This window comes from Nonomuraea zeae (assembly GCF_005889725.1).
Classification (GTDB): domain Bacteria; phylum Actinomycetota; class Actinomycetes; order Streptosporangiales; family Streptosporangiaceae; genus Nonomuraea; species Nonomuraea zeae.
The window spans coordinates 1-54,661 of record NZ_VCKX01000015.1; the positions used below are offsets into that span (position 1 = coordinate 1).

At 70.3% G+C, this 54,661-nt stretch carries 59 protein-coding genes (1 of these 59 cut by a window edge); 33 read left to right on the plus strand and 26 right to left on the minus strand.

Annotated elements, in window-relative coordinates; all coding sequences use genetic code 11:
* Positions 1–325: sialidase family protein (locus tag ETD85_RS62925; protein ID WP_170246547.1), on the plus strand; the 325-nt coding region annotated here is incomplete at its 5' end.
* 847 nt (positions 326–1,172) lie between these two features.
* Positions 1,173–2,039 (plus strand): sugar phosphate isomerase/epimerase family protein, encoded by an 867-nt coding sequence (locus tag ETD85_RS07190; RefSeq protein WP_240779007.1) that lies wholly within the window; start codon positions 1,173–1,175, stop codon positions 2,037–2,039.
* A 174-nt stretch (positions 2,040–2,213) separates the two neighbouring features.
* On the opposite strand, the gene ETD85_RS07195 is transcribed toward ETD85_RS07190, so the two are convergent.
* Entirely contained in the window at positions 2,214–2,684 is a 471-nt protein-coding gene (locus ETD85_RS07195) for a MarR family winged helix-turn-helix transcriptional regulator (protein WP_206058150.1), read from the minus strand.
* A 60-nt stretch (positions 2,685–2,744) separates the two neighbouring features.
* On the opposite strand from ETD85_RS07195, the gene ETD85_RS07200 reads away from it, so the two are divergent.
* The gene (locus ETD85_RS07200; protein ID WP_138688817.1) at positions 2,745–3,122 is read left to right on the plus strand and encodes a cupin domain-containing protein; all 378 of its coding nucleotides are present in this window, start codon (positions 2,745–2,747) and stop codon (positions 3,120–3,122) included.
* A gap of 45 nt (positions 3,123–3,167) precedes the next feature.
* The gene (locus tag ETD85_RS07205) at positions 3,168–3,587 is read left to right on the plus strand and encodes a cupin domain-containing protein (RefSeq protein ID WP_138688818.1); all 420 of its coding nucleotides are present in this window, start codon (positions 3,168–3,170) and stop codon (positions 3,585–3,587) included.
* A gap of 19 nt (positions 3,588–3,606) precedes the next feature.
* Here ETD85_RS07205 and ETD85_RS07210 read toward each other — a convergent pair whose 3' ends face one another.
* The gene (locus tag ETD85_RS07210; RefSeq protein WP_206058151.1) at positions 3,607–4,482 is read right to left on the minus strand and encodes an A/G-specific adenine glycosylase; all 876 of its coding nucleotides are present in this window, start codon (positions 4,480–4,482) and stop codon (positions 3,607–3,609) included.
* A 78-nt stretch (positions 4,483–4,560) separates the two neighbouring features.
* Between ETD85_RS07210 and ETD85_RS07215 the strand changes: the two genes are divergently transcribed.
* Entirely contained in the window at positions 4,561–5,235 is a 675-nt protein-coding gene (locus ETD85_RS07215) for a hypothetical protein (protein WP_138688819.1), read from the plus strand.
* 18 nt (positions 5,236–5,253) lie between these two features.
* Here the strand turns inward: ETD85_RS07215 and ETD85_RS07220 are convergent, their stop codons facing one another.
* The 6 genes from ETD85_RS07220 to ETD85_RS07245 form a co-directional block, all read right to left on the minus strand.
* Positions 5,254–5,814 carry a dihydrofolate reductase family protein gene (locus ETD85_RS07220; protein WP_138688820.1) on the minus strand — a complete coding sequence of 187 codons (561 nt, stop codon included), beginning with the start codon at positions 5,812–5,814 and terminating at the stop codon, positions 5,254–5,256.
* An 89-nt stretch (positions 5,815–5,903) separates the two neighbouring features.
* Complete coding sequence (gene disA, locus ETD85_RS07225; RefSeq protein WP_138688821.1) at positions 5,904–6,980, minus strand: DNA integrity scanning diadenylate cyclase DisA; 1,077 nt, start codon at positions 6,978–6,980, stop codon at positions 5,904–5,906.
* Between the two features lie 40 nt (positions 6,981–7,020).
* A complete protein-coding gene (radA, locus tag ETD85_RS07230) occupies positions 7,021–8,427 on the minus strand; it encodes a DNA repair protein RadA (protein WP_138688822.1) in 1,407 nt (468 codons plus the stop codon).
* 132 nt (positions 8,428–8,559) lie between these two features.
* On the minus strand, positions 8,560–8,865 hold the full coding sequence (gene trxA / locus ETD85_RS07235) for a thioredoxin (protein ID WP_206058152.1): 306 nt from the start codon (positions 8,863–8,865) through the stop codon (positions 8,560–8,562).
* Positions 8,866–8,867: 2 nt separating this feature from the next.
* A complete protein-coding gene (locus ETD85_RS07240; protein WP_138688824.1) occupies positions 8,868–9,236 on the minus strand; it encodes a MerR family transcriptional regulator in 369 nt (122 codons plus the stop codon).
* Positions 9,237–9,277: 41 nt separating this feature from the next.
* A complete protein-coding gene (locus ETD85_RS07245) occupies positions 9,278–9,976 on the minus strand; it encodes a class I SAM-dependent methyltransferase (protein WP_138688825.1) in 699 nt (232 codons plus the stop codon).
* Positions 9,977–10,076: 100 nt separating this feature from the next.
* Between ETD85_RS07245 and ETD85_RS07250 the strand changes: the two genes are divergently transcribed.
* The 7 genes from ETD85_RS07250 to ETD85_RS07280 all read left to right on the plus strand — a co-directional run bounded on the left by ETD85_RS07250 (position 10,077) and on the right by ETD85_RS07280 (position 17,068).
* Entirely contained in the window at positions 10,077–10,886 is an 810-nt protein-coding gene (locus ETD85_RS07250; protein ID WP_138688826.1) for a sugar phosphate isomerase/epimerase family protein, read from the plus strand.
* 29 nt (positions 10,887–10,915) lie between these two features.
* Positions 10,916–11,680 carry a class I SAM-dependent methyltransferase gene (locus tag ETD85_RS07255; RefSeq protein WP_240779008.1) on the plus strand — a complete coding sequence of 255 codons (765 nt, stop codon included), beginning with the start codon at positions 10,916–10,918 and terminating at the stop codon, positions 11,678–11,680.
* A gap of 217 nt (positions 11,681–11,897) precedes the next feature.
* Positions 11,898–12,494: a TetR/AcrR family transcriptional regulator gene (locus tag ETD85_RS07260; RefSeq protein WP_138688828.1), complete on the plus strand. Its 597-nt coding sequence runs from the start codon at positions 11,898–11,900 to the stop codon at positions 12,492–12,494.
* Between the two features lie 138 nt (positions 12,495–12,632).
* Entirely contained in the window at positions 12,633–14,735 is a 2,103-nt protein-coding gene (locus ETD85_RS07265) for a (Fe-S)-binding protein (protein WP_138688829.1), read from the plus strand.
* Positions 14,736–14,883: 148 nt separating this feature from the next.
* The gene (locus ETD85_RS07270; protein WP_138688891.1) at positions 14,884–15,678 is read left to right on the plus strand and encodes a hypothetical protein; all 795 of its coding nucleotides are present in this window, start codon (positions 14,884–14,886) and stop codon (positions 15,676–15,678) included.
* Entirely contained in the window at positions 15,675–16,742 is a 1,068-nt protein-coding gene (locus ETD85_RS07275; RefSeq protein ID WP_138688830.1) for a glycosyltransferase, read from the plus strand. Before ETD85_RS07270 ends, ETD85_RS07275 begins: the two co-directional genes overlap by 4 nt.
* Before the next feature lie 44 nt (positions 16,743–16,786).
* Positions 16,787–17,068, plus strand: a complete 282-nt coding sequence (locus ETD85_RS07280) for a metal-sensitive transcriptional regulator (RefSeq protein WP_080044376.1) — start codon at positions 16,787–16,789, stop codon at positions 17,066–17,068.
* Between the two features lie 110 nt (positions 17,069–17,178).
* Here ETD85_RS07280 and ETD85_RS62930 read toward each other — a convergent pair whose 3' ends face one another.
* Together ETD85_RS62930 and ETD85_RS07285 are read right to left on the minus strand one after the other, a co-directional pair.
* Positions 17,179–17,340 (minus strand): hypothetical protein, encoded by a 162-nt coding sequence (locus ETD85_RS62930; protein ID WP_020540796.1) that lies wholly within the window; start codon positions 17,338–17,340, stop codon positions 17,179–17,181.
* Positions 17,341–17,555: 215 nt separating this feature from the next.
* Positions 17,556–18,824, minus strand: coding sequence for a hypothetical protein (locus tag ETD85_RS07285; protein ID WP_240779009.1), 1,269 nt, complete (start codon positions 18,822–18,824; stop codon positions 17,556–17,558).
* A 110-nt stretch (positions 18,825–18,934) separates the two neighbouring features.
* Here ETD85_RS07285 and ETD85_RS07290 point away from each other — a divergent pair, with 110 nt between their 5' ends.
* A complete protein-coding gene (locus tag ETD85_RS07290; protein ID WP_138688832.1) occupies positions 18,935–19,837 on the plus strand; it encodes a DUF1349 domain-containing protein in 903 nt (300 codons plus the stop codon).
* Here the strand turns inward: ETD85_RS07290 and ETD85_RS07295 are convergent.
* Positions 19,809–20,330, minus strand: a complete 522-nt coding sequence (locus ETD85_RS07295; protein WP_206058153.1) for a gamma carbonic anhydrase family protein — start codon at positions 20,328–20,330, stop codon at positions 19,809–19,811. The genes ETD85_RS07290 and ETD85_RS07295 overlap by 29 nt on opposite strands.
* A 159-nt stretch (positions 20,331–20,489) precedes the next feature.
* Here ETD85_RS07295 and ETD85_RS07300 point away from each other — a divergent pair, with 159 nt between their 5' ends.
* Positions 20,490–21,476: a coiled-coil domain-containing protein gene (locus tag ETD85_RS07300; protein ID WP_138688834.1), complete on the plus strand. Its 987-nt coding sequence runs from the start codon at positions 20,490–20,492 to the stop codon at positions 21,474–21,476.
* Between the two features lie 642 nt (positions 21,477–22,118).
* On the opposite strand, the gene ETD85_RS07310 is transcribed toward ETD85_RS07300, so the two are convergent.
* The 3 genes from ETD85_RS07310 to ETD85_RS07320 all read right to left on the minus strand — a co-directional run bounded on the left by ETD85_RS07310 (position 22,119) and on the right by ETD85_RS07320 (position 24,358).
* Positions 22,119–22,871 (minus strand): GntR family transcriptional regulator, encoded by a 753-nt coding sequence (locus tag ETD85_RS07310; protein ID WP_138688835.1) that lies wholly within the window; start codon positions 22,869–22,871, stop codon positions 22,119–22,121.
* 152 nt (positions 22,872–23,023) lie between these two features.
* Positions 23,024–23,488 carry a VanZ family protein gene (locus ETD85_RS07315; protein WP_206058154.1) on the minus strand — a complete coding sequence of 155 codons (465 nt, stop codon included), beginning with the start codon at positions 23,486–23,488 and terminating at the stop codon, positions 23,024–23,026.
* 162 nt (positions 23,489–23,650) lie between these two features.
* The gene (locus ETD85_RS07320) at positions 23,651–24,358 is read right to left on the minus strand and encodes a dienelactone hydrolase family protein (protein ID WP_138688837.1); all 708 of its coding nucleotides are present in this window, start codon (positions 24,356–24,358) and stop codon (positions 23,651–23,653) included.
* 139 nt (positions 24,359–24,497) lie between these two features.
* Here ETD85_RS07320 and ETD85_RS07325 point away from each other — a divergent pair, with 139 nt between their 5' ends.
* From ETD85_RS07325 to kynU, 7 genes are read left to right on the plus strand one after another with little or no spacing between them, the layout of a single operon-like run.
* Complete coding sequence (locus ETD85_RS07325) at positions 24,498–25,907, plus strand: aldehyde dehydrogenase family protein (RefSeq protein WP_138688838.1); 1,410 nt, start codon at positions 24,498–24,500, stop codon at positions 25,905–25,907.
* Positions 25,900–26,697, plus strand: coding sequence for a 2-keto-4-pentenoate hydratase (locus tag ETD85_RS07330; RefSeq protein WP_138688839.1), 798 nt, complete (start codon positions 25,900–25,902; stop codon positions 26,695–26,697). Before ETD85_RS07325 ends, ETD85_RS07330 begins: the two co-directional genes overlap by 8 nt.
* Positions 26,694–27,125: a RidA family protein gene (locus ETD85_RS07335; protein ID WP_138688840.1), complete on the plus strand. Its 432-nt coding sequence runs from the start codon at positions 26,694–26,696 to the stop codon at positions 27,123–27,125. Before ETD85_RS07330 ends, ETD85_RS07335 begins: the two co-directional genes overlap by 4 nt.
* Positions 27,122–27,637: a 3-hydroxyanthranilate 3,4-dioxygenase gene (locus tag ETD85_RS07340; protein WP_138688841.1), complete on the plus strand. Its 516-nt coding sequence runs from the start codon at positions 27,122–27,124 to the stop codon at positions 27,635–27,637. Before ETD85_RS07335 ends, ETD85_RS07340 begins: the two co-directional genes overlap by 4 nt.
* A complete protein-coding gene (locus ETD85_RS07345; RefSeq protein ID WP_138688842.1) occupies positions 27,638–28,606 on the plus strand; it encodes an amidohydrolase family protein in 969 nt (322 codons plus the stop codon).
* A gap of 12 nt (positions 28,607–28,618) precedes the next feature.
* Complete coding sequence (locus ETD85_RS07350; RefSeq protein ID WP_138688843.1) at positions 28,619–29,755, plus strand: ABC transporter substrate-binding protein; 1,137 nt, start codon at positions 28,619–28,621, stop codon at positions 29,753–29,755.
* A gap of 4 nt (positions 29,756–29,759) precedes the next feature.
* Complete coding sequence (gene kynU, locus ETD85_RS07355) at positions 29,760–30,956, plus strand: kynureninase (protein WP_138688844.1); 1,197 nt, start codon at positions 29,760–29,762, stop codon at positions 30,954–30,956.
* On the opposite strand, the gene ETD85_RS07360 is transcribed toward kynU, so the two are convergent.
* Positions 30,949–31,323 carry an MmcQ/YjbR family DNA-binding protein gene (locus tag ETD85_RS07360; RefSeq protein ID WP_138688845.1) on the minus strand — a complete coding sequence of 125 codons (375 nt, stop codon included), beginning with the start codon at positions 31,321–31,323 and terminating at the stop codon, positions 30,949–30,951. The two genes, kynU and ETD85_RS07360, sit on opposite strands and share 8 nt — an antisense overlap.
* Positions 31,320–32,357 carry a DUF2293 domain-containing protein gene (locus tag ETD85_RS07365; protein WP_138688846.1) on the minus strand — a complete coding sequence of 346 codons (1,038 nt, stop codon included), beginning with the start codon at positions 32,355–32,357 and terminating at the stop codon, positions 31,320–31,322. The genes ETD85_RS07360 and ETD85_RS07365 overlap by 4 nt, the downstream gene beginning before the upstream one ends.
* A 122-nt stretch (positions 32,358–32,479) precedes the next feature.
* Here ETD85_RS07365 and ETD85_RS07370 point away from each other — a divergent pair, with 122 nt between their 5' ends.
* Complete coding sequence (locus tag ETD85_RS07370; protein WP_138688847.1) at positions 32,480–33,283, plus strand: FKBP-type peptidyl-prolyl cis-trans isomerase; 804 nt, start codon at positions 32,480–32,482, stop codon at positions 33,281–33,283.
* 23 nt (positions 33,284–33,306) lie between these two features.
* Here ETD85_RS07370 and ETD85_RS07375 read toward each other — a convergent pair whose 3' ends face one another.
* Positions 33,307–33,825 carry a GNAT family N-acetyltransferase gene (locus tag ETD85_RS07375; protein WP_138688848.1) on the minus strand — a complete coding sequence of 173 codons (519 nt, stop codon included), beginning with the start codon at positions 33,823–33,825 and terminating at the stop codon, positions 33,307–33,309.
* Positions 33,822–35,168 carry a methylation-associated defense system protein kinase MAD6 gene (gene mads6, locus ETD85_RS07380; protein ID WP_138688849.1) on the minus strand — a complete coding sequence of 449 codons (1,347 nt, stop codon included), beginning with the start codon at positions 35,166–35,168 and terminating at the stop codon, positions 33,822–33,824. The genes ETD85_RS07375 and mads6 overlap by 4 nt, the downstream gene beginning before the upstream one ends.
* A gap of 60 nt (positions 35,169–35,228) precedes the next feature.
* On the opposite strand from mads6, the gene ETD85_RS07385 reads away from it, so the two are divergent.
* The gene (locus ETD85_RS07385; RefSeq protein ID WP_138688850.1) at positions 35,229–35,846 is read left to right on the plus strand and encodes a type 1 glutamine amidotransferase family protein; all 618 of its coding nucleotides are present in this window, start codon (positions 35,229–35,231) and stop codon (positions 35,844–35,846) included.
* Positions 35,843–36,295, plus strand: coding sequence for a MarR family winged helix-turn-helix transcriptional regulator (locus ETD85_RS07390; RefSeq protein WP_138688851.1), 453 nt, complete (start codon positions 35,843–35,845; stop codon positions 36,293–36,295). Before ETD85_RS07385 ends, ETD85_RS07390 begins: the two co-directional genes overlap by 4 nt.
* A 184-nt stretch (positions 36,296–36,479) precedes the next feature.
* Here ETD85_RS07390 and ETD85_RS07395 read toward each other — a convergent pair whose 3' ends face one another.
* A complete protein-coding gene (locus ETD85_RS07395; RefSeq protein ID WP_138688852.1) occupies positions 36,480–36,980 on the minus strand; it encodes a SirB2 family protein in 501 nt (166 codons plus the stop codon).
* Positions 36,981–37,388: 408 nt separating this feature from the next.
* Between ETD85_RS07395 and ETD85_RS07400 the strand changes: the two genes are divergently transcribed.
* On the plus strand, positions 37,389–37,655 hold the full coding sequence (locus tag ETD85_RS07400) for a hypothetical protein (RefSeq protein WP_138688853.1): 267 nt from the start codon (positions 37,389–37,391) through the stop codon (positions 37,653–37,655).
* A gap of 304 nt (positions 37,656–37,959) precedes the next feature.
* Here the strand turns inward: ETD85_RS07400 and ETD85_RS62935 are convergent, their stop codons facing one another.
* Positions 37,960–38,376: a C40 family peptidase gene (locus ETD85_RS62935; protein WP_170246548.1), complete on the minus strand. Its 417-nt coding sequence runs from the start codon at positions 38,374–38,376 to the stop codon at positions 37,960–37,962.
* A 564-nt stretch (positions 38,377–38,940) separates the two neighbouring features.
* Here ETD85_RS62935 and ETD85_RS07410 point away from each other — a divergent pair.
* Both ETD85_RS07410 and ETD85_RS07415 read left to right on the plus strand, forming a co-directional pair.
* Complete coding sequence (locus ETD85_RS07410; protein ID WP_138688855.1) at positions 38,941–39,207, plus strand: hypothetical protein; 267 nt, start codon at positions 38,941–38,943, stop codon at positions 39,205–39,207.
* A 395-nt stretch (positions 39,208–39,602) separates the two neighbouring features.
* A complete protein-coding gene (locus ETD85_RS07415) occupies positions 39,603–39,956 on the plus strand; it encodes an STAS domain-containing protein (RefSeq protein ID WP_170246549.1) in 354 nt (117 codons plus the stop codon).
* Here the strand turns inward: ETD85_RS07415 and ETD85_RS07420 are convergent.
* The 5 genes from ETD85_RS07420 to ETD85_RS07440 are packed head-to-tail and all read right to left on the minus strand — an operon-like array spanning position 39,877 to position 47,008.
* Complete coding sequence (locus ETD85_RS07420) at positions 39,877–42,129, minus strand: terpene synthase family protein (protein WP_170246550.1); 2,253 nt, start codon at positions 42,127–42,129, stop codon at positions 39,877–39,879. The two genes, ETD85_RS07415 and ETD85_RS07420, sit on opposite strands and share 80 nt — an antisense overlap.
* Positions 42,130–42,153: 24 nt before the next feature.
* Positions 42,154–43,539, minus strand: a complete 1,386-nt coding sequence (locus ETD85_RS07425; protein WP_138688857.1) for a family 2B encapsulin nanocompartment shell protein — start codon at positions 43,537–43,539, stop codon at positions 42,154–42,156.
* Between the two features lie 25 nt (positions 43,540–43,564).
* Positions 43,565–44,974: a family 2B encapsulin nanocompartment shell protein gene (locus tag ETD85_RS07430; protein ID WP_138688858.1), complete on the minus strand. Its 1,410-nt coding sequence runs from the start codon at positions 44,972–44,974 to the stop codon at positions 43,565–43,567.
* A gap of 30 nt (positions 44,975–45,004) precedes the next feature.
* The gene (locus tag ETD85_RS07435; protein WP_138688893.1) at positions 45,005–45,937 is read right to left on the minus strand and encodes a 4-hydroxy-3-methylbut-2-enyl diphosphate reductase; all 933 of its coding nucleotides are present in this window, start codon (positions 45,935–45,937) and stop codon (positions 45,005–45,007) included.
* A 21-nt stretch (positions 45,938–45,958) separates the two neighbouring features.
* Positions 45,959–47,008 carry a polyprenyl synthetase family protein gene (locus tag ETD85_RS07440; RefSeq protein ID WP_138688859.1) on the minus strand — a complete coding sequence of 350 codons (1,050 nt, stop codon included), beginning with the start codon at positions 47,006–47,008 and terminating at the stop codon, positions 45,959–45,961.
* A gap of 123 nt (positions 47,009–47,131) precedes the next feature.
* Here ETD85_RS07440 and ETD85_RS07445 point away from each other — a divergent pair, with 123 nt between their 5' ends.
* Positions 47,132–48,880 carry a 1-deoxy-D-xylulose-5-phosphate synthase gene (locus ETD85_RS07445; protein ID WP_138688860.1) on the plus strand — a complete coding sequence of 583 codons (1,749 nt, stop codon included), beginning with the start codon at positions 47,132–47,134 and terminating at the stop codon, positions 48,878–48,880.
* Positions 48,868–49,983: a flavodoxin-dependent (E)-4-hydroxy-3-methylbut-2-enyl-diphosphate synthase gene (gene ispG / locus ETD85_RS07450; RefSeq protein WP_138688861.1), complete on the plus strand. Its 1,116-nt coding sequence runs from the start codon at positions 48,868–48,870 to the stop codon at positions 49,981–49,983. Before ETD85_RS07445 ends, ispG begins: the two co-directional genes overlap by 13 nt.
* A gap of 33 nt (positions 49,984–50,016) precedes the next feature.
* Here the strand turns inward: ispG and ETD85_RS07455 are convergent, their stop codons facing one another.
* Positions 50,017–51,390: a carbohydrate-binding protein gene (locus ETD85_RS07455; RefSeq protein WP_138688862.1), complete on the minus strand. Its 1,374-nt coding sequence runs from the start codon at positions 51,388–51,390 to the stop codon at positions 50,017–50,019.
* A gap of 168 nt (positions 51,391–51,558) precedes the next feature.
* Here ETD85_RS07455 and ETD85_RS07460 point away from each other — a divergent pair, with 168 nt between their 5' ends.
* The 4 genes from ETD85_RS07460 to folP all read left to right on the plus strand — a co-directional run.
* Positions 51,559–52,740 carry a zinc-dependent alcohol dehydrogenase gene (locus tag ETD85_RS07460; protein ID WP_138688863.1) on the plus strand — a complete coding sequence of 394 codons (1,182 nt, stop codon included), beginning with the start codon at positions 51,559–51,561 and terminating at the stop codon, positions 52,738–52,740.
* 52 nt (positions 52,741–52,792) lie between these two features.
* Complete coding sequence (locus ETD85_RS07465; protein ID WP_138688864.1) at positions 52,793–53,842, plus strand: NAD-dependent epimerase/dehydratase family protein; 1,050 nt, start codon at positions 52,793–52,795, stop codon at positions 53,840–53,842.
* A 221-nt stretch (positions 53,843–54,063) separates the two neighbouring features.
* Complete coding sequence (locus tag ETD85_RS07470; protein WP_138688865.1) at positions 54,064–54,537, plus strand: ATP-binding protein; 474 nt, start codon at positions 54,064–54,066, stop codon at positions 54,535–54,537.
* Positions 54,538–54,597: 60 nt separating this feature from the next.
* Positions 54,598–54,661 carry the 5' portion of a dihydropteroate synthase gene (gene folP / locus ETD85_RS07475; protein ID WP_206058155.1) on the plus strand. It continues 836 nt past the right edge of the window, so 64 of the gene's 900 nt are visible here — the first part of the coding sequence; the start codon lies at positions 54,598–54,600; its stop codon lies off the right edge, out of view.

Here is a 54,661-nt window from a genome sequence, read left to right on the forward strand (position 1 = left end):
CACCCACCCGGCCCTGCTCCGCCAGCGCTGGGACGGCGGTGCCTACACCCGGATCCTGCTGTCGGCGCCGGCCACGCCGAAGACGGACAACAACCCGGTGGGCCTGAACGTCCGCTCGTCCTTCGACGAGGGGGCGACCTGGCGCAACTACGACAACAGCGTCGGTAATGCGGGTGTCCGGATCGACGGCGACCACGCCGGATACTCGGACATGGCGCTCATCGGGAATGGCGCGATCGGCGTGCTGTATGAGGCGGGGGCGGCCCGTTTCAGGGACGAGATCCGCTGGAACTGGTTCTGGGAGAGCGCCATCGGCCTACGCTGAGCCCCGCTCCCTGCATCCCGTCCCGTCCCGTCGCGCCCCGGTCTCTGCTTCCCCGGGTCCCGACTCTCCGGTCTCGTTTCTCCGGTCCCATTTCCGCCCAGTCCCGTCGCGTCTCGGTCTCGTCCCCGTCTCGGTCTTGGTCCCCGTCCCGGTGCTCCAGGCCCCGAGCGGTCCCCATCGGGCTGCGGGGATGCGGCTCCCGAGTGCCCCCTGTCCCCGTCACGGTGCTCTGAGGCCCGAGCGGTCCCCGTCCCGTCACGGGTGCTGCGGGCCCGAGTGGTTCCCGTTGCGCCTTTACCGAGCGCCCCTGCCGAGCGCCCGTGGTTTGCGACCTGAGTGTGCCGATTCGTGCGTTCTCTCGATCTTGGCCGTGCCCTGGGAGTTTTGTTGGGCGGTGTCGGATTCGGTAGGTATCGAGATCGTCAATCCGCTCCGGTGTGACAGGTTTCACTTCTAACATGACCTACCGCCGTAAGATCCGCTCGCGCTGGATATGGCGACGTGGGCGGAAGTGATGCCGGATGCGGCCGTTGCGTAATTGTTGGGCGGGCGGGTATCGCACCACCGCGAGTAGTACTACACTGCGTAGAGCTACGCCAAGTCTCATCCAAGTGAGCCACAAGATCGTGTTCCTAGGCTGAGGGCTGCTCCCTGGGGAGTAGTAAGAAATCAACTCAGGGCGGACGCGTGCGTCACCCGCAAGCAGGCATGCTCACAGGGTTCGCACGTCCGGGGCGGGCGACGGGAACACTAAAGCAAGCCGTGGAGGAAACCGATGCGCCTGCGTCACGCTGACGGAACGCTCGTTCACCTCGCCTACAACGCAGGCGTCCACCCCGCTGAAGACTTGGAGAACTTGATCGCCCACCTCACCCGTTACGCGGTCCCGGTGCGCAAGCGGCTGGGCGTGGAGCGGATGGGCATCGGCCTCTGGCTCTCGCCGAGCGTCGCCGACCACCTCACGGCCGACCGCATCGAGCTCGTACGGCTACGCCGCTCCCTCGAGGAGCGCGGCCTCGAGGTCGTGAGCCTCAACGGCACCGGCGGACGCAACCAGGAGGTCCCCGGACCCGACTGGGCCAAGCCCGAGCGATACCGCTACACCATGGCGCTGGCCAAGATCCTGGCGTTCCTGCTGCCGGAGGACGTGCGGTTCGGGAGCATCTCCACGATTCCGATCGGCTGGCGGCGTGACTGGCCCGCCGATCTGCACTCCATCGCCACCCGCCGGCTGGAGCGGCTGGCCCGCGAGCTGCGCGGCATCTACAGCGTGACCGGCAAGACGATCCGGGTCGGGTTCGAGCCCTGGCCCGGGTGCGTGCTTGAGACGACCGAGCAGGCCCTTGAGCGGGTGTGCGGCATCGACTCCGAGCACCTGGGCGTCTGCCTGGACGCCTGTCACCTCGCCTGCGGCGCCGAGGAGCCGGGTGCGGCGCTCAAGGGGCTGGCCGAGGCCGGTGCGCCGGTGGTCAAGCTGGGGCACGTGCACAACCACACGGGGGAGACGCCCAGCACGGGCGCGGTGCTGCACGACACGCTGACGGCGATGCTGTCGGGGGCGGTCAGCGGGAGTGCGCACATCGAGGTCGAGACGCACAACCTGATGGTGCCTGGACGGGCCAAGGGGCCTGGGGCGTTGGTGTCGATGCTGGCGGAGGAGCTGGCGTGGGCCCGTACGAACCTGACCAGCCTGGGCCTCCAGCTCGCCGCCTGACGGCTCCGGCCACCGGCTGATCGCCGTCCGGCGGCGCTCCTGTGCCGCCTGTGCCGCCTGACGGCTCCGTTCCTTGCCCCTGACCTGCGGGACTCGACGGGAGGCGGCACATCCCCGTCTGAGCGCCGTACAGGTGCCCCTGCCCGCACGCCATGGCCGCCGGGGGCGGGCGGCTCAAAGGCTGCCGAACCAGCCGGGGGTGTCCAGGCGCCACAGGTTGGCGGGAGTCATCTTGCGCAGGTCGGCCTCCAGCGCCCGTAGCCGGTCTTCGCCCAGTTCGTTCGCCCAGCGGGCGCGGAGGTCGTCGAAGATGCGGGCCGAGCGGTGCAGGGCGTCCAGCCCGTACGGGGTGAGCCGGGCGATCTTGCGTCTCGTGTCGTCGGGATCGGCGGTGCGCTCGACGTAGCCGACACGTTCGAGGGTGTCGATCGTCTTGCCCGCGGCCTGTTTGGAGACGCCGAGCGTCCGGCCCAGCTCGACGGCCGTGGTGCCGCCCGGGCCGATGGCCTGCATGACGAACCCGTGCATGGGCCGCATGTCCGGATGCCCCTGCCGGGCCAGCTCGGCGTGCAACTCGTCGATCAGCATCCTGAACGCGAGCAGCAGGCGCAACGGAAGTTCGAAGCCGGGGGCGTCATTTGACACGATAGACAACCTGGTTAACTATATAGACAACGTAGTTGCCTATCTTAGGGGGTTGGACGCGTGACTGTCATACGTGGCGCGCAGGCGCGGCGATCGGAGACTCCCAGCGGGGTCATGACGACGTTCGCCTCGCCGACGCAGGGAGGGGCCTCGCGCTCGCTCTGGAAGGTGGAGGCCAAGCCGGGTGTCGCCGGGCCGGTGCACGACTTCGACAGCGAGCAGGTGTGGAGCTGGCTCGCCGGGGCGGCGACCGTCGAGCTGGGTGGCGAGACGTTCGCCGTCGCGGCCGGAGACGTTGTCGTCATGCCCGCGCACACGGTGCGGCAGGTGCTCGCCGACCCGGAGAACGGCTACGTGGCGGTCGTCACGGCTCCGGCCGGCGCCAGGGCCATGAGCGCGGACGGGGCCGACTACGGCGTCCCGCCATGGATCGCGTGAAGGCCCAGGACGGGCCATCAAGAAGATCGAGGAAGGGGATCGTTGATGAAGTCTGTCGTTCCGGCGGCTGATCGGCGCCGGGTCGAGACGCCCAACGGGGTCATGACCACGCTGGCCTCTCCCACTCAGGGGCAGGCCGGGCAGGCCGTGTGGCGGGTGGACGCCAAGCCCGGCATGGTGGGCCCGGTGCACGCGTTCGATGCCGAGCTGGTGTGGACGTGGCTCGACGGGGCCGCCGTCGTGGAGCTGGGCGGGGAGCGGTTCGAGGTCGCCGCGGGCGACACCATGGTGCTGCCCGCGGAGGTGAGCAGGCAGATGGTCGCCGACCCGGCGGCCGGGTTCGCCGCGATCGTGGTGGCGCCGCCAGGGGCCGAGGTCTACAACCCCGGCGGCGTCTCGGAGCCCGGCGCCTGTGACCTGGCCCCCAAGGACGCCGAACGCATCGTGCCGCTCTGGGTCCGGTGACGGCGGGGCTCGTGCGGGGTCAGCCGTGGGGGAGGCGGTAGGTGCCGTCGTCGAGGTGCTCGGCCAGGCCGTCGGCGATCAGGCCGTCCAGGGCGCGTTCGCGCTGTGGGGCGTCGTCCCACACGACGTCGAGTGCCGCCTTGGGCACCGGGCCGTGGGCCGCGCGCAGCACCGCAAGGAGCCGGCCGCGGCACTGGCGGTCCGTGCCCGCGTACGTCTGGCCCTTGCGCGCGGGGCCGGCGTGCGGCGGCTTGCCCGCCAGGCGCCAGGCGCACAGGTGGGTGATCGGGCAGTCGGCGCAGCGCGGGGCGCGAGCCGTGCAGACCAGCGCGCCCAGCTCCATCACCGCCACGCCCCAACGGGCGGCCCCCAGCTCGGGCAGCAGGGTCTCGGCCAGGCGCCGCTCGGCCGCCGAGGTGGCCGTGGGTGGATATTCCTCCGCGCGTACGGCCCTGGCGAACACCCTGCGGACGTTCGTGTCCAGGACGGCGTGACGTCCGCCGTAGGCGAAGCTGGCGACCGCGGCCGCGGTGTATTCGCCGATGCCCGGCAGGGCCAGCAGGGTCGCGTGGTCGGACGGCACCTCGCCGCCGTGCTCCTCGGTGATGGCCTTGGCGCAGGCGTGCAGGCGCAGCGCGCGGCGGGGATAGCCGAGCCGGCCCCAGTGGCGCACGGCTTCGCCGGGCTGTTCGGCGGCCAGCGCCTCGGGAGTGGGCCAGCGGGCCATCCATTCGTGCCAGACCGGCAGAACGCGGACGACCGGGGTCTGCTGGAGCATGATCTCGCTGACCAGCACCCCCCACGGGGTGGCGTCGGGAGCTCGCCACGGGAGGTCTCGGGCGTTGTCCTCGTACCAGTCCAGAACGGGGGCGTGCAGGAGGTTCGACTCAACCACGCGGTCAAGGGTATGCCTAGATGAATGGCCTCGGCGTGTCGTCACTCCTCGCAGTCCTGAGGTAACCATGCTGAGCGTATGGATCCGGATACGATGCGTGGGGACGGCGGTGACGTCTACTGGCGACGGCGGATGAGCGTGCTGGTGGCGGTCCTCGTCGTGGTGGCCGTGGTGGCGTGGGCGTGTTCGAGCGGGGGCAGCGGGCCGGAGCGTACGTCCAGCGCCCAGTCGACCCCGAGCGTCACCCCCGCGGCTGATCCGCTGCTGGCTGGCCTGCGTACGCTCGCCATGGGCACCACCAGCCCGTCGCCCACCCCCAGCGTGCCCAAGACGTCCCCGGTCGCCCGGCCGAAGCGGCCCGGAGAGCCGTGCGCGGAGTCGGAGCTGGTGCTCAGCCTGCAGGGCGGCAAGGAGCAGATCTACGCGGCGGGGACCAAGCCCAGCTTCCTGGTCACGCTGGTGAACACGGGGCCCGTCATGTGCACGGCCGACGTGGGCCCGCGCGCCATGGAGATCCGCATCACCTCGGGGGCGGACCGGATCTGGTCCACCGCCGACTGCGTGAGCGGGCCGGGCACGGAGGTGCAGCAGCTCCAGCGGGGAGTGCCGTACGTCCGGTCGCTGGACTGGGACCGCCGCCGCTCCAGCACCGACTGCCGCACCACGCCGGCCGCGGCGCTGCCCGGCACGTACGTGGCCTCGGTCCGCATGGGCAAGCTGCGCAGCACCAAGGGCGTCTTCCACCTTCGTTGACCCGAGGGCGCGGGATCGTCAGGCGCGGTCGTAGCGCATGACCACCACCTGCGAGTCGCACGTGCGCGACTCGACCAGCCGCAGCCCGAGCCGGTCCGCGCGGGCGGCGAACAGCGGCCTGCCGCCGCCCAGCACGACCGGGTGCACCGCGATGTGGTACTCGTCGATCAGGCCGAGCTCGGTGAGCGCGGCGGCCAGGGCCGAGCCGCCGGTCAGCAGCAGGTCCTTGCCGGGCTGCCGCTTGAGCTCGGCCACGTCCTCGGCGAGGTTCTTCCCCAGCACGGTGGTGCCCCAGTCCGCGTCCTTGAGGGTGGTCGAGAAGACGATCTTCGGCGTGCTGCGCCAGATCGGGGTGAACCTGAGCACGTGCGGATGGTCCGAGACCGACTCGGCGGTGGGCCAGAAGGCCGCCATGCCCTCCCACACGCCCCGGCCGTACAGGAAGGTGTCGACCCGCTCGGTGAGCGTCTCCGAGTACGCCGACAGCTCATCGCCCATCACCGGCCAGTCGAACTCGCCCTGCGGCCCGTCGATGTGCCCGTCGATCGAGGTGTGCACCCAGAAGATGATCTTACGCATGTCCGGCTCCTCCGCCTGTTCCGCATCGCTTTCGTGCGGAGGTCGGAGCCGGGAGCCGGTTCTCTACATCCCCGGCAAGAGATTTTCGCTCAGACGTAGCGTTCGAGGATGGAGGACTCGGCGAGGCGGGACAGGCCCTCGCGGACGCTGCGCGCCCTGGACTCCCCGACGCCGCCCACGGCCTGCAGGTCGTCGATGCTGGCCGCCAGCAGCTTCTGCAGGCCGCCGAAGTGGTTGACCAGGCGGTCGACCACCGAGGCGGGCAGTCGCGGCACCTTGGCCAGGAGGCGGAAGCCGCGCGGGCTCACCGGGCTGTCGAGCTTGTCGGTGCCGCCGTGGCCCAGCAGGTGGGCCACGGCGGCCAGGTCGAGGAGCTCGCCGCCGGACAGCTTGTCCAGCTCGTGCAGGGCCTCGGACAGGCGGCGCTGGCGGCGGCCGGACGGGGCGGGCAGATAGTCGCGGATGACCAGCTCGCGCTCCGAGTCGACCCCGGCGACCAGCTCGTCGAGCTGGAGGGACAGCAGCCGGCCGTCCGTGCCCAGCTCCACCACATAGCCCTTGATCTCGTCGGAGATGCGGCGGACCATCTCCAGGCGCTGCGCGACGGCGGCCACGTCGCGGACCGTGACCAGGTCTTCGATCTCCAGGGCCGACAGGGTGCCGGAGACCTCGTCGAGCCGGTGTTTGTAGCGTTCGAGGGTGGCCAGGGCCTGGTTGGCCTTGGACAGGATGGCCGCGGACTCCTCCAGGACGTAGCGGATGCCGTCGAGGTAGAGGGCGATGATCCGCATCGACTTGCTGATCGCGATGATGGGCAGGCCGGTCTGCCGGGCGACGCGCTGGGCGGTGCGGTGGCGGGTGCCGGACTCGTCGGTGGAGATCGAGGGGTCGGGCACGAGATGGACGGCGGCGCGGATGATCCGCTGCTCGCCGCTCACCACGATGGCTCCGTCCATCTTGGCCAGCTCGCGCAGCCTGGTGGCCGAGAAGTCGACGTCGAGCTCGAAACCGCCGCTGCAGACCTCTTCGACGACCTTGTTGTAGCCGAGCACGATCAGCCCGCCGGTCTGCCCGCGCAGGATGCGCTCCAGGCCGTCGCGCAGAGGTGTGCCCGGCGCCACAGCGGCCAAAGCGTCGCGACGGCGGTCGTCAAGACTCCTATCCACCTGACCCCCGTGTCGATTGGTCAAGCTCAGCTTAGCCGTGCTATGTGACGTGTGTGAGTGCGTCCCAGACGTTCTCTGCCTGGAAGACCTCAAATCCGGGGGCGAACGCCACCGGCCCGACCGGCACCAGCGAGCGCTGCCCGGTGCGCTTGCGGCCGCCCTCCTCAAGGGATCCGGCGGGCACGAGCGCGCGCTTGAAGCCCAGCCTGGCCGCCTCCGACAGCCGCCTGCGCACGTCCTTGACCGGCCGCAACTCGCCGGCCAGGCCCACCTCGCCGAGCGCGACCAGGCCGGCGGGCAGCGGCTTGTCTCCCGCGGCGCTGGCGACGGCGAGCATGACCGACAGGTCGACGGCTGGGTCGGCCAGCTTGATGCCGCCGACGGTCGCGGTGAACACGTCGCATCCGCCGAGCCGGGCGTTGAGCCGGCGCTCCAGGACGGCGAGGATCATCTGGACGCGGTAGGTGTCGAGCCCCGACGAGGTGCGCCTGGGCTGCTGCGCCTCCGTGCGCGCGACCAGGGCCTGGACCTCAGCGGGGAGCGGGCGGGTGCCCTCGACCGTGACGGTGACGCAGGTGCCGGGGACCGGCTCGCTGCGCCGCGAGACGAACAGGCCGCTCGGGTCGGTGATGCCCTCGATGCCCCGCTCGTGCAGGTCGAAGCAGCCGACCTCGTCGATGGGGCCGAACCGGTTTTTGATCGCGCGCACCATGCGCAGCCGGGAGTGGCGGTCGCCCTCGAAGTTGAGCACGACGTCGACCAGGTGCTCCAGCGTGCGCGGGCCCGCGATCGTGCCGTCCTTGGTGACGTGGCCGACGAGCACCGTGGCCATGTTGCGCTCCTTCGCCAGCCGCACCAGGTTGGCGGCCACCTCGCGGACCTGCGTCACCCCGCCGGCCACGCCGGTGGCCTGGGCCGAGCCGACCGTCTGCACCGAGTCGACCACCAGCAGCGTCGGCTGCACCTTCTCCACATGGGTGACCAGGGCGGACAGCTCGGTCTCCGCCGCGAGATAGAGGCGGTCCTGGATCGCGCCGATGCGGTCGGCGCGCAGGCGCACCTGGGCCGCCGACTCCTCGCCCGTCACGTAGAGGACCGTCTCGCGCTCGGCGATGCGGGCAGCCGCCTCCAGCAGCAGTGTGGACTTGCCGATGCCGGGCTCGCCGGCCAGCAGCACCACCGCGCCGGCCACCAGGCCGCCGCCGAGCACCCGGTCGAGCTCGGCCACGCCGGTCGTGCGCGCCGCCGCCACCTCGGCCTTGACCTGGCCGATCGGCAGCGCGGGCGCGGTGGTGGCGCCCGCCTGGACGACGGTGACCCCGGCGCGGGCGCCCTCCTCGTCGACCGTGCCCCAGGCCTGGCACTCGCCGCACCTGCCCACCCATTTGGTGGTGCGCCACCCGCATTCGGCGCAGCGGTATCCGGGCTTCTGGGCAGTCTTGGCCATGTGGAGCAGGCTAGCGGCCCGTACCGACAATCTTCGCGCCCCGCTCGCACGGCACGGCCGGTCACCTCACCGGGCCGGACGCGGCCGGGCCGGATGCAGGCGCGCGGACCTCGGGAAGGGCCGGTCGGCGGGTCAGGCCAGGCCCAGCTCGGAGACGAGCATGCGCTTGGGCTTGGCGCCGATGATCTGCTTGACCGGCTCGCCGTTCTCGAACAACAGCATCGTCGGCACGGCCATGACGCCGTACCGGGCCATGATCTCGGGATTCTCGTCGGTGTTGAGCTTGCCGATCGTCAGGCCGTGCTCGGCCTCGATCTGCTCAAGCACGGGGCCAACCATGCGGCACGGCCCGCACCATTCGGCCCAGAACTCGACCAGCACCGGCTTGTCGTTCTTGAGCACCTGCTCCTCGTAGTTGTCCGTGGTCAGTGTGATCATCTTCATCCCCTTACGAAGCAACCTGGGCACGACTGGGCGAGCTGGGCGGCCACTTCCGCACGCCGGGCGAGCAGGACGCGGATCTCCTCGTCGATCTCGGTCAGCTTGCGCTCATAGACCTCGACCGACTCGGCGCACGAGCCCCCCGTGCTGTGCCCCCGCCGCAGGCAGTCCACGAACGGCCGGGTGTCCTCCAGCGTGAACCCGACCTTCAGCAGGGCCCTGATCTCGGACACCAGCCGGACGTCGTCCTCGCTGTAGTCGCGATAGCCGTTGGACCCGCGACGGGCGCTGAGCAGCCCGTGCTGCTCGTAGTAACGAAGCGAGCGGGTGCTCACTCCGGTGCGTTCCGCCAGCTCACCGATGCGCATGCCACCACGGTAAACGTTGACACCGACGTCAATGTCAAGCCTCAGAAGTAGCGCCAGCGCAGGACGTTCGGATAGGGGAGCTCCAGACCGGGCGTTTCCGCGATCGCCTGCTCGGCCACCTCGGGCGTGAACTCGATGCGCAGCACCGCCTCCAGGTCCGCCCGCCGCTGGAAGACCATGCGGAGGTCCAGCGGCCGCCGCTGCCAGCCCTGGCGGTCCCAGAACGACTCGACCTCGCGGGCGGAGTAGGTCGGCACGGTACGCGAGAACCAGCGGCCGAACGCCCCCCGCGCGGCGTCCAGATCGACGACGAAGGCCGCGCCGCCGCGGCGTACCACCCGGGACAGCTCGCGCAGCCCCGGCTCGCAGCCGGGCCCGAAGAAGTACGCCCACCGCGCGACGGCGACGTCCACGCTCGCGTCGGGCAGCGGCAGCTCCTGGGCCGTTGCCGCGTGCACCGCCACGTTGGCCAGCCCGGCGCAGCGGCGGCGGGCCAGCCCGGCCAGGTCGCCGTGCGGCTCGACGCCGATCACCCGCGCCGCCTCGGCGGCCAGGGTCGGCAGGTGGTAACCCGTGCCGCAGCCGATGTCGAGCACGGTGGCGCCGTCCCATGGGCGCAGCGCGCGCATGGCCGCGCCGGCCGCGCCCTCCGGGTCGACGGCGCGATTTTCCAGCTCGTAGACCTGGGGCGTGTTCCAGATGTTCGGGCTCGGGATCGCACCTTTCGCTATCCGTGGCATGACTCAACGGTAGGTGCTTCGTCACCTCCGGGAGCCGCCCGACGCGGCCCATCAGTGGGGCTCGCGCGCCAGATCGGCTTCTCCGGCTTAGGCTGGCAACGTGGCTGATGTCATCCGCGTGCCCAATGCGAAGATCGCATTGTCCACCGCTTCGGTATATCCGGAACGCACTCCTGACGCGTTCGAGCTGGCCGCGCGCCTGGGTTACGACGGCGTGGAGATCATGGTGGGCGCCGATCCCGTGAGCCAGGACATCGACGTGATCGAGCGGCTCTCGGAGCACTACGAGGTGCCCGTCCTGGCCATCCACGCGCCCTGCCTGCTCGTGACGCAGCGGGTCTGGGGGCGCGACCCCTGGGCCAAGCTGGTCAAGGCGCAGAAGGCGGCAGAGCGTCTCGGCGCCTCGACCGTCGTGGTCCATCCCCCGTTCCGCTGGCAGCGTGACTACGCGCGCGACTTCGAGACCGGGCTGGCCAGGATGCGTGACGAGACGGGTGTCGCGTTCGCGGTCGAGAACATGTTCCCGCTCAAGGCCAGGGGCAACGACGTGGTGCCCTACTCACCCGACTGGAACCCGATCGACTACGACTTCCCGCAGGTCACCCTCGACCTGTCGCACACGGCCGTGTCGGGCTCCGACGCCATGGAGATGGCGGTCAAGCTCGGCGACCGGCTGGCCCACCTGCACCTGGCCGACGGGCTGGGCGTGAGCAACAAGGACGAGCACCTGGTGCCCGGCCGGGGCAACCAGCCGTGTGCCCAGATGCTGGAGCGCCTGGCCACCAACGGCTATTCGGGGCTGGTCGTCCTGGAGATCAACACGCGCAAGGCGGCCAGCCGTACCGAACGGATCGACGATCTGGCCGAGGCGCTGGCCTTCGCCCGGTTGCACCTGGCGGCGTCCTCGTGAGCGGGGGGCCGCTCAAGGATCTTGGCCGGGTGTTCGACAGCGTGGCGGACGCCTATGACGCGGGCCGGCCGGCCTATCCCGACGAGATGTACCGCGCGCTGAGCGAGCTGTCCGGCGTCGATCTCGACGGCGCCACCACCGTGGACGTCGGCGCGGGCACGGGCATCCTGACCCGGGCGCTCAGGGCGCGCGGGGCTCAGGTGATCGCCGTCGATCCGGGCGCCGAGATGCTCGCGCGGCTGGTGTCGCGGGCGGCCGGGGAGGGTGGAGAGGAAGGCGAGCGGGGTGCCCCGCCGCCTGTCGCGGCCGTGCTGGCCGACGGCAACGCGCTGCCGCTCGCCGACGGGGTGGCCGACCTGGTGACCTACGCGCAGTCGTGGCACTGGCTGGACCCGGTGGTCTCGATCGCCGAGGCCAGGCGGGTGCTGCGGCCGGACGGGGCGATCGTGGGCTGCTGGAACCTCAACCACGCCGCCCAGGCCGACTGGCTGGCCGCCTACGAGGCCCGGCTGGCCGAGGCGGTCCCCACCTACTGGGGGCCGGCCGTCGAGGAGTGGTCGGTCCCGCCGATCGCCGCGGCCTTCGAGGTGATCGAGGAACGCTGGATCCCCTGGACCCGGCTGGTCGGCATCGAGGACTTCCTGCTCGGCCTGCGCTCCCACTCGTACATGGCGGCCATGTCGCCGCAGACCGCCGACGAGCTGGTCGACCGCCAGCGCGTGGAGCTCCGCAAAGCTTTCCCCGAGGGCCTCCTCTCCGTCCCGATGCGCGTCTACCTGGCGGTGGGCCGGTGACCCGGCGAGGGAGCGGCGGCGTCTGGAGGAGCGGCGGGAGCGGAGCGACCAGAGCGGGGGAAGGCGGCGTCGTTGGGCGACCGAGCCCGCCTCACGGAGTGAGGCCCATGAATGCGCGAGGGAGCGGCGGCGTCTGGAGGAGTGGCGGGAGCGGAGCGACCAGAGCGGGGGAAGGCGGCGTCGTTGGGCGACCGAGCCTGCCTCACGGAGTGAGGCCATGAGCGCTGAAAATGGGACCAGCAAGCGGAGGCCCGGGCGGAGGCCGGGGTCGGCGGACACGCGGGGGGAGATCCTCACGGCCGCCAGGCGGGTGTTCGCCGAGAAGGGGTTCGACAAGGCCACCGTGCGCGGCATCGCCAGGGAGGCCAAGGTCGATCCGGCCCTCGTGCACCACTACTTCGACACCAAGGAGGGCATGTTCGCCGCGGCCATGCAGCTGCCGATCACGCCCGACGAGGTCATCCCCGTCCTGCTCGACGGCCCGCGCGAGGAGCTGGGCGAGCGGCTCGTACGCCTGGTCCTGCGCGTCACCGCCGCGCCCGAGACGCGCGAGCCGATGGTGGCCCTGATCCGCTCGGCCATGACGAACGACCAGGCCGCCGGGATGTTCAGGGAGTTCATCACCAACGCGCTGCTCTACCAGGTGGCCGCCCGGCTCGGCGTGCCGCAGTTGCAGGTCGAGGCCGGGTTCGCGCAGATGTTCGGCGTGATCATGGGCCGTTACGTGCTCAAGCTGGAGCCGCTGGCGAGCGCCGATCATGAGGAACTGGTCGAACTGCTCGGGCCGACTCTTCAGAGGTACTTCACACCCTAGAGCATTGTTCTAGAGTGGGCGGTGACCTTAGGGTATGTCGCGTACACCGAAGATGTTACCCGTGGGTAGGATCGTGAGGAGAGGTCTGCGATGCGGGTGAGCGTACGCTGACAGCCAAAGTCGTCCTGGGAGGACCCCGTGCTCTGGGTAGCCGTCATCGGGCTTGTCATGACCGTCGCGGCGGTGGCCGTCGCCGGCCGCAGGGCGTTGTTCCTGTTCAAGCTGGCCACCGTGGGCCCACCTGCGCCTGAGCGGATCGAATACGCCAAGGCGCATGCGGGCGATGAGGCCAAGGCGCAACTCGTCGAGGTGTTCGGGCAGAAGAAGCTGCTCAAGTGGACCCCGTCGGGCGTCGCCCACTTCTTCGTCATGTGGGCCTTCTTCATCCTGCTGACCGTCTACATCGAGGCGTACGGCGCGATCATCCAAGGCGCGATCACCGGCACGCCCGACTTCCACATCCCGCTCATCGGCACCTGGGGCGTGCTCGGCTTCCTGCAGGACTTCATCGCGGTCGCCTGCCTGCTCGGCCTGGTCGCCTTCGCGGCAATCCGGATCAAGAACTCTCCCGGCAAGCTCGGCCGCGACTCCCGGTTCTCCGGCTCGCACCTCGGCGGCGCGTGGCTCGTCCTGTTCATGATCTTCAACATCATCTGGACGCTCTTCCTGGCCCGCGGCGCCGCCGCGGCCAACGGCAACTTCCCCTACTCCTCGGGGGCGTTCGCCTCGCTCGCGCTCGGCGACGTGCTGCCGCAGAACGCGCTGCTGGAGGAGATCGCGCTGCTCCTGCACATCGGCTTCATGCTGGTGTTCCTGGTCATCGTGGTGCACTCCAAGCACCTGCACATCTTCACCGCCCCGCTCAACGTGCTCTTCTCGCGCCGCCCCGACGGCCTCGGGGCGGCGGTCGAGATGCGCGTGGACGGCAAGCCGGTCGACTTCGAGGACGAGGACCTCGACCCCGAGCGGCTCGGCCGCGGCAAGATCGGCGACACCACCTGGAAGGGCTTCCTCGACTTCTACTCCTGTACGGAGTGCGGCCGCTGCCAGTCGCAGTGCCCGGCGTGGAACACCGACAAGCCGCTCTCGCCGAAGATGCTCATCCTCGACCAGCGTGACCACGCCTTCAAGGTGGCCCCCTACCTGATGGCGGCCGACCAGGACCAGCACAAGGACACCGACGTGCTGGCGCTGCTGGAGAAGCCGCTCGTGGGCGAGGACGGCGTGATCCACCCCGACGTGCTCTGGTCCTGCACCAACTGCGGCGCCTGCGTCGAGCAGTGCCCGGTGGACATCGAGCACATCGACCACATCCTCGACATGCGCCGCTACCAGGTCATGGTGGAGTCGTCGTTCCCGTCCGAGGCGGGAGTGATGGTGAAGAACCTGGAGAACAAGGGCAACCCGTGGGGCATGTCCGAGATGAAGCGCGCCGACTGGATCGAGGAGCTCGACTTCGAGGTCGAGCTGGTCGACGAGAAGATGCCCGAGGACACCGAATACCTGTTCTGGGTGGGCTGCGCGGGCGCGTTGGAGGACCGGGCGAAGAAGACCACCAAGGCCGTCGCGGAGCTGCTGCACATCGCGGGCGTCAAGTTCGCGGTGCTCGGCCCGATGGAGGCGTGCACCGGTGACCCGGCCCGCCGTCTGGGCATGGAATACCTGTTCAACATGCTCGCCCAGCAGAACATCGAGACGCTCAACGAGGCGGGCGTCAAGAAGATCGTCGCCACCTGCCCCCACTGCTTCAACACGCTGGCCAACGAATATCCCCAGCTCGGCGGCACGTATGAGGTCGTGCACCACACCCAGCTCCTGGCCAAGCTGGTGGACGAGGGACTGCTCACCCCGGTCACGCCGATCGAGGAGAAGATCACCTACCACGACCCGTGCTTCCTCGGCCGCCACAACAAGGTCTACTCCCAGCCCCGCGACATCATGTCGAAGGTCCCCGGCGTGCAGACCCAGGAGATGCACCGTCACAAGGACCGGGGCTTCTGCTGCGGCGCCGGCGGTGCGCGCATGTGGATGGAGGAGCGCATCGGCAAGCGCATCAACACCGAGCGCGTGGACGAGGCGCTGACCACCAACCCCGACACCGTCTCCACCGCCTGCCCGTTCTGCATGGTGATGCTCGGTGACGCCATCAACGAGAAGAAGAACAACGGCGAGGCCAAAGAATCACTGGAAGTCGTGGACGTGGCCCAGCTCTTGATCAAATCAGTCAAGACCCCTACCTGACCACGAAAAGTCGGACTCCTCCACAGCCCTTGTGGAGGAGTTCCGCACGTCAGCAGGGGCCGGTGCAAGAAATCTGCCATCCACATAACGGGAAAATCACGGTAACCTCAACGTCGCATGGCTCTATTCGACGGGGAGGGGGCTCGTGATGCGCGTCGTGGTCACCGACGCCGAAGTCACCCTGGCCGACGTGCTATCCCTTCGACTCGCCATCGACGAACCATTGGAAGACGGCACCGAGCTCGTGCTCAGGCATCGCACCACGGGCGACGAACGCGACGTCCTGCTCGGCACCTCGCGTGCGCGGGCCCGCGAGACCTCGCTGGCGGTCTCGCTGGCGCCGCTGGAGCTCAGCGCCGGGCGCTGGGACGCCTACCTGCGCCACGACGGCAAGCGCACCAGGCTGAGGAGCGCCGACCCGGGCTTCTCCCTCGACCACCTCGACGCGTACGCGCTGTGCAAGCGGACCCTCGCCTACCGCTCCTACCGCACCCGCAACGGCTTCCTGGCGCTGAAGATCTCCGACGCCGAGCCGGTGGCCGAGGTCCGGGCCGTCTGGTTCAGGGAGGGCCGCTTCGAGGTGACGGGCCTGCTGGCCTACACCGGGCTGGAGGACGACGACTCCCGCCACGAGGCCAGGCTGACCCTGGACCGCCGCCAGACGAGCGCGCAGGTGTCCTCCAGGGCCACCGTGCAGGGCGTGCGCTTCCACGCGGCCGTGTCGCTCGTGGACGTGCTGGCCGCCGACCCCGATTCCGCCGGCACCTGGGAGCCGGCGCTGGAGGTCGAGGGCGTGCCCGCGCCGCTGCGGCTCGGCGCGCGGCTCGACGACGTGGACGGCAAGAGACGCCGGCTGCACTATCCCGCGGCCAAGGTGGACGGCGTGCCCATCAGGCCCTGCTACACCGCCGACGACGAGCTGCGGATCGAGGTGGGCGGATGAAGGTCAGCCTGGTCCTCGCCTCCGCGTACGCCATGCGCGGCGACGTGCGCGCCACGCTCAACCTGGCCACCGCCCTGGCCGAGCGGCACGACGTCGAGGTGATCAGCGTCAGGCGGCAGAAGGACAAACCGTTCTTCCCGGTGGGCCCCAACGTGACCATGCGCAGCGTGGTCGACGCCAGGCCGGGCGTCAGGCACCTGCTCCCGCGCGGTCAGGTGCGCACCGAGGTCGCGTTCTGGCGGCTGCTGCGCAACCTCAAGTCCGACGTCCTGATCACGACCAGGCCGGGGCTCAGCGTCCAGGCCGCCAGGCACGCTCCACGTGAAACCTTGAAGATCGCCAGGGAGTGGGGCAGGCCGGCCGTGCCGGGGCCCGTCAAACGCTTCTACCCGCGCCTGAACGCCGTCGTGACGGCCACGGACTCGGCCCAGGAGGAGTGGACCAAGCTGCTCGCCGACGGGCCTCTCGTGCACTCCGTGCTGGACGCGCTGCCGAGCGGTCCCTGGCCGCGCTCGCGGATGGACAACAGGATCGTGGCCGCCGGTGGGCGCTGGGTGCCGGTCAAGGCGTACGACCGGCTGATCAGGGCGTTCGCGATCGTGGCGGACAAGCGGCCGGACTGGCGGCTGCGGCTCTACGGCGGGGGCCCCGAGGAGCGGCGGCTGCGCGCGCTGGTCCGTGACCTCGACCTGCACAACCACGTCTACTTCATGGGCACGACGCCCGACCTGGCGGGCGAGTTCGCCAAGGCGTCGATCGTGGCCAACACCTCGCGCAACGGCGACCTCGGCATGACCGTGCTGGAGGCCATGGGGTGCGGGGTGCCCGTGGTGGCCTTCGACGGGGCGAGAGGCTCGACCGAGTTCGTGGCCACCGGCTACAACGGCGTGCTGGTGCCCGAGTCGGAGAGCGAGCTCCAGCTCTACGCGTCGGCGCTGCTGGCGCTGATCGACGACGAGCGCCGGCGGCGCTCGCTCGCCGCGGGTGCTCTGGACACGGCCGTGCGGCATTCCGCCGACGAGGTGGCCGAGCAGTGGGAGAAGCTGATCACCGATCTCCGCTGAACGAGAGCGCGGACGCTTATACGGGTTACGGGTACCGTAGAAGCATGCATGGGTACAGCGGAGACAAGCAGGCATACTTGACGCGCCTCAGGCGAATCGAGGGGCAGATCCGGGGCCTGCAGCGCATGGTCGATGACGATGCCTACTGCATCGATGTGCTCACCCAGGTCTCCGCCGCCACCCGGGCGCTGCAGGCGGTGGCGCTCGGGCTGCTGGAGGAGCACATCTCGCACTGCGTGGCCGACGCGATCAACACCGGCGGGCCCGAGGCCGAGGCGAAGGTGAAAGAGGCGTCGGCGGCGATCGCCCGCCTCGTCCGTTCGTAGGAGACGAGCCCCGGCGATTGACTAGTTATGTGAAACCCCGGAAACCATGGTCCCGGTCCTCATTCGAGTTCCGGAACTAGGTCCCCGGGGCTAGTAATCGTGATGGTCCTTCAGCGGCTCGCCGAAGTCCGCAATCCGAGCGCGTCGTCGAGTTCGTCCAAGGTCAGCCGCCGCTCGCTGACTGCCACGGCGGTGAGCACCTCGGCGTAGAGCGCAATCTCGTCCAACGCGACACGGTCGTGGACCCGAGAGTCCAGGTCGTCGTGCCCCACCGCGTCGTCCTTTCCTTCCGCAGCCCACACCCTCTACGAGGTTACGGCGGAGGGTCTTCAGGCAACATGGCCCATCGGAGTCATTCCTTTCCGCGCCTCGGGGGCCCCAGGGGGATCATTTCCCGAATCCGAGATCACAATTCAGCGAATTTCCTGATCGCTCAAGTGATAGGACGATATGGGCGGAGTTAGAGTGAAATAACGATAATAGTGGGTTACGTGTGACGATCGTCGCGTTCGTGGATCAGCCTGCGTACGAGCGCCGTCTGCCCGGCCAGCCCGCGCTCCGGCACCCTGGCTCCGGTCAGCTTGCCCCACGCGAGCCCCGTCGCGTACGCGGCCCCCAGCACCGCCGCCGCGCTGCCCCTGTCGGGCGGCGCCACCTCCAGCACCGGAGCGGGCTTCATCGAGACCCCGCCGGTCTGGGTGATGACGGGGAAGCCGTCAGGCTCGGTCGAGTCGCCCGCCGACGTGCCGGTGAGCCCGGCACGGTCCAATTCCTCGTAGGCGCGCCTGAGCCGGTGGTCCAGCAGCGACGGCAGCCGCCCCTTGGAGTCGGACAGATCCGCGAGGTAGGCCGCGGTGGCGCCGGCCGGGTCGGACGCGAACCGCAGCGCCTCGGCCAGGTCGTAGACGGCGTGCCGGAAGTGCGCCTCCGGGTCGGTCTCCCAGAACAGCGCCCGGCCCAGCCGCGCCGGGCAGCGCCGGAGCCACGCCTCGCGCACCGCCTCGTCGTCCGCCAGGCCGGCGTCGAGCCCCGGGCGGCGCAGCACGGGCTCGACCATCGTGAGCAGCGCCAGCGCCCGCGGCCTGAACCGGGTGTCGGACAGCAGGATCTGGGCGGTGTCGGCCATGACCGCGGCCAGCCTGAGCGCGGCCCGCGAGCGGCCCGCCCGCAGCCGCTCGGCGACGAGCCTGGCCAGGTCGAGCAGCGGCGGCTGCGGCAGCCAGCGCACCCACTCGTCGCCGGGCAGCGAGCGGCGCAGGTATTCGCCGAAGACGGTGATCAGCCGCTCGTTGCCGTCGAAGGCGGGCGCGTACGCGCACCACATGATCGTGCCCCAGATGGCCGCCACCGTGCTCGGCACGTCGGAGGCGAAGATCTCGTCGAAGGCCGTGAGCGGGTAGTCCAGCTCGGACTTGCGCCCGCTGGCCCGCAGCAGCACTCTGAGCTGCTCGGTCAGGTGCTCGGAGACGTCGGGGCCGATGAACGCCTGGGTGGAGCCGGGCTCGGCGTGGAAGTCGGGGCCGTGCGGGACCACCTCGTCGGGCAGCACCGCCGCCGTGTGCCGCACCTGGCGCGGCCGGGTGCCCCTGGGCGGGGGCGCGAGGTGCCAGCGGCCGTCGCCGGGATCGTGCAGATGCCAGCGCGCGTGCGCGCCGAAGAGCCATCTGTCGCCATCGGGGGTCACAAGTATTCTGGCGGCCAGGACGTGGGCCCGGTCGGGCACGGAAAGCCCCTGCCAGCGGGGGTCTGCGACCATCGCACGGACCTCCGCCTCTGCGGAGGTGAACGCATCCCAAGGTCGCACGGCCGTCATCGTACTGGGAGTACTCGGATCATCCATCGGCATTTCACGGCAGAATGTCCGCTATGAGGGTGAAGGTAGCAGGGACGTTGGCAGTCGTGAGCGCGCTCGCCGGTTGCGGGACGACGACGGCGGCACCGCCGACCCCCTCAGGACCGGGCGTGCTCACGCTGAGCAACGCCTCGCCGCCCGCGCCCGGCGGCGAGGTGGGCGAGGCCTCGACGGAGTTCGCCGACGCGGCGGACATGACGATGTGGACCAAGCTCAGCACGACGGAGAAGGACGTCGACCGGATCGCCAAGTACGACGTGAACAAGACCGTGAAGGGCTCCATGTACCTGGAGCCCAAGACCTCGGCCTGGTTCGACGGCTTCCGCGGCCCCTTCGTCTACCAGGAGCTCGCCGGGGACATCGTCATGCACGCCAGGGTCAAGGTCGAGGGAAAGAAGGGCGGCCAGCCCAAGCGCAAGTTCTCCCTCGGCGGCCTGATGGCCCGCCAGCCCGGCTCGTACGCCAAGCCCAACTGGGTGTCGGTCGCCACCGGCACCGCGGAGAAGAGCGGCCAGGTCGAGGTGAAGTACACCCAGGACGGCAGCTCCAAACCGCAGGAGCTGGCCGTCAAGGCCGGCTGGGTGGACCTGGCGCTGGCCAGGGTCGGCCGGGTCTTCGTCGCGCTCTACAAGGAGGACGGCGGCAAGTGGAAGGTCGGCCGCCGCTGGCCGTCCAACCTGCCCGACGTGCTGCAGTGGGGCGTGACCGCCTACAGCGACTGGGACAGCTACAACCTGCTGAAGAAGGACGCCACCAAGGCCAACGCCAAGCAGGTCAAGGGCACGCCCGACCTGAAGCTGACCGTCGACTTCGTCCGGTTCCTGCGGCCGGAGCTGCCCGAGTACGCCGACCCGCTCAACACCGCTTCGGTGTCGGACGAGGTCCTGATCAAAGCGATGACGCCTGCCGGTGCCTGAGCGCCTTGGCTTGGTAGTTGTCCGGCGTGCGGGCGAAAGACGCCCGGTCGTCGTCGGTGAGCTCGCGCACGATCTTCCCGGGCACGCCGGCGACCAGCACCCCGGACGGGATCTTCTTGCCCGGCCCCACGAGCGCTCCCGCCGCCACCAGAGTCCCCGCTCCCACGTGGGCGCCGCCCAGCACGATCGCGCCGATCCCGATCAGCGCACCGGACTCCACGTGGGCGCCGTGCACCATGGCCTTGTGGCCCAGGCTGACCCGGTCCTCCAGGATGGCCGGCTCACCCGGGTCGGCGTGCAGGCAGCACAGATCCTGTACGTTGCACTCTTCGCCGATCTCGATCCGCTCGTCGTCCCCACGGAGAACGGAGCCGTACCAGATGCTGGACGCCCGGCCCACCCGTACGCTGCCGACAACGACGGCACCAGGCGCGATGTACGCCTCGGGGTGTATGTCGGGGACTGCTCCGTTATCCAACGCTGCTATGTACATCCGACACATCGTAATTCCCGAGCTCCGCGGCCCGTGTATGGCGTTCCGGTTGCGGAAGTGGGCAGATGGCAGGAAAGTCGTTTCCTGACGTCTCGTCGTCAGACCCTCACAACCCGCAGTTTTCCCCCGCCTCACGCAAACCACCCTTAGGTAACCCCCATGACAAACCAGCACGAGAGCATTCCCGATCTGATGCAAGAGGACACCTTCGAAGTCGTGATGCGCGGTTACAACCGCCGTCAGGTCCACGACTACATGATCCGCACCCGCAACCAGGTAAGGGATCTGGAAGAACGGCTGGCGCGGGCGATCGACCAGGCCGAACAGGGCCGCATCGAGCTGGCGGAGGCCAGGCGGCGGATGGTCGAGGCGCCCCAGAGCTATGACGACCTGAGTCCCAGGCTGGCGCAGATCCTCCGGCTCGGCGAGGAGGAGGCCGCGGCCAAGCGGGAGGACGCCGAGGCCGAGGCCGCGAGCGTGCGCGACGCGGCCAAGTCGGAGGCCGACCGGCTCGTGACGACGTCCCGCGAGACCGCCGACAAGATCCTCACCTCCGCGCAGGCGGAGGCCGAGCGCCGGGTGAGCGAGGCCACGGCGGCGGCCGAGCGGATGCTGGCCCAGGCGGGCTCGGACGCGGAGGAGCAGCTCACCGCGGCCCGCACCGAGTCGGAGGAGGCCCTGCGCGAGTCGCGGGCCGAGGCCGAGCGGGTGCTGTCGGCTGCCCAGTCGGAGGCGGAGCAGCTGCTGCAGTCCTCCAACGCGCAGGCCGAGCAGCTGGTCAGGAGCGCACGCGACGACGCCGAGTCGATGCTCGCGGACGCGCGCCAGCGTACCGCCGCGATCGACGAGCAGGCGGGCCGCCGGGTCGACTACCTCACCAACACGCACACCGAGGTCGTGCGGCGGCTGTCGGAGGTCAGCTCGGTCCTGGGCGACCTGATGCGCACCGAGGCGGCGGCGGGCGCGCTCGTCCCCGAGCCCATCGCGGCCCCGCCGGCCCAGCCCGCGCTGCCGTCGCCGCAGGAGGACGTGCGGGTCATCATCGAGGAGGACGAGCCGCAGGCGGACGACACTCCGACGAAGAAGGTCGCCGTCTCCGACGACACCGACGTGAACATCATCCGGCTGTCCGAGGCGCACAAGTAGCCCGCGGGCCGACCGGGAAGGAGCCTCGCCGGCGTACGGCGGGGCTCTTTCACGTCGGGGGCGCCGCAGGCGTGATCGACCCGTTCCGTACGCCCGCACGCGACCGCCGCTCGAACAGCCCGCTCCGACTGTACGGAGCGGAAGCCCCCGCCCCCGATAGGGTCGGAGGCTTCCGCGTTCGTGGCCCCTCCTGATTGGGGGCCCGGTGCCGGGGCCGCCGAGACGCTGGACCCGGCACCGGGCTGCTCGTGTGCGCGGACCGCTCCACGGCCCGCGTCAAGTGGGCGCGGGGCCGGCTCGCCACCGATGTTGCTCACCAGCCCGCCTTTCCTGGTCCCGGAGCAGGTCGCGCAGGCTCTCCGGGTCGTCCGCGTCGATGGTCATCGCACATCCGGCATCGCGCTGCGCCGCGCTGAGCGGATGGTGTCTCGTGGCCCACCAGCGGCCGGCATCGCTCCGCCAGATGGTCCACTGGGGGTATTCCCGGGCGATTTCGGCAAGGTGCCGATCAAAGGACATCGCTGTCCGCCTTTCCCGGCCCCCAAGCGAGGTTTCCATCTCCTTAAAAGGTGCGGCACATCTCTAGAGATATCAATGATCGTGATGGACAGGTCAACCTATCGCTTGACAGATCACCTTGAACTAGGCGTCGAAGTCGTACTGGAGTACGTATGCGGCGGAGTCGAGGACCATCTCGTTGAGCTCGACGGGCAGCCCGCCCGACGTGTACGCGGTGCGGGCGATCACGATCACCGGCGTGCCTCCCGGCAGGTCGAGCAGCCCGCTCTCGCGCGGTCCCGGCATGCGGGCGCGCACCTCCTCGGTGAAGTGGGCAGGGGGCAGGCCCAGATCGCCGAGCCTGGCGTAGACGCCGCCGGGACCGGTGTCGGGAAGCGTGATGGCGCTGCCCTCGACCAGCCGGGCGGGGAAGTAGGAGGTGGCCAGTTGCACGGGTCTGGAGTCGACCGAGTAGCGGCGGCGGCGCACCCACACCTCGCCGCTCTCCAGAACGGCGGCCACTTCCTCGCTGGCGCGCTCCAGAGCGATCTCGACCCGGTCCACGGTGAAAGGGCGGCCGCGGGCGTCGGCGTCCCAGATGGCCCGGCCCTGCCCCCATTGCTCTCGTGACAGGCGGCGTGAGCCGTGCCGTCTGATTGGTTTGAACAGCCGCACGTATACCCCCGAGCCTCGTCTGGGCACCGCCAGCCCTTCGTTGATCAGTACGGCAAGCGCCTGCCTGGCGGTGGCTCGTGCGATTGCGTGTTCGGCCATCAGCGCGTTCTCGCCCGGCAATCGGTCCCCGTCGCGCAGTTCGCCGGACAGGATCCGGGCGCGGAGGCCGTCGGCGATGCGTCGATAAATAGGGGGCTCGTGAGGTACCGGGGATTCAGACACGTATGATCACCCTCTGTCACCAACCAGGTTCTGGCGTCTCCAGAGAACTTGCCCCGTCTTGTCCACGATCGCACAGATACAGAGGTTGGTCGCGAGCTTCTTTTGAGCGGATCGTGCCCGTGTGGTGAATTCCGCAGTGTTTTCGCAGACCGTTATCGTGGAACGATCCCGGCCGGTATTCGACCGGCCCACCAGCGGCGAGTAATCAATGCGGCGATCACCGCCCCCGTCGTGTTGAGCAGGACGTCGTCGACGGAGGAGAACCGGCCGAGTCTGAGCGCGTACTGGAGCACTTCGACCAGGACCGAAAAGGCCGCGGAGAGGGCCGCAACGCGCGCCACAGAGGACATGGCGCCGCTGCGTACGGGCAGCAGTGCGCCGAGCGCGGCGAACACCAGCAAGTTGCCTCCGACCTGCACCAACACCGCCTCCCACGGTGCGCCGGCGAGGTCGGCGAGATCCATGAACGGGACGAGACTGACTCCGGTCTGACCGCTCGACGGGGTGAGGATCATCCAGATCCAGGGAGCGGTCCCGGCCACGATGCCGACGTCGGCGATCGAGGTGCGCAGAGGCGCCGGATGGCTGGCGCGAGCGCGGTGGCGGGAGAGGAGCAAGATTGCTAGCAAGGCCAGGGGGAGCGCAAAAGTACCAGCAATTATGACCTTTCCCCACAATTCCCACGTCCGCGCCATCTGACCATGATGGCGATTGATCTAGGGGTACCGGAAGATGTCCATTCGGACAGGTCGCCAGGAGCGGTCTTCGAGAGCGTAAGGTCACGGACGCGCGGGCAGATGCTCGCCGAGGAAGGCGAGCGCGATCTCCCAGACGCGCGCCGCCGCCTCGGGGTGGTGGAACATCGGGGCCTCGCTGTTGTGGAAGGCGTGCCCGGCCTCCTCCTCGACGTGGACGACCACGTTCGGTCGGCCCTCGGCCGCCCGCTCGACCACGGCCACCCGGTCACGCGTGATGTACGGGTCGCTGCCGCCGAAGACCAGCAGGAGCGGTGCGGCGATGCGCTCCATGAGCCCGGTCGCGTCGGGCACGGCCGAGCCGTAGAAGGACAGGACCGCGGCCGGCTCGACCTGGGTGGCCAGCATGTAGACGATCGAGCCGCCCAGGCAGAAGCCGAGCGTGGCGATCCCGCCGCGCACCTCGGGCATCGCGTTCAGGTGGCCGACGGTGAGCGCGCAGTCGGCCACGCCCTGCGCGATGTCGAAGCCCGCGGCCACGTCCAGCGAGGCCCGCGTGCCCTCAGGGGTGTGTTCGCCCTGCCAGTGCGGCTGCCGGCGCCAGAACAGGTCGGGCGCGGCCACCACGTAGCCGCGGGCGGCCAGGTCGAGCGCCACCTTCTCGATGTAGGGGCCGACGCCGTAGATCTCCTGCACCAGCAGGATCCCGGGGCCGCTGCCCGTGTCGGGCAGCCAGAGGCGGACGTCGAAGGAGCCGTCGTGGGCGGTGACTTCGTCGGTGCGGGTCGTCATTGCAACAGCATCGCTCATGGCGCGCGCCGCGCCGGGGCGAGACGATGCGATCGAGGGATCCGTGTCCCGGGATGCCCCGTTGTCCATCGGCCGTAAGCGATCTATACCGGGGGTGTGAGGGAGAGATGAGGAGACTGTGGTGCTGACGCATTTCATCGGTGGCCAGCCGGTGGCCGCGGGCAAGTCGTTCCCGATCCACGACCCGGTGACGGGCGCGGTGGCCAGGCACGCCCACGAGGCCGACCCGGAGGTGGTCGACCGGGCGGTCCGGGCGGCCAGGGAAGCGGCGCGGGACTGGGCGGCGCTGCCCGTCGCCGAGCGCGCCGGGTGGATGCGGCGCCTGGCCGAGGGCATCGAGGCCCGCTTCGACGACCTGGTGGCGGCGGAGATCGCCGACACGGGCAAGCCCCTCGACCAGACCAGGACGCTGGACATCCCCCGCGGCATCGCGAACTTCCGCGCCTTCGCCGAGATCGCCGCTCAGCGCCCCGACGACGCCTTCCACCTGTCAGGGGTGCTCAGTTACACCGTGCGCAGGCCGCTCGGGGTGGTCGCGGTGATCGTCCCGTGGAACCTGCCGTTCCTGCTGATGACCTGGAAGCTCGCGCCCGCGCTGGTCGCGGGCAACACGGTGGTGGTCAAGCCGTCGGAGCACACGCCGGGCTCGACCGCCGTGTTCGCCGAGATCTGCGCCGACGCCGGGCTCCCGCCCGGCGTCGTCAACATCATCCTCGGGTACGGCTCCGCGGGCCAGCTCCTGGTCGAGCACCCCGGGGTGGACGCGGTGACGTTCACCGGCTCCACCGCGACGGGTACGGCGATCATGAACTCGGTGGCCGACCGGGTCAAGCCGATCTCCTTCGAGCTGGGCGGCAAGAACGCCGGTCTGATCTTCGAGGACTGCGACCTGAACCGGGCGATCGAGGGCAGCGTGAAGTCGGTCTTCACCAACGGCGGCCAGGTGTGCCTGTGCACCGAGCGGCTCTACGTCCAGCGGCCGATCTTCGAGGAGTTCTGTGCCCGGCTCGCGAGCCGGGCACAGGAGCTGGAGCCACAACCGATGATCTCCGCCGAACATCGCGAGAAGGTCCTGTCCTACTATGCCTTGGCCCGCTCGGAGGGAGCCAAGGTGCTCACAGGGGGCAGTGTCCCCACGTTCGGTGATCATCGCGATTCCGGTTATTTCGTGGAGCCGACGGTGGTGACAGGCTTGTCAGAATGGTCCAGGTTCAACAGAGAGGAGATCTTCGGTCCCGTCTGCCACGTCGCGCTCTTCGACAGCGAGGCCGAGGCGATCGACCTGGCCAACGGCAGCGACTACGGTCTGGCCGCCACGCTGTGGACGGGCAACCTCGACCGCGCGCACCGCGTGGCGCAGCGGCTGGAGGCCGGACTCGTCTGGGTCAATACCTGGTATCAGCGCGACCTGCGCACCCCGTTCGGCGGAGTGAAGCTGTCGGGGATCGGCAGGGAGGGCGGCACCCAGTCACTCGACTTCTACTCAGAACCCACCACCATCACCATCAAACTGGAGCAGCCCGATGCATGACGAATGGTCCCAGGCCGTGGACGCACGCACCCACGCGGCCGACCGGCTGGTCGAAGCCGCCACCACGGGGAAGCCGTGCGCTCCGATCAGGGACCTGGTGGCCACGGCGGCCGACGCCTACGCCGTGCAAGAGATCAACACCAGGCGCGCGCTCGACGAGGGACGGCGGCTGGTCGGCAGGAAGATCGGCATGACGAACCTGCTCCTGCAGCAGCGCTTCGGCATCGACCAGCCGGACTACGGCATGCTCTTCGCGGACGCGGCGTACTCCGAAGGTCTTCCCGTGCCCGTGGACAGGTTCCTGCAGCCGCGGGCGGAGGCCGAGGTCGCGCTCGTGTTCGGCCGGGACCTGGAAGGCGGCCCCTTCACGGTGGCCGACGTGCTCAGGGCGGTGGAGTTCGCGCTGCCCGCGATCGAGATCGCCGACTCGCGGATCGCCGACTGGGACATCACGCTGCCCGACACGATCGCGGACAACGCGTCCGGTGGCGCGTTCGTGCTGGGCAGCACGCCCATGGCGCTGACGGGGCTCGACCTGGGGGCCGCGGCGATGACGATGACCAGGGGCGGGCAGGAGGTGTCGGCGGGCTCCGGCGCGGCGTGCCTGGGCAACCCGCTCAACGCCGCCGTCTGGCTGGCCTCCGCGCTCGGCCGCACCGAGCGCGCGCTGCGGGCCGGAGACGTGGTGCTGACCGGCGCGCTCGGCCCGGTGGTGCCGGTGGGTCCCGGGGACGAGTTCGAGGCGCGCATCGAGGGACTGGGCACCGTACGGGCGGTGTTCTCGCGGTGAGTGGGAAAGGCCGGGCCATCCGCGTGCCGGGCAAGGCGACTCCCCGCGGGCGTTTCCCGCACGTCAAGCGGGCCGGTGACTTCCTCTACGTGTCGGGCACGAGCAGCCGGCGCCCCGACGACTCGTTCGTGGGCGTCCAGGTGGACCGGTTCGGGGCGACGGACCTGGACATCCGCGCTCAGACCAGGGCGGTCATCGAGAACATCGGCGACATTCTCAAGGCGGCGGGCGGGTCGCTCGCGGATCTCGTGCAGATCACGACGTTCCTGGTAAACATGAACGACTTCAAGGGCTACAACGAGGTGTACGCCGAGTTCTTCGACGAGGAAGGGCCCACCAGGACCACGGTCGCGGTGCACCAGCTTCCGCACCCCCACCTCCTCATCGAGATGCAAGCCGTCGCCTACCATCCACAGGAGCGATCATGATCCCCCCTATTGACTTCACCAAGTGGATCGACGAGCACGCCCACCTGCTCAAGCCGCCGGTCGGCAACAAGGTGGTCTTCGAGGGGGCGAACGACTTCATCGTGATGGTGGTCGGCGGGCCCAACTCCAGGACCGACTTCCACGTGGACCCGTACGAAGAGCTCTTCTACCAGGTGCGCGGCAACATGCACGTCAACGTCGTGACCGAGGACGGCCCCGAGACCGTGCACATCCGCGAGGGCCAGATGTGGCTGCTGCCGCCGCGCATGCCGCACTCGCCGCAGCGGCCGGAGGCCGGCTCCGTCGGGCTGGTGGTGGAGCGGATCCGCCCGGAGGGCGAGCTGGAGAAGTTCCAGTGGTACTGCGCCGGATGCGGCGCCGTGGTGCACGAGGTCGAGCTCCAGGTTCGCGACATCGTCAAGGACCTGCCCCCGGTGTTCCAGGCGTTCTACGCCGACGAGAAGGCCCGCACGTGCGGGCAGTGCGGTGCGCTACACCCTGGCAAGGGCTAGATGGTCATCGACGTACACACGCACCACGTGCCCAAGGGCTGGCCCGAGCTGGGCTGGCCCGGGGCGCCCAGGCTGAGGGTCGACTCGGAGCGCGAGGCGACGATCCTCGTCAACGACCGTGGTTTCCGGAAAATTCGGGATGACTGCTGGGATCCGCAGGTCCGGTTGGAAAAGATGGACAAGGACGGCGTGGACCGGCAGGTCGTCTCGCCCACGCCCGTCTTCTTCGGCTACGAGCGGCCGGCCGCCGAGGGCCTGCGGATCGCGCGGGTGTTCAACGACCTGGCGCTGGAGATCTGCCGGGACCCGCGGCTGATCCCGTTCTGCCAGGTGCCGCTGCAGGACCCCGGGCTGGCCTGCGAGGAGCTGGAGCGCTGCCTGGCGGCCGGGCACAGAGGCGTGGAGATCGGCAATCACGTCGGCGACCGCGATCTCGACGACCCGGGCGTGGTGGAGTTCCTCCAGCACTGCGCGGCGCGGAACGTTCCCGTCTTCGTGCACCCGTGGGACCTGCCCGCGGGCCCGCGCGTCGAGCGGTGGATGGCCCAGTGGCTCGTCGGGATGCCCGCGGAGACGCACCTGTCCATCCTGGCGATGATCCTCGGCGGCGTGTTCGACCGGATCCCGGACACGTTGCGGATCTGCTTCGCGCACGGCGGCGGCTCGTTCGCGTTCTGGCTCGGCCGGTTCGAGAACGCCTGGCACCGCAGGCACGACCTGGTCGGCGTCTCTGAGCGGCCGCCGTCCCACTACCTCGGCAGGTTCAGCGTCGACTCTGCCGTCTTCGACGAGCGCGCGCTCCGGCTGCTCGTCGACACTCTCGGGGAGGACCACGTCATGCTCGGCTCCGACTTTCCCTACCCGCTGGGCGAGTCACCCTCCGGCGACCTGATCAGGAATGCCGGCTTCCTGTCCGGCACGGCCCGCGCCAAGCTGCTCGGGGCCAACGCCGAGGCGTTCCTGGCCTGAAGGGAGCTCTCCATGCGCATCCCCGTGCTGGGGCTGCCCGTGGCCGGGCTGCCCGTGGTCGGACTCGCGGTGCTGATGGCGGCGGGCTGCGGCGGGTCGGTGCCCCTGGCCGCCGGTGACGACTCGCCCGTCAAGATCGGCGCGATCATCTCCCAGACCGGCGTGTACGCCATGCTCGGCGACGACATGGAGATCGCCATGCGCCTCTGGCTGACCGACCACGCCGGCCGTCTGGGCGGCCGGCCGGCCGAGCTGGTCGTGGCCGACGACGCGGGCAGCCCGGAGCAGGGACAGAAGGAGGCCAGGCGGCTCATCGACGTCGAGGACGTGGACGTGCTCACCGGCCTGATCGCCTCGCCCGTGGCCGAGTCGGTGGTCCAGATGGCCGGCTCGACGCCCGTGGTGATCGCCAACGCCGGCTCCGACGACCTGGGCGGCCCGAACGTCTTCCGCGTCTCCTACACCAACCGCGCCCACGGCCGGGCGGCCGGGCGGTACGCCGCCGAGCACTACGGCAAGCAGGGCGTCGTCCTGATGGGCTCCGACTACTCGGCCGGCGTCGAGACGCTCAGGGGCTTCGAGGAGGGGTACGGCGCCCGGCCGCTCAAGCAGATCCTGACGCCGTACGGCAAGACGAACGACCTGGAGCCGTACTTCGAGCAGATCCCGCCGCAGGCCGGGCTCCTGTACGCCTTCTACGCGGGCGGCGAGGCGGCCACGTTCGCCAGGTCCTTCAAGCAGCTCGGTTACGATGCCAAGATCAAGCTGCTGACCTGCCAGAACCTCACGGACGAAGACGTGCTGCGAGCCATCGGCCAGGACGCGGAGGGGATCGTCAGCGTCGGCATGTACTCCCCCGCACTGGACAATCCCGACAACGCCGCCTTCGTCGCCCGGTGGCGGGCCAGGACCGGCCGCAACCCGTCCACGGTGGCGCTCCAGAGCTGGGACGCCATGCGGCTCATCGACAAGGCGCTGGCCAGGGGCGGCGATCTGACCAGCGCGCTGGGCGGGGTGGGCGAGCTGGACGGCCCGCGCGGCCCGTTCAGGCTCGACGCGACGCACGACCCGGTGCAGAACTGGTATGCCCGCGAGTACCACAATGGTATAAACCGGGTAATTGCCACAATCCCCCCAAAACAGGAGTGAGTACGTGCTGGATCGTGATCGTTGCCTCGCCCTTGACGCCGACGATCCGCTGCGCGAGTTCAGAGATGAGTTCGTGCTGCCGGAAGACGTCGTCTACCTGGTCGGGAACTCGCTGGGCGCGCTGCCGCGCCGTACCGCCGAGCGGGTCCGCCGGGCGGTCGAGGACGAGTGGGGCAGGGAGCTGGTCGGCGGCTGGAACGCCGCGGGCTGGTACACCCAGCCGCTGACGCTCGGCGACCGGCTGGCCCCGCTGATCGGCGCGGGTCCCGGGCAGGTCGTGGTGGGCAACAGTACCTCGATCGCGATCTACCAGGCGGTGGCGGCGGCGCTGCGGCTGCGCCCCGAGCGGCGCGTGATCGTCTCCGACGTCCGCAACTTCCCCACCGACCACTACATGGTCCAGGGGCTGGCCGGGCTGCTCGGCGGCTACGAGGTGCGCGACGTCGCGGAGGGGCGCTTCGACGACGCGGCCGTGGTGCTGCTGGCGGAGGTGGACTACCGCACCGGCGCCCGCCACGACGTGCCGTCGGTGACCGAGCGGGTGCAGGCGGCCGGCGCGCTCATGGTCTGGGATCTGTGCCACAGCGTGGGCGCCATGGAGGTGGACGTCTCGGGCGCCGACTTCGCGGTGGGGTGCACGTACAAGTATCTCAGCGGCGGTCCGGGCGCGCCCGCGTTCCTCTACGTCAACCCGCGCCACCAGGCCGCCGCCGAGAACGTGCTGTCCGGCTGGCACGGTCACGCCGAGCCGTTCACGTTCGAGGCCGGCTACCGGCCGGCCGAGGGCGTCAGGCGGTTCGCGGTCGGTACGCCGCACGTGCTGTCGCTCGCGGCCCTGGACGCGGCGCTCGACGTGTGGGAGCGGGTGCCCATGGACCTGGTGCGCGCCAAGAGCATGGCGCTGACCTCGCTCTTCGTCGAGCTCGTCGGCGACGCGCTGGAGCTGGCCTCACCCCCGGAGGCCGCTGCCCGGGGGAGCCAGGTGAGCTACTACCACCCCGACGGCTACCCGGTGATGCGGGCGCTGATCGAGCGCGGCGTGCACGGCGACTTCCGCGCGCCGGACATCCTCAGGTTCGGCTTCGCGCCGCTGTACATCGGTTACGCCGACGTCCACGACGCGGCGGCGACGCTGCTCGAAGTGCTGGAGAAGGAGCTCTGGCGGGACGAGCGGCACGCCAGGCGGCTCGCGGTCACCTGAGCTCGTCCAGCGCCTTGATCGCCCGCTTGGGCGCGATGGCCCGGTAGCTCTCCTCCACCCAGTCGATCAGCACCTCGGTCTCCGGCAGCTCGGCCAGGAACGGGACGGTCACCCAGCCCGCCTTGCCGAGCCCGTAGCCGCTGGGCGCCGCGCCCTCGACGGTCAGCGCGTGGCCGTGCGCCTCGGACAGCAGCTTCACGCCGAACGTGGGATCCCACTTCTCGGTCTGCTCGTCGAGACCGAGGAAGAGGAACACCTTCTTGTTCACCTTGATGACGGTCTCGCCCCACGGGTGGTCCTCGTGGGTCTCGGGGAGCCCGAGGGCGAAGGCGCGCAGCTCCTCGCGCACGTCGTGCCAGCCGGTCATCTGCGGAACTCCTCCAGCTTGCCGTCTATCCGGTCCCTGATCAGGTCGCGGGCCTCCATCCGCGGCACACCGGACATCAGCAGGCTGTCATAGTCGGTGTCGAGGTGCCTGATCGAGGCGATCACGGCCAGCGTGATGGCGTTCTCGTCGAGCGCCCTGGCCGCCGCCGACCGGCCGACCCGGCCGCTGCCGCGCTGGCCCGCGTGCTCGGCGATCTCCTTCGCCCGGCTCTGCGGGCAGCCGGGGAACAGCCTGGCGATCTCGGCCGCCATCCTGGACTGGAACTCCACGTCCTCCTCCGCCCTGCGGACCCGGTCGCGCTCGCGGCGGCGCAGGCGGACCTCCTCGTCGGCCAGGCACCGATCCTCGGCCGCCACCAGCGCGGCGTCCTCCACCAGCAGGCCGCAGCGCTGGTAGACCTTGCGCCGCCGGTTGTAGCGCACGACCACGGCCGACAGGCCGCTCTCCTGCTTGGCCCGGCGGCTCAGCGCCGCGTTGCCCGACGGCAGGAACACCAGGTGGTCCATGTCCGCGCAGGTGAGGCAGTGGGGTCGTTCGTCCTCCATGATCAGGTAGGGGCCCGTGTCGCCGCAGCCCGCGCACGTCCACGCGTCGAGCGGGGCGACCACCACCAGGTCGGGCGCCTTGCTCTGCCGCTCGGTGAGCCGGCGCACCCTGGCCTCGCTGAGGTCGGGCGAGATCCAGTGGACGCGGAACGCCTCCTGCCCGTGGCCCGCGGTGAAGCGCAGCTCGCGGCGGTCGCGGGTGCCGGCCACGTAGGGGGTCTCCACCGGCTTGAGCCCCTTGGCCCGCGCCCAGTCCCGCAGCAGGCCGGCCGTGGTGAGCAGGCGCTCCTCGTCGACGGCCGCCAGCTCGGCCAGCGTGGCGGCCCGGCCCTGCCGCCAGGTGTCCACGTGCCTGGAATGCAGCCAGCGCAGCCCCGTCACCACGTCGATGAACGTCACGTATTTCCGGGTGGTCAGCGCGATCTCGGCCGCATCGGCGACCCTCCGCGCCAGGTTCGGCTTGCTCACGGAATCCAGTCTCTCGTGGCTTCGTGGCTCTCGGGGCTTTGTCGTGAGATGGCGAGTCCCGACGCATTCCTTTGAACCATTGCGGCAAGTACTCCTTCGGATCTGGCACCCAAGGGGGAATCGTGCGTCTGTTCTGGCCTGCCGTCCTCATGCTGGCCACCTCGTGTGGTCTGGCCGAGGACGGCACGCAGCCCGTCGTCTCGGGCACGTTCGGCAGCAAGCCTGTCGTCGCCATACCCAAGGGAGCGCCAGGGCGCACGCCGCGGATCACGGTCCTGTCCGTGGGCGCCGGGCGGCGTACGGTGCCGGGCGACGTGGTGCTCGCCGACGTCGACATCCGGCGCTGGTCCGGCAACCAGCCGTACATGAACACCTACGACGCCAACCAGCCCACCACGGTCGTCTTCGACGGCAGGCAGGTGTCGGAGACCTGGCGGCAGTCGCTCATCGGCCATCCGGCGGGCAGCCGCGTCATGCTGGTCAGCCCGGCCGCCGAGGCACTCGGCCCGAACGTGCCGCTGACCGGCGTCTCGCCGGCCGACACGCTGGTGCTCGTCTTCGACATCCTGGGGGGCTACCCGCCCGACGCCCGGCTCGTCGGCCGGCCCCTGCCGGTGATCCCGGCCGACCTCACGCCGGACGCGCTGCCCCGCACGATCATCGACGGCTCGGGCCGCGAGGTGGTCGCGGGGGCGAAAGTGGTCATCCAGTACGTGGCCGCGTCCTGGCCGTCCAGGACCGTCGTGGACTCGTCCTACCGGAAGGGCGGGCCGAGCGCCTTCACGCTGAAGCCGGGGGCCGTGCCGTCGGCCTGGCTGGACGCCCTCGTCGGGCGGCACGTGGGCAGCCGCGTGGCCGTGCCCTCACCCGGTGCCAGGCCGATCCTCTACCTCATCGACGTGCTCGACACCATCACACCGGCGTAGGCGCGAAGCTGACCGGCCCGCGGTCAGCCCCGCTCTTCGAGGTCGGCCCTGACCATGCTGTAGAGCACCCCGTCACGCCACTCTCCGGCGCGGAAGCCGGCGCCGCGCAGCACGCCCTCGCGGGTGAAGCCGGCCTTCTCCAGCGCCCGCTGCTCGGCCAGGTTGGTGATCTCAGTGCTGGCCTGGACCCGGTTGACCGTCGAGTGGTCGAACAGGTAACGCACGAGCAGCCGCTGCGCCTCGGTGCCGTGGCCCTTGCCGCGGAACTCCGGGGCCACGATCAGCCCCATGTCCCAGTGGAAGAGGGTGGCGCCGCTCATCTCCTTGTGCCACGACACGAAGCCGGCCGCGTCGTCGCCGGCCATGATGATCAGGATGCCGCCGTCGTCGCCGAGCAGGCCGTTCTCCTCCCAGCGCCGGCGATGGCGGTGGGGGTTGTGGAAGCCGTACCACTGGAAGTCGCCGGTGCCGGCCGGGTCGTCGGTGAGCCGGTACAGGAAGGGGAGGTCGTCCTCTTTGACCGGGCGAAGGCTGATAGTCATGATCGGGACACTATGCGACGGACCAGCCGCTTGAGCCGTGACTCCTGGACCGGCGGCGCCTCCAGGGCGGCGAGCGCCTCGGCGGCCGTCGGCCGCTTGGCCGGGGAGTGGTCGAGCATCCTGCGCACCACCTCGGGCACGTCGGGCCCGTGGGCGTCGGCGCTGGTCGGCAGCGTCCCGGTGAGGAGCTGGTAGGCGATGGCGCCCGCGGCGTAGACGTCGGAGGCGGTCGTCATCCTGTCGGGCCGCTCCTGGCACTCCGGCGCGACGTAGTGGGCGTCGAGCACGTTGCCCAGCTCGTGGGCGACGGTGTAGTTACGCGGCCCGGGCTTGGCGTAGTCGAACCCGGTCAGCACCGCGTGCCCGTCGTCGGTGACCAGCACGGACGCGGGGGTCAGCGCCCGGTGCACGACGCCGTTGGCGTGCGCGTGCGCCAGCCCGCGCAGCAGGTCCTGGATCACTCCGAGCCGGGCGCCCTTGCCCAGCGCCAGGTGCAGCGCCTCGCCGTGCACGTCGTCGAGCACCAGCACGAAGCGGCTCTCGTCGTCGATCGCGAAGAAGTCGCGCGAGCGCACCACGCACGGATGCGGGGGGATCCTGGCCAGCGTCTGGTAGGCGTTGGCGATGCGCTGCCGCTCGGCCGCCCGCGCCTCGTGGTCGGCCAGCGGATCGGCCTGGTAGACCCGCAGCAGCACGGTCTCGCTGCCCGGCAGCGTGGCGTTGAACGCGCGGTATTCGGTGATCTTGCTGTCGCCGCCGAGCTGCTCCTCGACCTCCCAGTTGCCGAACCTGGGCGGAGCCGTGCTGCGGCGTACAGTCTGGTTGAGCGCGTCGAGGATCGCGGTCATGTACGGGCGCGCGTCCGGGCTGCACCCCCGCCTGACCCGGGAGCCGTCGCTCAGCGTGGCCAGCAGGCCGGGCAGGTCGGTGACGTTGACCGAGTCGCGGCCGGCGGGATCGACCAGCACCGCGTCGGGGGAGGTGAGCACGACCAGGCTGTCGACGTAGACCCGTTCGAGCTGGGTGGCCTTGGACACCAGCAGGCCCTTCAGCGCCTTGGCGGTGCCCCGCAGCTTGGCCACGGGGGAGCCGAACGCCTCCCTGCGCGGCGGGAACCAGCGGGTGCCCGACACCTCGATGCGGCCACGGGTGCCCTTGACGTCGACGACCACGAGCGAGTGGCCGGTCAGCACGAGCAGGTCCACCTCGAAGATGTCGTGGCCGCGCGGCACCTCGACGTTGTGCAGCAGCAGCCAGTCGGCCGGCGCGTGGTCGCGCAGATAGGAGATCACCCGCCGCTCGGCGTCGTTGACTGGACGTCCCCCGCCGACGATCTCTGCCATGGAACCATCCTTGCACGGTATTAGATTGACAACATGTTGTCGTAATGACAGGATGCTGTCATGAAGCGAATCGTTCACCACGCGATCTACGACACTTTCGCCGACTGGGAGACCGGTCACGCGACCGCACACCTGCGCAACGGGCGCTACCAGCGCGAGCCGGGCGGATTCGAGATCGTCACGGTCGGCCTGACCGGCGCCTCCGTGGTCAGCATGGGCGGCCTGCGCGTCACCCCCGACCTCACGCTCGACCGGCTCTCGCCGGCGGACAGCGCGCTGCTCGTCCTTCCCGGCGCCGACCTGTGGGACGCGGGCGACGAGCTGGCGCCGTTCGCGCGGAAGGCGCGGGAGTTCCTCGACGCGGGCGTGCCGGTCGCGGCCATCTGCGGCGCCACGGCCGGGCTGGCCAGGGAGGGGCTGCTGGACGACCGCGAGCACACCAGCGCCGTGGTGCAGTACCTGGAGGCCCAGGAGGGCTACGCGGGCGCCAAGCGGTACGTCGACAGCGACGCGGTGCTCGACGGCGACCTCGTCACTGCGGGTCCGACGGAGCCGGTGGCGTTCGCCAGGGAGATCTTCCGGCGGCTCGACATCTACCGGCCCGAGGTGCTGGAGGCGTGGTTCCGGCTGTTCTCGCGCAGCGACGCCGCCGCGTACGAGGTGCTGATGACGGCATGAGCGAGACGGCCGACCTGCTTTCGGCCGCGGCGCTGGGGGCGTTCCGGCTCAACGGGCAGTTCATGCACGTCGCCGAGGGGCTGGCCAAGCCGGCGGGGATCACGGCGGCGTGGTGGCAGGTGCTCGGGGCGGTCGTGCGCGATCCGCTGCCCGTGGCGGGGATCGCCAGGGTCATGGGGATGACCAGGCAGGGCGTGCAGCGGATCGCCGACCTGCTGGTGGAGCGGGGGCTGGCCGAATACCGGCCCAACCCCGCCCATCGCCGGGCCAAGCTGCTCCAGCCGACGAGGCTCGGCCGCGAGGCCATGGCCGAGATCGTCCCCGGGCACCAGGAGTTCGCCGACCGGCTGGTGGGCGAGCTGGGGCTCGACGGGGCCAAGGAGTGCGTGGCGGCGCTGCAGCGGCTCTCGGCCGCCCTCGACCGGCTGGACTCGGCGACGGAGCCGTAGCGGAGGCGTCCTATCGGCCCGCGACCGCGTCGGCGAAGATCAGGTCGAACGTCCCGAGCCCCGGCAGCAGCTCCAGCGCGTCCCCCACGCGGAAGTCCACGAAGCCGGGGGTCACAGGAGTGGCCGAAGCCCGCCGCCCTGGCTCGTTCGAGAGCCGCGGCGACCGGCTGCGGCGTTTCAGAATTCATGCTCGCTTCCTATCCCGCGATCCGCCCGCGAGCCATCGGATTTTCCCGCGCGGTTTGAACACCGACAGCGCCGTCGCGGTCATGAGCAGGACGATCTGCGTGCCGAGCACGGCGACCTGACCCCACTGGCGAGTGGTCGCGACCGCGTCGCCGCCTTCGGTCGCCGCGGCCATTCCTTCGGGATCGAACAGGAACATTCCGAGGCAGATCACGATCACCAGCAGGACGAGCTTGGCCGCCGTCCAGTAATGGCGAAACAGCCTCCAATGACTGGTCAGGGCCAGTGTGCAGCCGGTGATCAATGCGCTGAGGCTGAGTGGTATACCGCCCGCGAACACCAGTGCCGGCATCAACCGATAGGCAGCGTGCGCCAGCGCGTGGTCCTTTGTCAGCGCCGCCGCCGTATTCAGCACGACCAGCCCCCACACCTCTCCGAGCAGTGCGACGGAGACGACGATGTGGATAACCACCACGGTCTTGCGGATAGCCGGCCGCATCCCTCTCACCTGACCTCCGGATTCGGGAACTCGCGGCCATCCTCGCCGCTTTGTTCGGCCCTGACGTCAGCCCCAGGTAGACGCTATGCGTACGCCGATCGGCGTACGGCGATTCTCAAGTTTGGGGTGATCATTGCCTAAACGGCGGTGAACGGCAGGCCCTTCGGACGCGCGGTCAGGCCAAATAATTGTTGTTCCCCCACATTCTCGTGCTGCATATGTACCGCGCGTCTTCGATGAGCTCTAAAACCGATCACCAAGAAATCGAGGTGCCCCCTTGACCTCGGGGATAGGTTTTCGAGTTGCGGTTTTCGCCGCCTGCCGCGATGGTTATTGGCGGCACCTCACAGCCCTGCACAAACGACTATGGCGCCGGAATTCCGCGCCGATCCATGGAGGAAAGCAAACATGATCCGTCGCATTCTGGCCGGTGCAGCAATCGCAGCCGTCGCCTTCGGCTTCTCCGCCGGCGCGGCCTCTGCCGACGTCGGCCCCAACCCGCACAACAGCGGCCAGAGCATCCTGAGCCAGCTGAGCATCCTCGACGACCTGACCGCTCTCAACGACGTGCTGAACGACTCGGTCAAGTACATCGACATCCTCACGCTGCTGCACCTGAACGACATCGACGCCGACATCCTGAACAACGAGCAGGACACGGGCGACAACAACTGACGGCTCCTCGCGTGGCGTAGGCAGGAAGATGATCGGCGGCTCCCCTTCTGAACGGGAGAGCATGCCCGGCCAAGGTCGTCTTCCTGGTGCCTTGAGGTGAACCGATGAACGGCCGTGGACTTTCGCGAAGCCACGGCACGGGCTTGGTGCGCACCGAGCTCACTGCGCCGCGTGGCCCAGGTCGATCACTGCAGGACGACCTGGGCCGCGCGGCCGCTGTCGTGAAAGGCCGCGAGCCGGCGGCCGGCGCTCACCCGCCGGCGTCGCTCGCGGGCGCTCACCCGCCGGCGTCGCCCGGAGGCGCCTACTCGTCGACGTCGCCCGCCTCGTCCGGCGGATCGACGTTCGCCGCTCTCCCCGTCGGCCGTACCGCCCCCATGAAGGTCGTCCTGTCCAGCGGATCCACCCGGACGAACTGCCCGGTGTACGGCGCGTGCACCATTCTGGTCGCGTCCACGGCCACCGCGACGTGCTCGGGCCCGGAGCGGCTCGCGTCGTTGTCGTAGAAGACCAGGTCGCCGGGCTCGATCTCCTCCTTGGCCACCTTGATCCCCGACCGCCACTGCTCGTACGTCGTCGTGCCGATCGACACCCCGGCCCGCGCCCACGCGTACTCCGTGAGCCCCGAGCAGTCGAACCCCCTGACCTTGGCCCCCTTGCCGATCCCGAAGCCGGGCCCGCGTATCCCGCCGCCGCCCCACGAGTACGGGACGCCGATCATCTCCAACGCCGCCCGCACGGCTATCGCGCCGCCCGCGGACCGAGCCGCTCCGGGCGCATATCCCACCTGCGCGCAAACGCCCCCGGGCGCCATATGGCAGCCATTCACCGCCAGCGCGGGAGTGGAATGCGAGACGAACATAATCGCCGGCGTGATTGCTGTCAGCAGCAGCGGACACAGTCCATTCATGACATATTCAGTGCTCCCGTGACTCGTTCGCGCCCGAGGATCGCCGCGGCGCGTGCCAGGCCGTTCTCCCGCTAGCATTCCTCCTTTTCTATGGGGATAAAACGCCCTTTGGTCATACGGGATGCCCGTATGGTCATAAGATGAAAATTTGCCGTTAACATCCCCCGGGCAAATCCCACCGAGTCGGTACATATCCGGACGAGATATGAACAATGGCCAAGGAATTGGGAAGCGCATTTGACTTCGACTTAGCTAAGCCAAGTTGCGGCGCGCCGACGGAGCACGAGATTGTTATTCCCGGAATCTCGCAGCCCTGTGCGAGCGATTTACGATGACGCGCATTCCGCGCCGATTCCGACGAAGGAGAAGTAGAAAATGATGCGTCGCATTCTGGCCGGTGCAGCGATCGCGGGCTTCCTGTTCGGGTTCACGGCCACGAGCGCCTCGGCCGACGTCGGCCCCAACCCGCTCAACAAGGACAAGCAGATCCTGAGCCAGCTCAGCATCCTCGACGACGTGACGCTACTCAACGACGTCCTCAACGACTCGGTGAAGTACATCGACGTCCTCACTGCGCTGCACCTGCAGGACATCGACCTCGACGTCCTCAACAACGAGAAGAACACGGGCGACAACAACTGACCCGCTTCGGGCGGAGTCGGCCCACCCGCGCGCCCGTACGCCTGATCTGAAGGCGCTCCGGCAGCCACGAACCCCTCGTGGCGGCACCTTGCCGGAGCGTCCCCAGGTCGGCTGCGCACGAGGATGCCGGGCAGCGGCACTCCGCTCCTGGCCGGAGCGCCTCCGAGCAGGCCCGAGCCCCGCACGCCCGCAGCCGGCGCGGGCGACGGGGCCGGCCTGCTCGGCAGGCGTCGCGCGTCATAATTTCCCCGCAATTCGGTCATTTCATCGCGAAAATTGCATAGTGAAACATAGTCGCCTGTAGCCTGGTTTCGGGCTAATCGTCAGGCATGGCGGTCATGCCCTGTAGATGGCAGATCCAGCTACAACCCCCGAATGCACACGTTGGGGGTGCTATGCGGGTGAATGGCCTCGAAGAGCGGCTCCTCTACCAGGACGAGCTGCTGAGAGTCACGGTGCGCGCGACGTCGTCGGCGCCGGCCGTCACACTGACCGGCGAGATCGACGCCTCCAACAGCCAGGCGCTGGCCGCCGCCCTGGCCGGTTGCCGCCAGGGCCCCTTCATCGTGGTCGACACCGGCGCGCTGACCTTCATCGACGTCTCCGGCCTGCGCGTGCTCGCCATGCCCGCGCTGGCGCCGTCGGAGCGCTGGATCAGGCTGCACAACGTCACGCCGGCCCAGCGTCGCCTGCTGCGCATGATCGGCTGGTTCCAGCAGGGCCGGCAGCCACGGCACCAGCCGCAGTAGGCCGCCAGGCGCTCAGCGCCGCCGCCGACGTGCCGAGCCCCGTCGGCCCGCCCAGCCACGGGCGCGGCGGCCGCTTGTGGCGGCGCAGGGACTCCTCGTCGTAGCGCGAGCACTCGTGATGCCAGTGGAGTATGCCGCTCACCCAGTTCCGCAGCTCAGCCACGAACCCGTCCAGGTTCCGCCTGACCTCGGCGTCCAGGTCGAACTTCGCGCACACGAGCGGCAGCTCGTGCTCCACGATGTGCTCGAACTCCCGCACCCGCGAGGTGTGCAGGTCGTGCACGATGGCCAGCGCCGCCGGGTAGTCGCAGTCGAAGAAGTTCTGGACCACCAGGACGCAGTTGTGCACCTCACCGTCGTACTCGATCTCCTTCTGGTAGGAGAAGATGTCGTTGATCAGCGTCCCGCAGTCCATCGCGGCCAGCTCCAGCGCCCGCACCGGGCCGCTCTCGTAGACCTCGTCGGGCAGGCCCCTGCCGTGCCGCAGCCGGCACAGCAGCATGGTCAGCTCGGAGCCGAAGGTCAGGCGGCGCATCTCGATGTAGTCCACCGGGTCGGGCACGTGGTGGAGCACCTCATTGGCCAGCTCCCACAGCCAGCTCGCGCACATCTCCTCGATCGCGCGGCGAAATCTCCGGCGGAGCTCCACCGGCATCGGCGCCGCCGTGCGCGCCCACAGATCGGCCAGGCCGCGCTCCAGAGCGCAGGCCGGCGGTGGCGTGGCCGCGCCGTCCAGCGGCATGAACGCCGAGAGCCGGTCCACCGCCGCCTTGGCCGCCGCCACGTTGCGCGTCCTGCCGAAGACGACGGGGAAGTAGTCGTCGCCGTAGGTGCCCCAGGCCAGCCAGAACGACGCCAGGTCGAGCTCCTCGACCGAGGCGTCGGGATGCAGGCCCGCCGCGCAGAGCGCGAGGTCGTAGTCGATCAGCTTGTCCACGTCCCAGACGGCCGAGCCCGTGATGCCCGGCTGGGCCTCCAGCATGCCCATCTGAGTGCACCAGGCCACGGTGTCGCGCCGGGCGGTGTCGAGCCGCGGGGAGAGCCTGAGCTCGAAGGGGACGTAGAACTCCGGGATCAGGGAGGGCCCAACGGGCTGGTGCGGCACGTGCGTGAAGTTACGCAGCCGCTTGGCGCCCAGCAGGCCGGTGATCGAGGACGTGCCCAGCGGCCGGCCCGCCATCGCCCGCTCGTTCATGTACCGGCTGGAGCGCATGTGCCACTCGTGCCCGCCCGACTGCCAGTCCTGCAGCCCCTTGACGTAGGCCAGCACGCCGGCCGCGGAGAGCGGGTCGACGGCGTGCTCCACGAACAGCGGCCCCAGCTCGCCGAACACCGTGTGCTCGAACTGCTGCAGCCGCGAGGTCAGGAGGTCGTTGACCGCGTCGGCCGCCTCCTGGGTGGTGCAGCCGAGAAAGCGCTCCAGCACCAGCACGCCGTTGCTCAGCTCGCCCTCGTCGCCCACTTCCCGCTGGTAGGAGAACAGGTCGTTGCGCAGGTGCACCGCGTCGGAGAAGGCGTCCCGCAGCACCCGCATCGGCCGGGTCGCCGCGATCCGCGCCGGCACCTCGGCCCCCACGGCGTGCTCCACCAGCCCAGCCGACCACGGGGCGCCGCCGACCTTGCGGCGCATCTCGATGTACTCGACGGGATTGGCCACCCGGCCCCTGTCGATGTTGGCCAGCTCCCAGATCGACTCGTTGAGCAGGTTGCGGGTGCTCTCGGCGAAGCGCTCGCGCCAGCAGGCGGACATGCCCGGCACCGTACGCGGCCACAGATCGGCCAGCCCCGCCTCGACCGGGTTGGCCGGCTCGGGCACGGTCAGATCAGCGCCCATCGGCATGAACCGGGCCAGCCGGTCGAGGTACGCCTTACCGCCCCGCAGGTCGCCGGTCCGCTTGAACGCCTCGAGAAAATGGTCGTCGAAGAAGAAGACCCACACGTACCAGTCGGTGATCAGGGACAGCTCGGCGCCGTCACAGTCGGGATGGGTGTAGGAGCACAACAGCGAATAGTCGTGGGCCTCGAGGTCCGCCTCCTCCCAGATGCCCGAGCCCTCCAGCATGCCCATGCTCCGCGCCCACTGTCTGGAGTGCACCCGGGCCTCTTCCCGATGAGGGTTGAGCCGGGCCGGGTACGGCACGTAGAAGTCGGGCAGTTCGAACGGCTGGTGCATGCACACTCCTTGGTACGGGATCGCTCAGCGGGCCACCTCGACGTTCTCCAGCACCCCGAGCGCGTCGGGCACCAGGATCGCGACCGAGTAGTAGGCGCTGACCAGGTAGGACGAGACGGCCTTGGCGTCGATGCCGGTGAACTTGACGCCCAGCCCCGGCTCGCGCTCGCCAGGGACGCCGCGCTGGTAGAGGCCGACCACTCCCGAGTCCTTCTCGCCGGTCCGCAGGACGAGGATCGAGCTGGTGCCTTCGCGGCTGACCGGGATCTTGTCGCAGGGCAGCAGGGGCACGCCGCGCCAGGCCGTCACCCTCCTGCCCTCGATCTCGGCGCTGTCGGGATAGACGCCCTGGGCACTGCACTGCCGGTGGAAGGCGGCGATGGCGCGCGGGTGGGCCAGGAAGAACCGCGACCGCTTCCTGCGGCAGAGCAGCTCGTCGAGGTCGTCGGGGCCGGGCGGGCCGGTACGGGGCTGGATCCGCTGCGCGGGGTCGGCGTTGTGCAGCAGCCCGAAGTCCCGGTTGCTGACCAGCTCCCTCTCCTGCGACTCGCGCACCGCCTCGATGGTCAGGCCGAGCTGCTCCTCGGTCTGGTCCTTCGGTGCGCTGTACAGGTCGGCGACCCGGGTGTGGACCCGCAGCACGGTCTGCGACACGCTCAGCGCGTATTCGCGGGGCCCCGGGTCGTAGTCGGCGAACGTGCCGGGGAGCACCGGCTCGCCCCGGTGCCCCGCCGCGGTGACGATGGCGGCCTCGCCCCACTTGTTCCTGGGCGCGGCCAGCCGGGCGCGGTGGCGTTCGAGCTGCGCGGCGAGCGCGGGCGACTGGGTGGTCAGCGCGTGGAGCTCCTGCCGGGGCAGGGCCAGCACCGTGCACGCGGTGCCGGCCTCCAGCGTGTAGTCCCAGGTCCCGCCCTCGTCCGGCCGGTCGGCGCCCGCGTGGTCGCCGCCGGCCAGCGCGCCCAGGACGACGCGGTCGCCGTACGGGCCCTGCTGGACCTTGCGCACCTTGCCGCGGACGACGAGGAGCAGCTCGTCGGCCGGTCGCCCGGCCCGCGCGATCGTGCCGCCCGGCGCGAACTCCCGCTGCTCGAAGAGCCTCGCGAGCGTGTCGAGCACGCGATCGTCATCGAGCCCGCGCAGGAGTGGCAGCTCGGTCAGACTGGGCGGGACCACGCGGACCCGGGCGCCCGTGTGGGCGAAGCTCACCCGGCCGCCCCCGACCGCGTACGTGAGCCGCCGGTTGACCCGGTAGACGCCGCCGGGGACGTCCACCCACGGCAGCATCCGCAGCAGCCAGCGCGGTGAGATCTCCTGCATCTGCGGCGACGTCTTGGTCGTCGTGGCGAGCCTGCGCGCCGCCGCGGTGTCGAGACTCAGCCGCTGGTCCTGCTCCGTCAACTCCAGCACCATCCACCGATCGGATCGGACGAGGGGACTAACCGTTGCGGCCGAGCTCGACGTCCTCCAGCACGCCGAGCGCGTCGGGCACCAGGACGGCCGCCGAGTAGTAGGCGCTGACCAGGTAGGAGATGACGGCCTTCTCGTTGATGTTCATGAAGCGGACGGAGAGGCTGGGCTGGTATTCGTCGGGGATGCCGGTCTGGTGCAGGCCGATGACGCCCTGGTTCTCCTGGCCCGTGCGCAGCAGCAGGAACGACGTCGTCCGCGTGCCCGAAACTGGGATCTTGTTGCACGGGAAGATCGGGATGCCCCGCCAGGCCGGCACCCGGTGCCCGTTGACCTCGCTGGACTGCGGGTAGACGCCGCGCTTGCTGCACTCCCTGCCGAACGCGGCGATGGCCTGCGGGTGGGCCAGGAAGAACGCCGGGTCCTTCCACACGGTGGCCAGCAGGTCGTCGAGGTCGTCGGGGGTCGGCGGGCCCGAGCGGGTGCGGATGCGCTGGCTGAAGTCGGCGTTGTGGAGCAGGCCGAACTCCCTGTTGTTGATCAGCTCGTGCTCCTGGCGCTCGCGCAGGGCCTCGACCGTGAGGCGGAGCTGCTGGTCGAGCTGGTTCATCGGCTGGTTGTACAGGTCGGAGACCCGGCTGTGCACGCGCAGGACCGTCTGGGCCACGCTCAGCTCGTACTCGCGGGGGCTCTGCTCGTAGTCCACGAACGTGCCGGGCAGCACGGCCTCGCCGGTGTGGCCGGAGGACATGTCGATCGCGGCCTCGCCGTAGTCGTTCTGGGCGTGGCTGCCGCTCTCGCGCCAGCCGTCCAGGTGCGCGCGCAGCGCGGCGGACTGGCCGGCGACCTGTTCGAAGTCTCGCCTGGAGAGCGTGAGCACGGTGGTGGCCGTCTTGGCCCGCGCGCTGAATTCGTACTGGTCGCCGTCGGTCAGGACCTGCTCGCCGAAGTAGTCGCCGTCGGCCAGGACGCCGAGGTTCTGCTCGTCACCGTACGCACCCTGCCCGACCTTGCGCACGCGGCCGTGGGCGATCAGCACGAGCTGGTCCACCGGCCGGCCCTCGCCGACGATCTCCTCATCCGGCTCGACCTCGCGCTGCGTGAAACGGGCCGCCAGCGCTTCCAGCACCTCCATGTCCTCGAAACCGCGCAGCATGGGCAGCTCGGTGAGCTCGGCGGGGATCACCCGGACGATCGAGCCCGTCGTGCTGAAGGTGATGCGGCCGTCGCCCAGCGTGTAGGTCAGCCGCCGGTTGACCCTGAACACACCGCCCGAGCACTGCACCCACGGCAGCAGCCGCAGCAGCCAGCGGGAAGTGATCTCCTGCATCTGCGGCGGCGTCTTGGTGGTGGTCGAAAGCTGCTTGGCGGCATCGGTGCTCAGGCTGAGCTGGCCGTTGCCGTTCTCGGGTGCGGGCGAGTTCGTCGTTTCGGTCATCGTGTCTTTACCGCCTATCTCGGTGAGGGCCTAGCGGGGGTTGCGTACGGATCGGAGCTCAAGAGGCAGCGAGAACGTGAGGGTCTCCTCGGTCAAGGTCACGGGCTCCACGTCGGCGAACCCGCGGGTGGCGAGCCAGTCGATTAAGTCCTCGACCAGCCGTTCGGGGACGGAGGCGCCGGAGGTGACCCCGACGGTCTCCACGCCTTCCAACCACCGCTCGTCGGCGTCGGCGGCCCTGTCGACCAGGTAGGCCGCGTCCGCGCCCGCGTGCCGGGCGACCTCCACCAGCCGCTGGGAGTTGGAGGAGTTGGCCGAGCCGACGACGATGACCAGCTCGCACTGGGGGGCGATCCTGGTGATCGCCTCCTGGCGGTTCTGGCTGGCGTAGCAGATGTCGTCGCTGGGCGGGTCGACCAGGTTGGGGAAGCGCTCGCGCAGGCTCGTGACGGCGGCCATGGTCTCGTCCACGGCCAGCGTGGTCTGCGACAGCCAGCTCACCCGTCCTGAGCCGCTCGCGGTCACCTCGTCGGGCCGCGCCGGGTCCACGACGTGGATGCGGTCTGGGGCCTCGCCGATGGTGCCCTCGACCTCCTCGTGCTCGGCGTGGCCGATGAGCACGATCTCGTAGCCCGCCCCGGCCAGGCGCGCGGCCTCCTTGTGGACCTTGGTGACCAGGGGACAGGTCGCGTCGATCGTCCGCAGCGCGCGCCGCCCGGCCTCCTCCTTGACCGCGGGGGAGACGCCGTGCGCGGAGAAGACGACCAGTGAGCCGCCGGGCACCTCGTCGAGCTCGTCGACGAAGATCGCGCCGCGTCTGGTGAGGTCGTCGACCACGTAGGTGTTGTGGACGATCTGCTTGCGTACGTAGACGGGAGGACCGAAGCGCCTCAGCGCCTCCTCGACGGTGAGAATGGCACGTTCCACGCCCGCGCAGTAGCCGCGCGGCGCCGCCAGAAGTATCCGACCCATGCGGGAGACCCCCTACTTGGTGCGGTGCGCGAGCTGGTCGGCCAGCAGCGCCAGCGCGCTCGCGGCCTCCGGCTCCATCCGGGCCGCCACCAGTGCGGGCAGGGCTTCGCGCACGCGCTCTTCGATCATTTCCTCGACCTTGGCCAGCGCGCCGGTGTCGCGCAGGATCTGGCGCAGCTCCTCGGCGCGCTCCTCGGTCAGCGCGGGGTTGCCGTGCCAGGTCCTGAGGTGGGCGAGCTGCAGGGGCGAGGAGTGGTGGACGGCGTGCGCGAGCAGCACGGTGTGCTTGCCCTCGCGCAGGTCGTCGAGCGCCGACTTGCCGGTCTCGGCGGCGCAGCCGAACGTGCCGAGCACGTCGTCGCGCAGCTGGAACGCCTCGCCGAGCGGCAGGCCGAAGCGCGAGTAGGACTCCAGCAGCCCGATGGAGGCGCCGGCCAGCGCGCCGCCGATCTGCAGCGGCCGCTCGACGGTGTACTTGGCCGTCTTGAAGCGGATCACCGTGAGCGCCTCGTCCACGCTGGCACCCGAGCGGAGCTGGGCCAGGATGTCGAGGTACTGGCCGCTGATGACCTCGGTGCGCATGGCGTCGAAGATGTGGTGCGCCGAGCGCAGCCGCTGCGGCTCGACCCCGCACGACGACAGCATCGTGTCGGACCAGGCCAGGCTGAGCGTGCCGAGCAGGATGCCTCCCGCCTGGCCGAACGCCTCCGCCCCCGGGCCCGCGTGCAGCCCCGCCAGGCTCCTGTGCACGGTGGCCCGCCCGCGGCGCAGCTCGCTGCCGTCCATGATGTCGTCGTGGATGAGCAGCCCGGCGTGGCACAGCTCCAGCGCCGCGGCGGCGGTGATGATCTCATCGGAGTCGCCTCCGCCCGCGCCCCGCCAGCCCCAGTAGCACAGCAGCGGCCTGATGCGCTTGCCGCCGCCGAGGATGAACTCGGTCAGCAACCGGTAGGCGGCCTCGACGTCCGGGTCGGCCACGGGCGCCCGCCAGGTCTCCAGGAAGCCCGTGAGGCGCTGGTCAATGCGTGACCCCACATGGTGCTGAGTGAAGCTCAGCGGCATCGGCACGGCTCCTTCGGTCGCTTGTTAGCTACCAATAGTTACTCATCCAATACGGAGCGTGTAAAGTGTCTTTTGTAGCTGGAGTTTTGTTTTGCCACAGCAGTCCCACGCACCGGGGATGCCATGAAGACCTTGCTTCCCTACGTCTCGACCCCCGACGACCTGCGCGCCCTGCCCGCCGAGCTGCTGCCGGAGCTGGCCGGCGAGATCCGCGGCTTCCTGATCGACAAGGTGAGCGCCAGAGGCGGCCACCTCGGCTCCAACCTCGGCATCGTCGAGCTCACGATCGCGCTGCACCGGGTCTTCCGCTCGCCCGACGACGCGATCGTGTTCGACACCGGCCATCAGGCCTACGTACACAAGATCCTCACCGGCCGGCGCGCCGCCTTCGACTCGCTGCGCTGCCGCGGCGGCCTCAGCGGCTACCCGAGCAGGGAGGAGTCGGCGCACGACCACCTGGACAGCTCGCACGCCTCCACGGCGCTCGCCTACGCCGACGGCATGGCCAAGGCCCGCAGGCTCGCGGGCGACGAGACGCGGGCCGTGGTCGCGGTGGTGGGCGACGGCGCGCTCACCGGCGGCGTGGCCTGGGAGGCGCTCAACAACCTGGGCGCGGCCAGGCAGCGTCCCGTCATCGTGGTGCTCAACGACAACGGCCGCTCCTACGCGCCGACCCACGGCGGCTGGGCCGACCACCTCGCCCGGCTGCGCGGCGGCGGCGGGGCGACCGTCTTCGAGAGCCTCGGCCTGCGCTATCTGGGCCCCGTGGACGGTCATGACATCCCCGCGCTGGAGCGGGCCATGCGGGCGGCGCGCGAGCTGCGCGCGCCGGTCGTGGTCCACTGCGTCACCCGCAAGGGCCGCGGCTACGGCCCCGCCGAGCAGGATCTCGACGAGCACCTGCACGCGATCCCGGTCACCGACCCCGAGTCCGGCAAGCCCGTCAGCCCGGGCGGGAGCACCTGGACGCAGGTGTTCTCGCAGCAGCTCTGCGAGCTCGGCGCGCGCCGCCGCGACCTGGTCGCCATCACCGCGGCCATGCCGGGGCCGACCGGGCTGGCCTCCTTCGGCCGGCGCTTCCCCGAGCGCATGTTCGACGTCGGCATCGCCGAGCAGCAGGCGCTGGCCTCGGCCGCGGGGATGGCCATGAGCGGCCTGCATCCCGTGGTCGCGATCTACGCCACGTTCCTCAACCGCGCCTTCGGCCAGGTGCTGATGGACGTCGCGCTGCACCGGCTGCCCGTGACGCTCGTGCTCGACCGGGCCGGGATCACCGGGCCCGACGGGCCCAGCCATCACGGCATGTGGGACCTCGCGGCGCTGGCCGCCGTGCCGGGCATGCGGGTGACCGCGCCGCGTGACGCCGTACGCCTGTGCGAGCTGCTGGAGGAGGCCGTCGAGCACGACGGCCCGACGGCGCTGCGCTTCCCCAAGGCCGCGGTCGAGGCGGCGATCCCGCCCGTGGGCAGCGCCGGCGGCGTGGACGTGCTGTCCAGCACCGGTCAGGACGTGTGCCTGGTCGCCGTCGGCCCGATGGCCGGGCCCTGCCTGAGCGCCGCCGCGCTGCTGTCGGCGGCGGGCGCCGGCGTGACCGTGGTGGATCCGCGCTGGGTCATCCCGGTCTCCGCCGGCCTGCGCGAGGTCGTCCGCGACAGCAGGCTCGTCGTCACGGTCGAGGACGGCATCGCCGCGTCAGGGGCCGGCGCCCTGCTCAGGCAGGTGTGCCGGCCCGGCCAGCACGTGCTCAACCTGGGCCTGCCGTGCGCGTTCATCGCGCAGGGCACCAGGTCCGAGCTGCTCACCGAGGCCGGGCTGACCGGCCAGGGCGTCGCGCACGCCGTCAGACAGGAGCTGAACAGATGGCCGCTGTGAACCTCGGGCTCCCGCCCGTACGCCGCTCCCGCCGCGTCTCCCGCCAGGTCATGGTCGCGAACGTGCCGGTCGGCGGCGACGCGCCGGTCTCTGTGCAGTCGATGACCACGACGGTCACGGCCGACGTGGACGCCACGCTGCAGCAGATCGCGGAGCTGACCGCGGCGGGCTGCCAGATCGTCAGGGTGGCCGTGCCGACCCAGGACGACGCCGACGCGCTGCCCGCCATCGCCGCGAGGTCGCAGATCCCGGTGATCGCGGACATCCACTTCCAGCCGCGTTACGTGTTCGCGGCCATCCGGGCGGGCTGCGCGGCCGTCCGCGTCAATCCCGGCAACATCAAGAAATTCGACGACAAGGTGGGCGAGATCGCGCGGGCCGCGGCGGACTGCGGCGTGCCGATCAGGATCGGCGTCAACGCCGGCTCGCTCGACCCCAGGCTGCTGGACAAGCACGGCAAGGCCACCCCCGAGGCGCTGGTGGAGTCGGCGCTGTGGGAGTGCTCGCTGTTCGAGGAGCATGGGTTCCGCGAGCTGAAGATCTCGGTCAAGCACCACGACCCGCAGGTGATGGTCGCGGCCTACCGGCTGCTGGCCAGGAGCTGCGACTATCCGCTGCACCTGGGCGTGACCGAGGCCGGGCCGCTCATGCAGGGCACGATCAAGTCGGCGGTGGCCTTCGGGCTGCTGCTCGACGAGGGCATCGGCGACACGATCAGGGTCTCGCTGTCCGCGCCTCCGGTGGAGGAGGTCAAGGTGGGGATCGGCATCCTGGAGTCGCTGGGGCTGCGGCGGCGCAGCCTGGAGATCGTCTCCTGCCCGTCCTGCGGGCGGGCCCAGGTCGACGTCTACACGCTGGCGGACCGGGTGACGGCCGCGCTCGACGGGTTCCCCCACCCCTTGCGGGTGGCGGTCATGGGCTGCGTGGTCAACGGGCCGGGCGAGGCCCGCGAGGCGGACCTGGGCGTGGCCTCGGGCAACGGCAAGGGGCAGATCTTCGTCAGGGGCGAGGTCGTCAAGACCGTCCCCGAGTCGCAGATCGTGGAGACGCTGGTCGAGGAGGCCATGCGCATCGCGGAGGAGCAGGAGGCCGCCCGGCCGTAGCCCGCGGTGCCGGGCGGGCCTCCCGCTCCGGCCCTAGACGCGCTGCCAGAGCGCGGGCACGTTCGGCGGCTCCCAGCCCGCCTGCGAGGTGTGCCCCTGGAGGCACCGGTACGCCGCCCCGCCGTAGGTCACCGTGGCGCCGGTCGCGTACGCGGTGTTCGGGGCCCACGTGCCGCCCGGGTTCGTCGGCGAGACGGTCGGCGAGCCCGTGCCGCCGCCGCCCTGGGTGGCGAGGGTCAGGCCGTAGGCGGACAGGATCTCGTTGACCGGCTGGAAGTACGTGGTCCCGCCCGAGCCGCAGTTGCCCGAGCCGCCGGACGTGACGCCCTGGGCCTGGTCGCCCGAGATGAACGAGCCGCCCGAGTCGCCGGGCTCCGCGCACACGTTGGTCCTGGTCACGCCGGAGACCGTGCCCTGCGAGTAGGTGACGCTGGTGTTGAGCTGCTGCACCGAGCCGCAGTGGTACTGCGTGGTCGATCCGGACCGGCAGATCGAGGAGCCGACCTGGGCGACCGTGGAGCCGCGCACCGGCAGGACGCCCGAGCCGTAGGCGTTCACCACGCCGACCGGGGTCCACTGGGAGTTGACCTCGATCCAGGAGTAGTCGTTGCCGGGGAAGGAGGACCCGCGGAAGGTGCCCTGGGCGACCCTGTTGGAGCCCGACGTGCTCGCGCCGGTGCTGCCACAGTGCCCGGCGCTGACGAAGCCGCCCTGCGAGCCCGCCTTGGTCACGGAGAACCCGACCGAGCAGCGCGAGCCCGAGCCGATGTAGTAGGCGTCGCCGCCGCGCACGTCGTAGTAGGTGACCGGCCGCTCGTCCGAGCGCACGACGCGGACGGCCGAGACGTCGGCGCCGCTGGCCTTCACCCAGGCGGCCGCCTTGGCGGGGGTGGAGGTCAGGACGGCGACGGAGTTCTCGACGACGTCCACGTACCAGACGGGGGCGGTCCGCGGCGCCGCGGCCGCGGCCCGGTCGAGGGTGGCCTTGACCTGGTCGAGCCGGGCGAGCGAGCGGGTGACCACGCGGGCCTCGACGCCGGCCGCGGTGATGGCCGCCGCCTGCGCGGGGTCGGTGGTGGCGGTGACGGGGGTGGCGGTCGGGCCGGTGACCCAGCTGCCGCCGTAGGAGGCCCCGAGCAGCGCCTTCAGCCGGGGCTCCACGCCGGCCGCGGCGGCCTCGTTGACCAGGCGGGCGGCAGCCTGCTCGGAGGTGAGGCCGAGGTCGCGGCCGAGCGCGTCCACCAGGCCCCGCGGGGGGTCGGCCGTGGCGGACGCGCTCGCCAGGGCCATGGCGTAGAGGTTGTCGTCTCGGGTTGAGGCGCCGCCGGCGGCCAGCGCGACGGCCGGGACGGTGATGAGGGTGACGGTTAACGCGACGGCGGCCGTCACGGTCTTTCTGCGGAGCATCGGTGACTCTCCTCGTACTGGGGGGTGCCGCCACGGTACGTGCTCGAACACGAGGAGTGGTCGTGTCAAAAGACCCCTATCGCGGTGTTATGCCAGGCGGAACGCCAGGCTGTTTGATGCTCTATGTGGGGGTATGCGGCATTTGTGCACCTGCGGTGAGGAGACACCATGAAGGCAGTCACCTGGCACGGCAAGCGCGACGTACGAGTCGAGGAGGTCCCCGACCCCGTCATCAAGGAGCCCAACGACGCGGTCATCCGCGTGACCAGCACCGGGATCTGCGGCTCCGACCTGCACCTGTACGAAGTGCTCGGCCCCTTCATGGCCGACGGCGACATCCTCGGGCACGAGCCGATGGGCATCGTCGAAGAGGTGGGGCCCGCGATCAGCACGCTCAAGCCCGGTGACCGCGTGGTCATCCCGTTCAACATCTCCTGCGGCCACTGCCACATGTGCGGCCTGGAGCTGTACGCACAATGCGAGACCACCCAGGTGCGCGAGCAGGGCACGGGAGCGGCCCTGTTCGGCTACACGAAGCTCTACGGCCGGGTCCCCGGCGGGCAGGCCGAGTACCTGAGGGTCCCCGAGGCCCAGTTCGGCCCGATCAGGGTGCCGGCCGGGCCGCCGGACGAGCGGTTCGTGTACCTGTCCGACGTGCTGCCCACCTCCTGGCAGGCCGTGGCGTTCGCGGACATCCCCGAGCGCGGCAGCGTCACCGTCTTCGGCCTCGGCCCCATCGGCCAGATGAGCGCCCGCATCGCCCGCCACCTCGGCCACCGGGTGATCGGCGTGGACGGCGTCACCGAGCGGCTGGAGATGGCCCGCCGCCACGGCATCGAGGTCGTCGACGCGAGCGAGGTCATGAACGTCCCCGCGGAGATCCGCGACCTGACCTCGGGGCGCGGCACCGACTCGGTCATCGACGCGGTCGGCATGGAGGCGCACGGCTCGCCCGCCGCCAAGCTGGCCCAGACGCTCACGGGGATGCTGCCCGACGCGGTGGCCGCACCGCTGATGTCGAACGTGGGCATCGACCGCCTCGCCGCGCTCAACCAGGCCATCGACTCCGTACGCAGGGGCGGCGTCATCTCCGTCGTCGGCGTGTACGGCGGCATGACGGACCCGATGCCCATGCTGCGCATGTTCGACAAGGGCATCACGCTGCGCATGGGACAGGCTCACGTCAAGCGGTGGATCAGCGCGCTCATGCCGCTGGTGACCGACGATGCCGATCCGCTCGGCGTGCTGGACCTGACCACTCACCGCCTGCCGCTGGATCAGGCACCGGCTGGGTATGAGATGTTCCAAAAGAAGGCAGATGGCGCGGTCAAGATCCTCCTCCAGCCGTAACCTGGCAGGTCAGCAGGGTTTCGCGGCCCTGGGAGAGGGCAGCGGAGCGTTCATGAGAGTCGTTGTGGTGGGGGCTACCGGTAACGTCGGCACCAGCGTGGTACGCGCGCTGTCCACGGACGACGACGTGACCTCGATCGTGGGGGTCGCGCGCCGGTTGCCCGGCTGGCGGGTCGACCGCACCGACTGGCGGCAGGCCGACGTGGCCACCGACGACCTCGCGCGGATCTTCGAGGGCGCGGACGCCGTGGTCCATCTCGCCTGGCTCTTCCAGCCGACCAGGAGCCCGGCGGTGACCTGGCGGGCGAACGTGCTCGGCAGCATGCGCGTGTTCCGGGCGGCGGCGGAGGCGGGGGTGTCCGCGCTGATCCACGCCTCGTCCGTGGGGGCGTACTCGCCGGGGCCCAAGGACCGGCCGGTGGACGAGAGCTGGCCCACGCACGGCTGGCCGGGCGCCGCGTACGGGCGCGAGAAGGCCTACGTGGAGCGGGTGCTCGACGTCTTCGAGCACGATCACCCGAACATCCGGGTGGTGCGCATGCGCCCGGGATTCATCTTCCAGCGGGCGGCCGCGACCGAGCAGCGCAGGCTGTTCGGCGGGCCGTTCGTGCCGCGGCGGCTGATGCGGGCGGGCCGGATCCCGTTCGTGCCGGACATCCCCGGGCTGCGGCTGCAGGTCCTGCACGCCGACGATGCGGCGCAGGCGTACCGGCTGGCCGTGACGAAACCCGTGCGAGGGGCGTTCAACCTGGCCGCCGAGCCCGTGCTCGACGCGCACGACCTGGCCCAGCTGCTCGGCGCGCGCACAGTCCCGGTCCCGCAGGGCGTGGCCAGGGCGGCCGTGGCGGCCGGCTGGCACCTGCGGCTCGTGGCCGCCGCGCCCGGCCTGCTCGAACTGGCCCTGCACATCCCCGTGATGCGAATGGACCGTGCCAAAGAGGTGCTGGGCTGGACGCCGCGGCGCTCGTCGTGGGACGCGGTGCGCGAGCTGTTCGAGGGGCTGCACGACGGCGCCGGCATGGACACCGCGCCGCTCGCTCCCGACGGAGGTCCGGCCGGCCGGGTCAAGGAGCTGGCCAGTGGCATGGGCGGACGTCCATGATGACTGCGGCGTGTAATTCCTTCTTGCCAGGGAAGTAGGAGGGTACGCGAGGTCCAGAAGTGCGGCCCTGCGTGTCGGTTGACACGGAGGAGCGCCATGGATCTCAGGCACGGACCGGCTCTCAGCACAGGCAGGCCGTGCCCTCTCTCTTTTTCAGGCAAGGCGCTCCACCTGGTGGTTCCGCGCGTCGGCGGGTCCCGGCAAGGTGGAAGGAGACTGCCATGCGCACCCTTCTGACCCAGCCCTTCAACTTCCGCGATGTCACCAAGCTGCGCCGTGAGGTCGCCGCACAGGCGGCGAACTGCGGGCTGAGCGGTCCCCGGCTGGACGACTTCGTCCTGGCCGTGCACGAGAGCGTGGTGAACGCCGTGGAGCACGGCGGCGGTCACGGGCACTTCAGGCTGTGGACGGTCGACGGGATCATCCGCTCGGAGACGACCGACCGGGGAGCGGGCATCCCGGACGGCTATCTCAACGGCCACCGGCGGCCGTCCGACATGTCCTACACCGGCAGGGGGATCTACCTCATCCGCCGGTTGTGCGACACGGCCGACTTCGACACGGGGCCGCGCGGCACCAAGGTCCGGCTCACCATGCGGTTACCGAAGGGGCCGGATCGCAGCACGCACGGGGCCATGAGACGGATCAGGGTCACGGCGACGCCCCAGCGCCTGCTCGGCCGCTTCGTCGCCTGATCCGGGCGCCCGCCGCCGCCGCCCGGCTGACCTGGCCCGCCGCCGGGTAGGCTCGCGTACGTGAGCGGCGACATGCCTTCCCCAGGGATCATCTCCCCGGTCCGGCGCATCGGGCGGCGGGAGT

Excerpts from the sequence above, each read along its gene's own strand:
- ETD85_RS07205 (WP_138688818.1), top strand. The coding sequence starts at position 3,168 with ATGAAGTCTGTCGTTCCGGCGGCTGATCGGCGCCGGGTCGAGACGCCC.
- ETD85_RS07215 (WP_138688819.1), top strand. The coding sequence starts at position 4,561 with ATGGATCCGGATACGATGCGTGGGGACGGCGGTGACGTCTACTGGCGA.
- ETD85_RS07220 (WP_138688820.1), bottom strand. The coding sequence starts at position 5,814 with ATGCGTAAGATCATCTTCTGGGTGCACACCTCGATCGACGGGCACATC.
- radA (WP_138688822.1), bottom strand. The coding sequence starts at position 8,427 with ATGGCCAAGACTGCCCAGAAGCCCGGATACCGCTGCGCCGAATGCGGG.
- trxA (WP_206058152.1), bottom strand. The coding sequence starts at position 8,865 with ATGATCACACTGACCACGGACAACTACGAGGAGCAGGTGCTCAAGAAC.
- ETD85_RS07240 (WP_138688824.1), bottom strand. The coding sequence starts at position 9,236 with ATGCGCATCGGTGAGCTGGCGGAACGCACCGGAGTGAGCACCCGCTCG.
- ETD85_RS07245 (WP_138688825.1), bottom strand. The coding sequence starts at position 9,976 with ATGCCACGGATAGCGAAAGGTGCGATCCCGAGCCCGAACATCTGGAAC.
- ETD85_RS07260 (WP_138688828.1), top strand. The coding sequence starts at position 11,898 with ATGAGCGCTGAAAATGGGACCAGCAAGCGGAGGCCCGGGCGGAGGCCG.
- ETD85_RS07270 (WP_138688891.1), top strand. The coding sequence starts at position 14,884 with ATGCGCGTCGTGGTCACCGACGCCGAAGTCACCCTGGCCGACGTGCTA.
- ETD85_RS07275 (WP_138688830.1), top strand. The coding sequence starts at position 15,675 with ATGAAGGTCAGCCTGGTCCTCGCCTCCGCGTACGCCATGCGCGGCGAC.
- ETD85_RS07280 (WP_080044376.1), top strand. The coding sequence starts at position 16,787 with ATGCATGGGTACAGCGGAGACAAGCAGGCATACTTGACGCGCCTCAGG.
- ETD85_RS07285 (WP_240779009.1), bottom strand. The coding sequence starts at position 18,824 with ATGGTCGCAGACCCCCGCTGGCAGGGGCTTTCCGTGCCCGACCGGGCC.
- ETD85_RS07290 (WP_138688832.1), top strand. The coding sequence starts at position 18,935 with ATGAGGGTGAAGGTAGCAGGGACGTTGGCAGTCGTGAGCGCGCTCGCC.
- ETD85_RS07295 (WP_206058153.1), bottom strand. The coding sequence starts at position 20,330 with ATGTACATAGCAGCGTTGGATAACGGAGCAGTCCCCGACATACACCCC.
- ETD85_RS07300 (WP_138688834.1), top strand. The coding sequence starts at position 20,490 with ATGACAAACCAGCACGAGAGCATTCCCGATCTGATGCAAGAGGACACC.
- ETD85_RS07320 (WP_138688837.1), bottom strand. The coding sequence starts at position 24,358 with ATGACGACCCGCACCGACGAAGTCACCGCCCACGACGGCTCCTTCGAC.
- ETD85_RS07330 (WP_138688839.1), top strand. The coding sequence starts at position 25,900 with ATGCATGACGAATGGTCCCAGGCCGTGGACGCACGCACCCACGCGGCC.
- ETD85_RS07340 (WP_138688841.1), top strand. The coding sequence starts at position 27,122 with ATGATCCCCCCTATTGACTTCACCAAGTGGATCGACGAGCACGCCCAC.
- ETD85_RS07345 (WP_138688842.1), top strand. The coding sequence starts at position 27,638 with ATGGTCATCGACGTACACACGCACCACGTGCCCAAGGGCTGGCCCGAG.
- ETD85_RS07350 (WP_138688843.1), top strand. The coding sequence starts at position 28,619 with ATGCGCATCCCCGTGCTGGGGCTGCCCGTGGCCGGGCTGCCCGTGGTC.
- ETD85_RS07360 (WP_138688845.1), bottom strand. The coding sequence starts at position 31,323 with ATGACCGGCTGGCACGACGTGCGCGAGGAGCTGCGCGCCTTCGCCCTC.
- ETD85_RS07375 (WP_138688848.1), bottom strand. The coding sequence starts at position 33,825 with ATGACTATCAGCCTTCGCCCGGTCAAAGAGGACGACCTCCCCTTCCTG.
- mads6 (WP_138688849.1), bottom strand. The coding sequence starts at position 35,168 with ATGGCAGAGATCGTCGGCGGGGGACGTCCAGTCAACGACGCCGAGCGG.
- ETD85_RS07385 (WP_138688850.1), top strand. The coding sequence starts at position 35,229 with ATGAAGCGAATCGTTCACCACGCGATCTACGACACTTTCGCCGACTGG.
- ETD85_RS07390 (WP_138688851.1), top strand. The coding sequence starts at position 35,843 with ATGAGCGAGACGGCCGACCTGCTTTCGGCCGCGGCGCTGGGGGCGTTC.
- ETD85_RS07395 (WP_138688852.1), bottom strand. The coding sequence starts at position 36,980 with ATGCGGCCGGCTATCCGCAAGACCGTGGTGGTTATCCACATCGTCGTC.
- ETD85_RS07400 (WP_138688853.1), top strand. The coding sequence starts at position 37,389 with ATGATCCGTCGCATTCTGGCCGGTGCAGCAATCGCAGCCGTCGCCTTC.
- ETD85_RS62935 (WP_170246548.1), bottom strand. The coding sequence starts at position 38,376 with ATGATCGGCGTCCCGTACTCGTGGGGCGGCGGCGGGATACGCGGGCCC.
- ETD85_RS07410 (WP_138688855.1), top strand. The coding sequence starts at position 38,941 with ATGATGCGTCGCATTCTGGCCGGTGCAGCGATCGCGGGCTTCCTGTTC.
- ETD85_RS07415 (WP_170246549.1), top strand. The coding sequence starts at position 39,603 with ATGCGGGTGAATGGCCTCGAAGAGCGGCTCCTCTACCAGGACGAGCTG.
- ETD85_RS07420 (WP_170246550.1), bottom strand. The coding sequence starts at position 42,129 with ATGCACCAGCCGTTCGAACTGCCCGACTTCTACGTGCCGTACCCGGCC.
- ETD85_RS07425 (WP_138688857.1), bottom strand. The coding sequence starts at position 43,539 with ATGGTGCTGGAGTTGACGGAGCAGGACCAGCGGCTGAGTCTCGACACC.
- ETD85_RS07430 (WP_138688858.1), bottom strand. The coding sequence starts at position 44,974 with ATGACCGAAACGACGAACTCGCCCGCACCCGAGAACGGCAACGGCCAG.
- ETD85_RS07440 (WP_138688859.1), bottom strand. The coding sequence starts at position 47,008 with ATGCCGCTGAGCTTCACTCAGCACCATGTGGGGTCACGCATTGACCAG.
- ETD85_RS07445 (WP_138688860.1), top strand. The coding sequence starts at position 47,132 with ATGAAGACCTTGCTTCCCTACGTCTCGACCCCCGACGACCTGCGCGCC.
- ispG (WP_138688861.1), top strand. The coding sequence starts at position 48,868 with ATGGCCGCTGTGAACCTCGGGCTCCCGCCCGTACGCCGCTCCCGCCGC.
- ETD85_RS07455 (WP_138688862.1), bottom strand. The coding sequence starts at position 51,390 with ATGCTCCGCAGAAAGACCGTGACGGCCGCCGTCGCGTTAACCGTCACC.
- ETD85_RS07460 (WP_138688863.1), top strand. The coding sequence starts at position 51,559 with ATGAAGGCAGTCACCTGGCACGGCAAGCGCGACGTACGAGTCGAGGAG.
- ETD85_RS07465 (WP_138688864.1), top strand. The coding sequence starts at position 52,793 with ATGAGAGTCGTTGTGGTGGGGGCTACCGGTAACGTCGGCACCAGCGTG.
- ETD85_RS07470 (WP_138688865.1), top strand. The coding sequence starts at position 54,064 with ATGCGCACCCTTCTGACCCAGCCCTTCAACTTCCGCGATGTCACCAAG.